The sequence below is a fragment of the Streptomyces sp. bgisy027 genome, from assembly GCF_057710365.1.
The window spans coordinates 1-49829 of record NZ_JBYIVZ010000070.1; the positions used below are offsets into that span (position 1 = coordinate 1).

47 protein-coding genes and 4 pseudogenes are annotated in these 49829 nt (G+C 69.8%); 38 read left to right on the top strand and 13 right to left on the bottom strand.

Features of this window, described 5'->3' with window-relative positions:
- Window positions 1-183 precede the first annotated feature (183 nt).
- From ssb to AC3ETA_RS42765, 22 genes and pseudogenes are all read left to right on the top strand, one after another.
- Window positions 184-672: a single-stranded DNA-binding protein gene (ssb, locus tag AC3ETA_RS42660; protein WP_432198296.1), complete on the top strand. Its 489-nt coding sequence runs from the start codon at window positions 184-186 to the stop codon at window positions 670-672.
- Window positions 654-1028, top strand: a complete 375-nt coding sequence (locus AC3ETA_RS42665; RefSeq protein ID WP_432198297.1) for a hypothetical protein — start codon at window positions 654-656, stop codon at window positions 1026-1028. The genes ssb and AC3ETA_RS42665 overlap by 19 nt, the downstream gene beginning before the upstream one ends.
- A gap of 28 nt (window positions 1029-1056) precedes the next feature.
- On the top strand, window positions 1057-1311 hold the full coding sequence (locus AC3ETA_RS42670; protein WP_432198298.1) for a hypothetical protein: 255 nt from the start codon (window positions 1057-1059) through the stop codon (window positions 1309-1311).
- A gap of 78 nt (window positions 1312-1389) precedes the next feature.
- Window positions 1390-1662: pseudogene (locus tag AC3ETA_RS42675) on the top strand (WhiB family transcriptional regulator); the annotation flags it as partial.
- Window positions 1663-1699: 37 nt separating this feature from the next.
- Window positions 1700-1855 carry a hypothetical protein gene (locus AC3ETA_RS42680; protein WP_432198299.1) on the top strand — a complete coding sequence of 52 codons (156 nt, stop codon included), beginning with the start codon at window positions 1700-1702 and terminating at the stop codon, window positions 1853-1855.
- Between the two features lie 66 nt (window positions 1856-1921).
- Window positions 1922-2968, top strand: coding sequence for a DUF4007 family protein (locus AC3ETA_RS42685; RefSeq protein WP_432198300.1), 1047 nt, complete (start codon window positions 1922-1924; stop codon window positions 2966-2968).
- A 116-nt stretch (window positions 2969-3084) separates the two neighbouring features.
- A complete protein-coding gene (locus tag AC3ETA_RS42690) occupies window positions 3085-3426 on the top strand; it encodes a hypothetical protein (protein ID WP_432198301.1) in 342 nt (113 codons plus the stop codon).
- 98 nt (window positions 3427-3524) lie between these two features.
- Window positions 3525-4403 carry a hypothetical protein gene (locus AC3ETA_RS42695; protein WP_432198302.1) on the top strand — a complete coding sequence of 293 codons (879 nt, stop codon included), beginning with the start codon at window positions 3525-3527 and terminating at the stop codon, window positions 4401-4403.
- 134 nt (window positions 4404-4537) lie between these two features.
- Window positions 4538-4747 (top strand): hypothetical protein, encoded by a 210-nt coding sequence (locus tag AC3ETA_RS42700; RefSeq protein WP_432198303.1) that lies wholly within the window; start codon window positions 4538-4540, stop codon window positions 4745-4747.
- A gap of 9 nt (window positions 4748-4756) precedes the next feature.
- On the top strand, window positions 4757-5980 hold the full coding sequence (locus AC3ETA_RS42705) for a hypothetical protein (protein WP_432198304.1): 1224 nt from the start codon (window positions 4757-4759) through the stop codon (window positions 5978-5980).
- Window positions 5981-6140: 160 nt separating this feature from the next.
- Entirely contained in the window at window positions 6141-6704 is a 564-nt protein-coding gene (locus AC3ETA_RS42710; protein ID WP_488187665.1) for an aldo-keto reductase family protein, read from the top strand.
- A gap of 32 nt (window positions 6705-6736) precedes the next feature.
- A pseudogene (locus AC3ETA_RS42715) lies at window positions 6737-7229 on the top strand (DUF6248 family natural product biosynthesis protein).
- Entirely contained in the window at window positions 7219-7941 is a 723-nt protein-coding gene (locus tag AC3ETA_RS42720; RefSeq protein ID WP_488187666.1) for a Mom family adenine methylcarbamoylation protein, read from the top strand. The pseudogene AC3ETA_RS42715 and the gene AC3ETA_RS42720 overlap by 11 nt, the downstream one beginning before the upstream one ends.
- 117 nt (window positions 7942-8058) lie before the next feature.
- Complete coding sequence (locus AC3ETA_RS42725; protein WP_432198337.1) at window positions 8059-9186, top strand: tyrosine-type recombinase/integrase; 1128 nt, start codon at window positions 8059-8061, stop codon at window positions 9184-9186.
- Window positions 9183-9530 carry a helix-turn-helix domain-containing protein gene (locus AC3ETA_RS42730; protein ID WP_369253765.1) on the top strand — a complete coding sequence of 116 codons (348 nt, stop codon included), beginning with the start codon at window positions 9183-9185 and terminating at the stop codon, window positions 9528-9530. Before AC3ETA_RS42725 ends, AC3ETA_RS42730 begins: the two co-directional genes overlap by 4 nt.
- A gap of 351 nt (window positions 9531-9881) precedes the next feature.
- A complete protein-coding gene (locus tag AC3ETA_RS42735; protein ID WP_432198307.1) occupies window positions 9882-11078 on the top strand; it encodes a hypothetical protein in 1197 nt (398 codons plus the stop codon).
- A 4-nt stretch (window positions 11079-11082) separates the two neighbouring features.
- On the top strand, window positions 11083-11889 hold the full coding sequence (locus tag AC3ETA_RS42740; protein ID WP_432198308.1) for a hypothetical protein: 807 nt from the start codon (window positions 11083-11085) through the stop codon (window positions 11887-11889).
- Window positions 11890-12550: 661 nt separating this feature from the next.
- Window positions 12551-12904, top strand: a complete 354-nt coding sequence (locus AC3ETA_RS42745; RefSeq protein WP_369253771.1) for a hypothetical protein — start codon at window positions 12551-12553, stop codon at window positions 12902-12904.
- Window positions 12905-13182: 278 nt separating this feature from the next.
- Window positions 13183-15438: an NB-ARC domain-containing protein gene (locus AC3ETA_RS42750; RefSeq protein ID WP_432198309.1), complete on the top strand. Its 2256-nt coding sequence runs from the start codon at window positions 13183-13185 to the stop codon at window positions 15436-15438.
- Window positions 15439-16624: 1186 nt separating this feature from the next.
- Window positions 16625-17503: a helix-turn-helix transcriptional regulator gene (locus tag AC3ETA_RS42755; RefSeq protein WP_432198310.1), complete on the top strand. Its 879-nt coding sequence runs from the start codon at window positions 16625-16627 to the stop codon at window positions 17501-17503.
- A 433-nt stretch (window positions 17504-17936) separates the two neighbouring features.
- Window positions 17937-18869: a replication-relaxation family protein gene (locus tag AC3ETA_RS42760; protein ID WP_432198311.1), complete on the top strand. Its 933-nt coding sequence runs from the start codon at window positions 17937-17939 to the stop codon at window positions 18867-18869.
- Between the two features lie 83 nt (window positions 18870-18952).
- Complete coding sequence (locus tag AC3ETA_RS42765) at window positions 18953-19765, top strand: hypothetical protein (RefSeq protein ID WP_432198312.1); 813 nt, start codon at window positions 18953-18955, stop codon at window positions 19763-19765.
- Window positions 19766-20042: 277 nt separating this feature from the next.
- Here AC3ETA_RS42765 and AC3ETA_RS42770 read toward each other — a convergent pair whose 3' ends face one another.
- The 4 genes and pseudogenes from AC3ETA_RS42770 to AC3ETA_RS42785 all read right to left on the bottom strand — a co-directional run bounded on the left by AC3ETA_RS42770 (window position 20043) and on the right by AC3ETA_RS42785 (window position 24215).
- On the bottom strand, window positions 20043-20510 hold the full coding sequence (locus tag AC3ETA_RS42770; RefSeq protein ID WP_432198313.1) for an SUKH-3 domain-containing protein: 468 nt from the start codon (window positions 20508-20510) through the stop codon (window positions 20043-20045).
- Between the two features lie 182 nt (window positions 20511-20692).
- Window positions 20693-21307 carry a DUF4259 domain-containing protein gene (locus AC3ETA_RS42775; protein ID WP_432198314.1) on the bottom strand — a complete coding sequence of 205 codons (615 nt, stop codon included), beginning with the start codon at window positions 21305-21307 and terminating at the stop codon, window positions 20693-20695.
- Window positions 21308-21352: 45 nt separating this feature from the next.
- Entirely contained in the window at window positions 21353-22639 is a 1287-nt protein-coding gene (locus AC3ETA_RS42780) for a hypothetical protein (RefSeq protein WP_432198315.1), read from the bottom strand.
- Window positions 22640-22797: 158 nt separating this feature from the next.
- Window positions 22798-24215 (bottom strand): annotated as a pseudogene (locus AC3ETA_RS42785) (hypothetical protein).
- 1158 nt (window positions 24216-25373) lie between these two features.
- Between AC3ETA_RS42785 and AC3ETA_RS42790 the strand changes: the two are divergent.
- The 13 genes and pseudogenes from AC3ETA_RS42790 to AC3ETA_RS42850 all read left to right on the top strand — a co-directional run bounded on the left by AC3ETA_RS42790 (window position 25374) and on the right by AC3ETA_RS42850 (window position 41769).
- Entirely contained in the window at window positions 25374-26306 is a 933-nt protein-coding gene (locus AC3ETA_RS42790; RefSeq protein WP_432198316.1) for a conjugal transfer protein, read from the top strand.
- Entirely contained in the window at window positions 26303-26635 is a 333-nt protein-coding gene (locus AC3ETA_RS42795; RefSeq protein WP_269641790.1) for a hypothetical protein, read from the top strand. The genes AC3ETA_RS42790 and AC3ETA_RS42795 overlap by 4 nt, the downstream gene beginning before the upstream one ends.
- Window positions 26632-27177, top strand: a complete 546-nt coding sequence (locus AC3ETA_RS42800; protein WP_432198317.1) for a hypothetical protein — start codon at window positions 26632-26634, stop codon at window positions 27175-27177. The genes AC3ETA_RS42795 and AC3ETA_RS42800 overlap by 4 nt, the downstream gene beginning before the upstream one ends.
- Window positions 27174-29852 carry an ATP-binding protein gene (locus AC3ETA_RS42805; RefSeq protein ID WP_432198318.1) on the top strand — a complete coding sequence of 893 codons (2679 nt, stop codon included), beginning with the start codon at window positions 27174-27176 and terminating at the stop codon, window positions 29850-29852. Before AC3ETA_RS42800 ends, AC3ETA_RS42805 begins: the two co-directional genes overlap by 4 nt.
- On the top strand, window positions 29849-30214 hold the full coding sequence (locus tag AC3ETA_RS42810; protein ID WP_432198319.1) for a hypothetical protein: 366 nt from the start codon (window positions 29849-29851) through the stop codon (window positions 30212-30214). Before AC3ETA_RS42805 ends, AC3ETA_RS42810 begins: the two co-directional genes overlap by 4 nt.
- A complete protein-coding gene (locus AC3ETA_RS42815) occupies window positions 30215-33013 on the top strand; it encodes a hypothetical protein (RefSeq protein ID WP_432198320.1) in 2799 nt (932 codons plus the stop codon). It abuts the gene before it with no gap.
- 110 nt (window positions 33014-33123) lie between these two features.
- Window positions 33124-34161: a C40 family peptidase gene (locus tag AC3ETA_RS42820; protein ID WP_432198321.1), complete on the top strand. Its 1038-nt coding sequence runs from the start codon at window positions 33124-33126 to the stop codon at window positions 34159-34161.
- Entirely contained in the window at window positions 34158-34793 is a 636-nt protein-coding gene (locus tag AC3ETA_RS42825; protein WP_432198322.1) for a hypothetical protein, read from the top strand. The genes AC3ETA_RS42820 and AC3ETA_RS42825 overlap by 4 nt, the downstream gene beginning before the upstream one ends.
- On the top strand, window positions 34769-37402 hold the full coding sequence (locus tag AC3ETA_RS42830) for an ATP/GTP-binding protein (protein ID WP_432198338.1): 2634 nt from the start codon (window positions 34769-34771) through the stop codon (window positions 37400-37402). The genes AC3ETA_RS42825 and AC3ETA_RS42830 overlap by 25 nt, the downstream gene beginning before the upstream one ends.
- Before the next feature lie 452 nt (window positions 37403-37854).
- Window positions 37855-38067 (top strand): hypothetical protein, encoded by a 213-nt coding sequence (locus AC3ETA_RS42835; protein WP_432198323.1) that lies wholly within the window; start codon window positions 37855-37857, stop codon window positions 38065-38067.
- Between the two features lie 30 nt (window positions 38068-38097).
- Entirely contained in the window at window positions 38098-38304 is a 207-nt protein-coding gene (locus AC3ETA_RS42840) for a hypothetical protein (protein WP_432198324.1), read from the top strand.
- Window positions 38280-40858 (top strand): annotated as a pseudogene (locus AC3ETA_RS42845) (type IV secretory system conjugative DNA transfer family protein). Before AC3ETA_RS42840 ends, AC3ETA_RS42845 begins: the two are co-directional and overlap by 25 nt.
- Window positions 40855-41769, top strand: a complete 915-nt coding sequence (locus AC3ETA_RS42850; RefSeq protein ID WP_432198325.1) for a replication-relaxation family protein — start codon at window positions 40855-40857, stop codon at window positions 41767-41769. Before AC3ETA_RS42845 ends, AC3ETA_RS42850 begins: the two are co-directional and overlap by 4 nt.
- A 22-nt stretch (window positions 41770-41791) precedes the next feature.
- Here AC3ETA_RS42850 and AC3ETA_RS42855 read toward each other — a convergent pair whose 3' ends face one another.
- Window positions 41792-43267, bottom strand: coding sequence for an AAA family ATPase (locus tag AC3ETA_RS42855; RefSeq protein WP_432198326.1), 1476 nt, complete (start codon window positions 43265-43267; stop codon window positions 41792-41794).
- Between the two features lie 380 nt (window positions 43268-43647).
- Between AC3ETA_RS42855 and AC3ETA_RS42860 the strand changes: the two genes are divergently transcribed.
- Window positions 43648-43806: an ATP-binding protein gene (locus AC3ETA_RS42860; RefSeq protein ID WP_432198327.1), complete on the top strand. Its 159-nt coding sequence runs from the start codon at window positions 43648-43650 to the stop codon at window positions 43804-43806.
- On the top strand, window positions 43803-43973 hold the full coding sequence (locus AC3ETA_RS42865; RefSeq protein WP_432198328.1) for a hypothetical protein: 171 nt from the start codon (window positions 43803-43805) through the stop codon (window positions 43971-43973). Before AC3ETA_RS42860 ends, AC3ETA_RS42865 begins: the two co-directional genes overlap by 4 nt.
- A gap of 65 nt (window positions 43974-44038) precedes the next feature.
- Here AC3ETA_RS42865 and AC3ETA_RS42870 read toward each other — a convergent pair whose 3' ends face one another.
- From AC3ETA_RS42870 to AC3ETA_RS42905, 8 genes are all read right to left on the bottom strand, one after another.
- Window positions 44039-44299, bottom strand: a complete 261-nt coding sequence (locus AC3ETA_RS42870) for a hypothetical protein (protein ID WP_432198329.1) — start codon at window positions 44297-44299, stop codon at window positions 44039-44041.
- A gap of 257 nt (window positions 44300-44556) precedes the next feature.
- Window positions 44557-44946, bottom strand: coding sequence for a glutamate ligase domain-containing protein (locus AC3ETA_RS42875; protein WP_432198330.1), 390 nt, complete (start codon window positions 44944-44946; stop codon window positions 44557-44559).
- Window positions 44943-45563: a C39 family peptidase gene (locus tag AC3ETA_RS42880; RefSeq protein ID WP_432198331.1), complete on the bottom strand. Its 621-nt coding sequence runs from the start codon at window positions 45561-45563 to the stop codon at window positions 44943-44945. The genes AC3ETA_RS42875 and AC3ETA_RS42880 overlap by 4 nt, the downstream gene beginning before the upstream one ends.
- A 16-nt stretch (window positions 45564-45579) precedes the next feature.
- Window positions 45580-46545, bottom strand: coding sequence for a D-alanine--D-alanine ligase family protein (locus AC3ETA_RS42885; RefSeq protein ID WP_432198332.1), 966 nt, complete (start codon window positions 46543-46545; stop codon window positions 45580-45582).
- A gap of 150 nt (window positions 46546-46695) precedes the next feature.
- The gene (locus AC3ETA_RS42890; RefSeq protein WP_432198333.1) at window positions 46696-47442 is read right to left on the bottom strand and encodes a hypothetical protein; all 747 of its coding nucleotides are present in this window, start codon (window positions 47440-47442) and stop codon (window positions 46696-46698) included.
- A 112-nt stretch (window positions 47443-47554) separates the two neighbouring features.
- Window positions 47555-47998: a hypothetical protein gene (locus AC3ETA_RS42895; protein WP_432198334.1), complete on the bottom strand. Its 444-nt coding sequence runs from the start codon at window positions 47996-47998 to the stop codon at window positions 47555-47557.
- A gap of 7 nt (window positions 47999-48005) precedes the next feature.
- On the bottom strand, window positions 48006-48632 hold the full coding sequence (locus AC3ETA_RS42900; RefSeq protein WP_432198335.1) for an ATP-binding protein: 627 nt from the start codon (window positions 48630-48632) through the stop codon (window positions 48006-48008).
- Window positions 48629-49135 carry a hypothetical protein gene (locus AC3ETA_RS42905; RefSeq protein ID WP_432198336.1) on the bottom strand — a complete coding sequence of 169 codons (507 nt, stop codon included), beginning with the start codon at window positions 49133-49135 and terminating at the stop codon, window positions 48629-48631. The genes AC3ETA_RS42900 and AC3ETA_RS42905 overlap by 4 nt, the downstream gene beginning before the upstream one ends.
- 526 nt (window positions 49136-49661) lie before the next feature.
- On the opposite strand from AC3ETA_RS42905, the gene AC3ETA_RS42910 reads away from it, so the two are divergent.
- A partial coding sequence (locus tag AC3ETA_RS42910; RefSeq protein ID WP_432198339.1) for a helix-turn-helix domain-containing protein occupies window positions 49662-49829 on the top strand: 168 nt, incomplete at its 3' end.

The following is a 49829-nucleotide window of genomic DNA, read 5'->3' on the forward strand; positions in this document are numbered from 1 at the left end:
GGTGCAGGTGTGAGCGTTTGCCTTTCACGCCTTTTATATCTAGTATCGAATTATCAGGAGATTGACACCTTCCTGGCGCCGAAACACACGAGACCGGAGTGAGCCATGCCCGCGCCCTTTCCCCTTTCCCCCGCCGCCCGGACCGCGCAGCACGCGGCCCGCCGCCGGGACTGAGCGGCCGCCATGACCGGCGAGACCATCGTCACGATCACCGGAAACCTGGTGGCCGACCCGGAGATCCGGTTCACCGGCAAAGGAACACCCGTCGCCCGCTTCCGGGTCGCCTCAACACCCCGGGTCTACGACCGCAGCATCGGCCAGTGGACCGACGGCGAATCCCTGTTCATCACCTGCACGGTGTGGCGGCACGTCGCAGAACACGTCTGTGAGTCGCTGCACAGCGGCATGAGCGTCATCGTCCAGGGCCGCCTGCGCCAGCGGACGTACACCGACGGCGACGGCATCAAGCGAACCACGTTCGACCTGGACGCCGACGACGTCGGGCTGAGCCTGCGTCACCGAATCGCCTACACCGACACCACCCTCCCGCCAGCGCTGGCCTCGCCGCCTGCCGCACCACCCCGGCCGGAACACGCCCCGGCTCATGGTGCGCCGGACCACGGGCGGCGCACCCGGCCGCAGAGGCACCGCGGATGGGCCCCCGTCCGCTGAACGCTCCCGAGCCGCTGCGCACCCGCCCGGCCGACGACACGGAAGGCGCCATGAACGCCGCCCACAACACAGCCCAGCAGCAGACCACCATCCCCAGCAGCGTCGGACACGACTTCGCCGACACCTGGTGCGGCACCGTCACCGCCGACATCGCTCCCCTTCTGAACTGCGCGGAAGTCGACACGCTCGCCGGTCTGCTGCGCACCCTCGGCGCCGAACAGGCCGCCGACGAGTGGATCGACGCCCACGCCGCAGCCGACTGCGACCCCCAGGACAGCCACCACCGGGATCCCGACGACCCCGCATCGATGTCGCCCGACGCATTCCGCTGGCACCCCGGCCTCGAGGACGGCTGACCCGATGGGACACGACCACCCCGCCGCGATGAGCCCATGCATCAACTGCGGGCGGCTCTTCCTGTACGACCCGGAACGCGTGGTGTCGGTCCTGGTCGACCCCGAGACCGGCCGGTATCCCGAACCCTCACGGCGGCACCACGCCGTACGGGTTCCGGCCTGCCACTTCTGCGTCAGGGCCGCCAACGTCGAACGTCGCAAGCGAGGCCTCCCTCTGGGCTACGAGGGTGACACCTACGCCGACCTGGAAGCGCGCCTGGTCCAAGAGGAGCGGTGGCGCTGACCGCTCCTGCCTCGCGCGCCCGGCCGGCAGCCCGGCCGCCCCTCCGTCTTCGAACCGCCGCCCCGCTGGAGGGCATCCATGAGAATCCGCGCCCGGACATCCGACATCGCCTCCGCACTCGCGGACGAGCGCATCCCCTTCCCCCACCTCGACCGGCCCGCCGTCTGCCAGGACGACCCGGCGCTGTTCGCCATCGAGGAGGTCACCGGGCGGCCACAGCGTGAGAGGACGCTCGCCCGGGCCAGACTGGCCTGCTCCCGCTGCCCGGTCGTGCACGACTGCCTGAAGTGGGCACTGGCAAACCCGACCCTCACCAGCCGCGGCGTGTGGGCGGCCACCACTCCCGGCCAGCGCCGCGAACTGCGCAAACGGCTCGTGCACCGCCTCGGTGACGACTGGATCGGTGCCGTGGCCGCCCAGGACCGCCAACGCCTCGAACGGCGCACCCGGCCGCACACCCGGCCGCACACGGCCCGGGAGGAGCGGCTCGCGCGCCTACAACCTGCGCCTCCTCGGGCTCGCCCTCAAGGGCAAGGCGCCCTAGCCGCACCAGCGTTCGGTCCCCGCGCCGGACCCCGCCTGCCTTCCCCTATGCACTCCGGAGGTCTCGATGCCCACGCCCGCGTTCCCGAACTACGTAGCCCCGGTCCATGCCCGGCACGGCTCCTACTCTCCCCGCTACGGCTGGCTCCTCAAGACGCACCTGGCCGTGCGGGACGACTGCCGCGTATTCGCAACGCCCCGCGCGATCGTCGAACTGGGTGCCGGCAGGAGCACGGTGGGCTCCATGCGTTTCTGGTCGTCGGCGTTCAAGCTCACCGACGAGATCCGCCACGGACCGGGCAGGCCCAGCGACGTGGTCGCCACCACCAGGGGCTTGTGGCTGCTCGACGAGGACGGAGCCGACCCCTACCTGGAGGAGGACGGCAGCCTGTTCCTGCTCCACTGGTGGCTGCTGGCTCCGCCCTGCCTGGTGCCCGCCTGGTTCTACGTCTTCTGCCTGTCGCCGTTCTCCCACCTCAAGCCGGAGCTCCTGAACAGCGGGATACAGCGGGCGGCAGCCGCCTCGCACTGGAAGCGATCGCCCGAAGCGGCCACACTCCACCGCGACATCCGGTGCCTGATCCGTATGTACACCCCCGGCAGCATGCACGAACTCCCCCGCACCACACTGGAAGACCTTGCCGACCGCCCCTTCAGCGCCCTGGGCATGATGAGCGCCGCCCCCGACGGCGGTGTCCACCTGAGCCCGTCGGCCGGCGCCCGGGCACCGGCCGCAGTCGTGGCCTACGCCTGCCTGGACTACGCCTCACGGTTCACTCCTGCAGCGGGCAGCGTCTCGCTCGGCCGGCTCCTCCACGACGACGCCGGACCGGGGCGCGTACTGCGGCTCCAGCCGGCCAGCCTCCGACGCGCACTGAAGGCCGTCGCAGCACGGCATCCGGAGCTGCAGGTGACGGACACCGGTGATGGCACCGAGGTCCTCGCTTTCACCCGGCCTCCGCTGGCACTGGCTTGGGATGTCCTCGACGAGAGCTACGGGCACGTGCGCCGGCGCCTTGAGGTCCACCCCGAGCAGGACAGCCGAGGTACGGATAGCGCCCGCCGGGACGAGCAGCTGGCGTTCGACGAACCGCCAGCACCGACCAGCCGCTGACCACCCGGGCCGCCACGCGCAAGCACGCCGGGGCGCCGCGGTTCCCCATCACCACGTTTTTAACTCGGATCGAAACCGGTGTGGCTTTACGCCGCCACATCTCACGGAGCGCCACCATGACCAACCGTCCTGCCGACGGCTCGGACGCACCTGACACACCGCACGGCAGTGCCGTCCTGCACCCCGACCTGATCATCGGCAGGCATCCCGTCCACGGCGTCCTGGCCGACGGGCGCGTCGACGACGGCACGGCCTTCCTGCTGGAACGAGCCGGATTCGTCTACGACGAGGACCTCGGTGTGCACCGGGTGCCCGCTGACACACCCGCCAGCGCCGAACAGGCTTGCGTTCAACGTGCGATGAAGGCACTGGCGGGCCGCCTGTCCGTCGCCTATCTCCCCGGCGCCGCGGCCGCCGAGACGGCCGGAGAGCCGCCCGGGCATCGCCCGCCGCCCTGACGGCGGACGCACCTTCACAGCCCGCCCGCGCGCCTCTCGCCACACCGCTGCCGCCACATGCCGGCCGTGCCCCTTCTGTGCGAATACGGAGACTCCGCATGCCCCTCTTCCTCGAACAGCCCACGTACCCGCGAGGCCCTGACGGCCGAGGCTGGAACCGGCTCAGCCTCAATGCGCACTTCGACCGGCGTCACCAGTGCGGGTTGCAGCCGACGCGGTTTGCCGCGCTGTACGAGGCCTTGACCGGCCGCCAGCAGTGGGGCGGGTTCGGCCGCTGTTTCGTCGGCCACCCCGGCTCCTGCGGGAGCTGTCCCGTGCAGCTGCGTCGTCTCGCACGAGAGGGCGGCATCAACTGGCCCGACCAGACGCCGCTGCTGCTTGCCCGCGTGCGCCCGTGGCCCCTGACACCTGGGGCGCTGTTCGCCGATCCGGCGTCCGGGCGCAGCTCGCTGGAGCTCTCCCCGTGGCGGGGAGGACAGCCGGTGCTCGACGCGGACTGGGTGGAGATCCTGAACACCCCCGGCCTGCTCATCAGCTGGTGCTGGCAGGACGAGCGGGGCGAAGCATTCTGGCTCGTACGCAGTCATCCCACCGCGGACACCGCGATCGTGCACACCGAGAGGATCGGCGCCGGCCTGCGGCATGAGCTGTACGGCGGACCCGGCCTGCCCCGCCTGGCAGTGCTGACCTGCCACGGGTGCTGTGCCCACGAGGACTACCACCTGCGGCACCTGGCCGCTGACCTCGCCCACCGCCCTGGCCGCGCCCCCGCCCTCGGAACGGGCACGGAGACTCCCGGGCGCCTGCCGGGTGTTCCTCTCGTCGATCTCGCGCGCGTCGGCAGCAGCAGCGTGATCCGTCGCGCTCGCTCACGCAGCCACGGCCCGTCCACAGTCCAGATCGGCTGGGACGTGCCGTTCGACGAGACCACGGTGACCGCACTCGCGGCCTACGCCGTGCGCCTTGTCGCCATCTGAGCCCAACTGCCCAGCTTTGAACGCGGCTGCGGCTCCCCGGCTGCCGGCTCCGCACCCACCCCACTCACTGCTGCCTGCTGCACCCCACCCGTGTCCGCGGCCATGCCCGGACACCGGCTCCTGGAGAAGATCGCATGCATTACCCGTCCCAAGTCCTGACGCCGGTCATGCCCGTGAGCGTCGGCCCCGCCGGTCGCCTGACGGATCTGGTGACCGATCACTGCGGGCGCGGCTGCGGCGTCCTCGCCCCGGCCCATCCCACCGCCTCCTCCGGACCCCGCGCCCAGGCACCCGCTCGCCTCGGGATGCTTCTCGCGTCCGCGGCACGTCCGGACGAGAAGTAGGGCCGCGCCGTGCACACTGCTGGCCCGTACACACCATCGCTCCCTGGCCTCAGCGCCGACGAGAACCTGGACACCGTGGTCAACTGGGGTCTCGGCGCCGATTCCACCGCCTACCTCGCGCGGATGCTCACCGACCCGGCCGCATACGGGATCGACCTGGAGCGCACCGCGGTCCTCTACATGGCCACCGGCAGCGAGTGGCCCGAGACCCGGCTCCTGGTCGAGGAGTTCATGCTCCCGCTGCTGCGCGAGCACGGCGTGCGTTTCGTCCAGCTGGCGCGCAACGGCCACCTCAAAGAGGACGGGTTCACGATCCTGGACGATTCCCGTCACCCCGAGCGGCTCTTCACCCGCGGGCCGTGGACATTGTGGGACGACCTGGAGTCCGTCGGCACGGTGCCCCAGCAGGCCGGCACCCGCAAGTGCAGCCTGTGGGCCAAGGGCGCTGTCGGGGACTGGTGGCTCACCATGGTCTTCGGTGGCCGCCCGTTCCGTCAGATCATGGGCTACAACGCCGACGAGGAGGGCCGCCGCTTCGGCGACCAGACCGCGTCGAAGATCCCCGGACGCAGCGGTGAGTTCCCACTCATCGACTGGGGCTGGCACCGGGAACAGTGCGAGGCCTACCTCCTGGACCGATTCGGCGTGCACTGGCCCAAATCGTATTGCACCTTTTGCACGTTCCCGGTGTCGGTGGGCTCGTTGCCGGTCCATCTGGAACGCATGCGCTCGCACCCGGAGATCGCCGGTGAGGTGCTGCGTCTGGAGTACACGGCGATGTCCCTCAACCCGAACGCGATGCTGTACAAGACGCGCACCCTGCTCGAGCACTTCGACCCCGACCGGCCACGGGACCGGGCGTGCCTGGAGGCCTTCGAGCGCGAACTCGACATGCCATGGGCGCTCTATCACGTACGGCGCCTGTTCCTGTTGTCCGACGACGGCAGGAAGCGTCCGGTGATGCGCTCCACCGAACGGGTCGACCTCGGCCGCCCGCGACAGCTGGCACGACGGCTGATCTCCGTCTCCGAACGCCACGGCCTCGACGTAGAGCACGACCCGGTCTACGGGCGCGCCCGCGCCTGGACACGCCGCCGCGCAACGGCCTGGCCGATGGCGGAGGAACTCTTCGCCACCGCCCCCGCCCGCGTGATCGACAAGCAGGACGCCAGTTTCGAGGAGTCGTGGGCGGCGCTGCTCACGGGCTCCGCCCCTCAACTCCCGCTCGACTGAACCATCCTCCCCCCTTCCACCTCTACACGGAGGCCCCACGTGTACGTTCTCCTGTCCATATCTGCTGCCCGTATCGCGTGCCCGGCCCCGCGTGCTGTACCTGGCTACGCCGTCGGGACCTGACGTGCGGGCGGCTATGGAGGCCGGGCTGCTGGGCTGCATGACCACTCCGGCCCAGGGCAACGTGATCCCGGCCGGCGCCCTGTACGCGTGCGACAACGGCAAGTTCGGCAAGGGCTGGCCCGGAGCGGATGCGTGGTTCGCCTGGTTGAAGGCGACCATCGACCGCTATGGCCGCAGCCTTTGCCAGTGGGCGGTCGCTCCCGACGTCCCGATGGACGCCGACGCCACGCTCGCCGAGTCGCTGCCGTGGCTGGAGCGGATCCGCGCCTTGGGCGTCCGGGCCGCGTTCGCCGCGCAGGACGGCAGCGAGCACCGCCTCCTTCCGTGGGACCGCATTGATGTGCTGTTCCTCGCCGGCTCGACCCGGTGGAAGACGTCACCGGCCGCCCACCGCCTGGCTCTTGAAGCCCGCGAGCGCGGCCTTGCCGTCCACATGGGCCGGGTCAACTCGCGCCGGCGGCTACGCCTGGCCCAGGCCTTCGGCTGCACCAGCTGCGACGGCACCTACCTCGCCTTCGGGCCCGACACGAACCTCCCCCGCCTCCTCGCCTGGATGAGCGAACTTCACTCCACTCCCACCCTGTTCGGAGACATCGCATGACGACCTGGCTGCGCCTCATCGGCGCCTCGATCATGGGCATCCTCGATCCCGTCCCCTCCACCGTGCCCTCCCCCATGAGCGAGGAGGAGGCTGCCTGGGTCCGCGAGCGCCTGGACGAAGGGGCTGCGCCGGATCGAGGAGGCCTACCCCCACGGTTTTCACCGCTGGTGCTCCTGCGAGTCCGGGGCCTGCCACCCCTGCGGCTACGGCCATCACGACCAGTGCGTCAGCGTCAGCGGTCCGCGCATCGACGAGCACGCTGGCACCGTGACCGATCGCGGGGGATTCGTTGTCGCCGTGATCCAGTACGCCCCGGAGCAGCGGCCCTGCCGGTGGATCTGCCCCTGCACACACCGAGCGAGCTACGAACCGACCGGCTCAGTCCAGACGCCCGTGGCGCAGCCGGCCCCAGGGAGCGCACCGGCCGCGTCCAAAGCTCCGTCCTCCCCGGCTGGCCAGCTCACCTTGTTCGCGGGCGTCAGCCAGCCGGAGGACGCAGACCATGCAGACCGTGATGCACGATGAGATCCCCGGACCAGGAACCATTGCCGTTCGAGGACCTGGAGGAGCACCCGACAACCTCGCCTTGGTGCCAGCGCTGGCGGGAGCGCAAACACATGTGGCGGCACATCAGCGAGGGCGGCTTCGACGCGCGCCGGTACGAAGTGGACCGGCTCAGCGAAGCGGACGCCGAGGCGTTTGTCCTCCGGCACCACTACGCCGCCTCCTACCCGCAGCTGTCCAGAGGTTCGGCCTGTACGACATCTCGACCGGCGAGCGGCGGCTGTGTGGTGTGGCGGTGTTCGGCGTGCCGGTCAGCAAGGCCGTGCTCACCAAGCCGCTGCCCGAGTTGGAGCCGTACACGGAGTCGCTGGAGTGTTCACGCTTTGTCCTCCTCGACGAGTGCCCGGGAAATTCCGACTCCGACTTCTTCCTCGCGCGCTGCCACACCGAGCTGCTCGCCACAGGCGTGCGCGGCGTGGTGTCCTTCGCCGATCCTGTCCCCCGGCGCACCGCATCCGGCATCTTGATCCATAGAGGGCACTGCGGCTGGATCTATCAGTCAACGAACGGCGTCTACGCAGGTAGGGCAACCGCGCGGACCATCAAGCTGCTGCCCGATGGCTCCGTCTTCCATAGTGGAGTATGCGCGGGTTCCCGTGGGACGACCGACGACCGCGAAGCCGCATCTCAGCAGGTAGACCACCGCATCGGCTCGCCCCGACCTCTGACGTGACATCTCGGCAGTAACTCGCAAAATCTGCGGGTGATCGCTGTAATATGCTTTCTCGTGGCAGATTCCGAAAGTCGCGTGCTGACTCTCGTGCCCCCGGCTCAGGACCCGGCGGTCGTGATAGACCCCGCCGACGTGTCGGTGGAAACCGGGCTCGCGGACGTGGTCACGCTGCAACGGCGGCGCCAGGCCCGGATCTCGGTGCACGACGAGGAGAGCTTTTTCCTCGACACGCTGTCCGAGTACCAGTGGGCGCGCGATGCCGCAGGTCTGGCGCCCACGACGCTGGACGGGCTGATCAAACCGGTGATCGAGGTCTGCGAGTTCTACGGCACCGTTCCGTGGCAGCTGACTTCCCGCGAGGTCGACCGATACTTCGCAGGACCGGGCAAGCGGGCCCAGTCGACCCTGCGCAGCAAGATCAACAAGATCGACGCGTACTTCGCATTCCTGGAGCAGCGCTACGCCGGTGAGATCATGCGCCGCTTCGGTACCTCCGTCGAGTCGCCAATTGACCCGTTCAACCGGCCGCGTCACCGCGGGGACTTCGGGCTGCGCATCCCGCCGTCCCAGAGGGCGATGAAAGACTTCTTCGGCCGTTGGCGCGAGGACCTGCCGAACGCACGGAAGTACGCGGTCGCCTGTCGCGACTACGTGATGACGAAGGTCGCCTACCTCTCAGGCGTCCGGGCAGCGGAGTTGTGCGGGGTGTGTTTGGGTGACATCCACTGGGAGCACGGCCAGTGGGGTCGCTTCGTCGTCCTAGGCAAGGGCGCCCGGGGCTCCGGTCCCCGCCCGAGGGAGGCGTATCTGTTCCAGGAGGGCCGTGCCCTGCTGTGGTGGTATATCGAGGAGATTCGGGGCGAGTTCGGAGACGACGCGGAGCACCCGCGGGCACCGCTGTGGCCCTCGGAGCGCAAGTCGAAGGCGATCGCCGACCTGAACGTGCCGATCGCGCCGGCGATCGTGTCTTCGACGTTCCGCAAGGCGTTGCACACCGCGGCCGCGCACTACCTGACGGGCCCAGTCACCGACCTGTTTCCGCACCTGCTGTGCCATGCCTGCGCGACCCACAACTACGAGCGTGGGATGACACTTTGGGAGGTCCAGAAGGTCCTCGGACACGACTGGGCAACTACGACTCTTCGGTACATGGCGACTGCGCACGCTGACCCGGAGCTCGCGAATCTGGCGGCCAGCTCCCGGGCGGCCCAGCGACTGGTGATGGACAAGGGGAACCTTCGGTGAAATGGAATCTGCGGATGGTGGCCGCCCAGCGGGACCTGTGGCGGCCGACCGAGGTGCTCGCCGCCTTTCAGCAGGTCGGGTTCAACCCGTCGCTGAGCAAGGTGGCCGCACTGTGGAGCGGCACGCCGGTCACGGTGCGCCTCGATGACCTGGACAAGATGTGCGCCGCGCTGAACTGCACGGTCGCTGACCTGCTCCAGGCCGAGCCGCTCGCGGCGGGCCAGGCGGCGCCGGAGTCCGGTCAGCGCGCGGTCGGCGCCGAAGAAGGGCCGGGGGCGGGCCCGGTACGGCCGGTGCCGCGCGGCCGTCGTGGTGCCGGGCCGCGCTCACTCCCGCCGAGTTGAGGGGGCTGTCCGGTGGCGGGGGATCGTGGGGAGGGGCTGGCGCGGAGTTGTCCGGTGTGCCTGGGGTGGCTGGTGGTGCATTGGTATCGGGTGTGTGACGGGTGCCGACCCTGGGCGAGGAAGTACCCCAAGCGCGGGGCCTGCCCGCGGTGCCGGCACGAGGCACACCTAAACACGGACGGGCTGTGCAAGCCGTGCCTCATGGCGATCCGAGTTGAGGAAGACGCCGAGTGGGCCCTGGGTCTGGAGGAGGCGCGGCCGCGGCCGGTCCAACTTACGGTCGGCGGCACGTACGCCGACCGGTCGGCGTCGGCTCGGCCACTACGCCGGCCCACCAAGAATGGTCGGAGTGTGGGGGTTGAATGGTGGACCAAGCTCCGGCAGCAGCGGGCCGCTCCCGTCGGCCCGCCGGTGCTGGAGGCACAGGTACACGGTCAGGTCCCGCTCTTCACCGTGCCCCGGGTGCTGGGCGACGCCACGATCAGCGCGATCGTAGGTCGGCCGGTCGCCGGGTGGGAGCAAGTCCGCCCAGTGATCGAGGCGATGGAGGCCGAGCACGGGTTGACCGCGGGCTGGCGCCGCAAGGTCGCCGAGATGGTCCGCCTCGCCCTGGCCGTGCGCGAGGCCGAGGGTGCCGAGCGGCTCCCCGAGGCCATGCTGCGGGACCTGCCAGCAAACGGGGACGTAGTCCGCCTGATCCTGCTGCGGGCCGGTCTCCTGCACGAGGCGCCCAAGCCCATGCGGTTTTCCGGGAGGAATCAGCCCGCTCGCACCCCATACAGCACAGATCTGGCGCCGCTTCCGCCTCGGGCACCGCGCCAGTGCGCCGACTGCCACGCCTGGATTCCCGCCGGTCGGCGGGCAGGATTCGTCTGTGATCCGTGCCGGCACTGGCGGGAGCGGACGGAGCGGGGCCGGTGCTGCCGCTGTAGTCGCGACGGGCTGGCACTGCGCGACGGCCGCTGCCGCAGCTGCCACCCCTACCGTCTCCTCGACGAAGCCCGTCCCGCCTCCCAGCGGTTCACGCAGCTGGTGATCTCGATGCCGACCGGCAAGGGCGGGCCGTTCGAGGCGTTTTCGGTTGGCGACAGCGAGGTCCCGAACTACGACGAGCGACGACCTGCTCTGCATACGAGCCACGGGCAGATGCTGCTGTTCACGATCCGGCGTGACTGGGCCCCGGTGCTGGCCCGGCTACGGAGCATGCCTCTGGGCGAGCCGCCGCTGACCGCGACCGCTCGCCGCTTGGCCGAGGACTTCACCCGCACTCGGCCGGGGCAGCGGCCGGACTACCGGAAGAACACACGCACGCTCACGATCCTGTTGTACTGGCTCGGCGCCGACACGGCGGTCTCCGAGCGCGACGTCTACGACCTGGCTGGGATCGACGTGAACCTCGCCGCCAAGCCCGGTCTGCCAGTTCCTGCGCGTTCGTGGCCTGCTGGTGGAGGACCCCACCTTGCATCGGGACGCGGATCTGGCGTGGATCAAGTCGGCCCTCACCGCGCTGCCGGAGCCCGTCGCGAGCGAAGTGAGCACCTGGGTTAAGGCCATGCGCGAACAGGGCCCCCGCGAGGGCGAGCCGCGCGGGTACGACGGCATCCGCCGCTACCTCACCAACCTCCAACCCACCCTCGCCTCCTGGACCACGACCGACGGCGTGACCTCACTGAGGGAGATCACCAAGGACCAAGTGGAGGCCGTCGTGGACGGGGTGTCCGGTTACGCCCGCCGAGGGCTGGCCACGGCACTGCGCAGCCTGTTCCGCGCGCTGAAGCGCGAACGTATGATCTTCCGCAACCCCGCCCGGGACCTCCCGGTCGGCGACATCAAGGGCATCCCGAAGTCCATCCCCTCCGACCTCCTGATGGGGCTGCTCGATCAGGCCACGACACCGCTCGGCCGCCTCGTCGTGGCCCTCGCCGCCGTCCACGCGCTGCCCGGCAAGGAGATCCGGACCCTGCACACCACGGGCCTCGATCTCTCCCGCGGCACCCTCGAAGTACGGCGCGGTCTGCTGCGCCACACCCTCTACCTGGAGGAACTCACCCACCAACTCGCCGCCGACTGGACGGTCTACCGCCACCAGCGCTGGCCCGCCTCCTCCAACCCCCATCTGCTGGTCAGCCAGAAGTCCGCGGTCGACCCCGACCATCCGCCCGTCAGCATCGGCTTGCTGAGCGGGGCCCTGCCCCGTGGGCTGACCCTGAGTGGTCTGCGTCAGGACCGCATCCTCAACGAAGCAGCCGAGAGCGCCGATCCCCTCCGGCTGATGCGCCTGTTCGGCATCACCGAGCAGACCGCCATGCGCTATGTCACCGCCGCCCACCCCGAACGCACCGCCAAGCTGCCCCGGTAGCCGGGGGAGCTTCGCCGCGCGGCCTCAGCAACGGTCGCACGCACCGTCTACTCGGCGGGCAGGCCGACGAAGTCTTGCCTTCGGTGTCGAAGGTCTGGGCGCACTGGGGCGAGGCCCTTCACGTCTTCCTCCTACCCCAGGACGAGGTCGCGGAGCTCGCTCTTGATCTTGCTCTGCGGCGTGGCCCCGACCGTGGACTTGACGACCTTTCCGCCCTAGAAGACGAACAATGTCGGGACGGTCTCGCCCTCGTATGCTGGGGAGTCAGATAGTTCTGGTCGATGGTGAGCCTGATGACCTCGATCGTCTCCGCGTGCTGCGCTGAGATCGCCTCCAGGACGGGCATCATCACTTGCACGGGCCGGCCCACTCCGCCCAGAAGGCAACCAGGACTGGCCAGCAACTGCCCTTCCTTTCTCGGCCTCGCAGCCTCCATCTGCTGCTGCAAACGGCTCGTCCGCCTCACCACATTGGACACAGCCCTGGGGCGGAGGCGCCGCGCTCGGCATCGGATCCTGTCTCAGCCAATTCCAGGCCATGTACGCGGGAACCACCGTGCTACCGAGAGGCGTGCTTGTTTCAGACAAACCGTCACGGGACATCACGAAGTGGCGGGCCGCCAGCCGGTCGGAGGGCGTGTCGCGGCGAGGGAAGGGCCATCGTGTCGCAGTGGTGGAAGATCACGGTCATCGTGCTGGCAGCAGTCGGCGTCGTATCCACGCCAGTGGTCTGGCTCCTGAACAACCCTGATAGGGGGCAGCTGACCGGGGCCTCCATCCAGGCGGCCGTTGGCATCGCCGCGCTGCTGTGGGCGTTGTTCCAGTCCCCGGAAAACCACACGGATGACACGGCGGTCAGGACTGGACAGGCCCGAGCAAGCCGTGGAGGAAGAGCCGTCACAGGTGTCAGGCGTCCGAAGGGCCGGGGCGGCGGATCGGCTCGGTCGGGAAACACCGGGGACGCCACCGCCACCGGCGACGGTAGTAGCGCTGTCAGCGGCATCGACTACACCTGACCGATTCGGCCCAGGCACAGGACGGAAAGCCAAGGAGGAACGGTCGCGTGGCCGGAATGCGCAAGCGTCCAGTCGACCACATAGACACCGCCGACACAGAGGCAGCGGTGACCGACACAGGGAACGCTGCGGCTGTATTCGGAGCCACCGCGGTGACCGGCTACCAGGGACCAGCGCCACGTACCGACGGCGTCCCCACCCCTCCCATACGGGTATCAGGTACCGGGGACGCAACAGCATCCGAGGGTGGGCTGGCCAACACCGGCTACATCCACCAGGTGAGCATCAATCAACTGACCGTGGTGCAGCAGAGGGTGCCCCGGGAGCCGGTCCCCTGGCCGCACCAAGTCGGTGTCATCCCTTCCAGGGCGCAGTCCTTCCAGCACCGCGTCGAGGTGAGCCAGCTGCGGACCGTGGTCGAGAGCAGTGGCACCACCGTGCTGGGCCAGGTCTTGACCGGGATGGGCGGGGTAGGCAAAACCCAGCTCGCCGCCGACTACGCCCGCACCGCCTGGCAGGACGGCAGCCTCGACGTTTTGGTTTGGGTCACCGCGAGCGCCCGCTCGCCGATCGTGACTGGCTACGCGCAAGCTGGCGCCGAATTATGCCAGGCCGATCCTGACGACCCCGAACAAGCTGCCCAGGCCTTTCTTGCCTGGCTGACACCGAAGGCTCGAGCCAAGCCGTGCCGGTGGCTGATCGTCCTGGACGACATTGCTGACCCCGACGACCTACGCGGCCTATGGCCGCCTACCAGCCCCCACGGCCGGACTCTGGTCACCACCCGCCGCCGCGACGCCGCCCTGACCGGAGACACCCGCCGCCTGATCGAGGTCGGTCTGTTCAGGGAAAGCGAAGCGCTCGCCTACCTCACCACGTCCCTGGCCGCCCACGGCCGAAAAGAGCCCCCCGGCCAACTCGCCATCCTGGCCAACGAACTTGGAAATCTGCCCCTGGCCCTCGCCCAGGCATCTGCCTACCTCATCGACTCCGGCGAGGACCTGTCCATCTACCGCGCACTACTCGCCGACCGCACAACCACGCTCGCCGACACCGCGCCCGACCACCTCCCCGACGAACAGACTCTCCCCCTCGCCGCAGCCTGGTCCCTCTCCATCGACCGCGCCGACACCCTGCGTCCCACGGGCCTGGCCCGCCCCATGCTCGAAATAGCCGCCCTGCTCGACCCCAACGGCATCCCTCAGCATGTATTGACCAGTCCCCCCGTCCTCACCTGCCTCACCGCACACCGCACCCCAACCGGCCCGCAGATCGCCAAGGAAACGAGCCCGATCTCCCCCGGTGACGCGATGCGCGCCCTGCGGGCCCTGCACCGGCTCAACCTCATCGACCACACATCTGCCACTCCGAACCAGGCCGTCCGTGTTCACCAGCTCATTCAGCGCGCCACTCGTGACACCCTCACTGTTCACCAACGCAATCAGCTCGCGCGTACCGCCGCCGATGCCTTGGTCACCGCCTGGCCCGCCGTTGAGCGCGACACCACCCTTGCCCAGATCCTGCGCGCCAATGCGACTGCACTCGCGCGCTGCGCCGAAGATTCCCTCTACCTACCTGATGTACATTCATTGCTATATCGCGTTGGACTGAGCTTTGGTGAAATCGGACAAACCATCGAGGCCCGCGATCATTACGCTCATCTTGCTGACGCTGCCGAAGCCCGTCTGGGCGCGGAGCATCCCCAAGTCCTAATCGCCCGGCGCGGCCAGGCCTTATGGCGGGCGGAGGCCGGGGACGCGGCAGGTGCTGCGGCGACCTTTGCGCAGCTATTGGGGACTATGACAAAGGTGTTGGGTCCCTATCACCGCGATACGCTCGCCACCCGGAGCTATCTTGCTAACTACCGGGGGATGTCAGGAGATGCGACTAGCGCTGCTACCGCGTACGCAGAGCTGCTACCTGACTTGGTTCGCGTGATGGGCGCAGATCACCCTGACACGCTCACCGCCCGGAGCAGACTCGCTCGATGGAGGGGAGGTGCGGGGGATGCCCCTGGCGCTGCCTCTGCCATGGCAGAACTACTGCCCGATTTGGTCCGTGTGATGGGCGCAGATCACCCCCAAACCCTGTCCAGCCGCGCGATCCTCGCATGGTGGACAGGGGTATCGGGTGATGCAGTCGGTGCGGCTGCTTTGTTCGCCGAGCTGGTGGAAGACAGGATGCGGATACTGGGCCCTGACCACCCTCACACTCTCTCAGACCAGGGGAACCTTGCTCACTGGCGAGGCGAGACAGGAGATGCAGTCGGTGCTGCCACCATGCTCACTGAACTACTTCCCAACCTGATTCGAGTGGTGGGGCCTGATCATCCCGACACACTGGGGATTCGGGGACGTCTAGCTCACTACCAGGGAATGTCAGGCGATGTGTCTACCGCTGTCAGCGGATGCGCCGAGGTACTAGAAGATCAATTACGAGTGCTAGGCCCTGATCACCTCGACACTCTTGCCACACGAGACAACCTCGCTCGCTGGCGAAGCCGAGCGGGAGACGATGGTCCTCCCAGCGGGTAGCGATTGCTCACGAGACACAACAACCACGGCGTTCCGTCAATCTGCCGTGCCGTCGGTGAATCCAGGAGTCATCTGTCAGTGGTACAGCCGACGCCGGCCCAGCCTGACAACGACCACAGCCAGCCTGACGCGGACCGGGTCTGGCAGTGACGCAGTCGATCGATGTTCCGGCGCGCGTTGAAGACCGCCGGGCCCGCGACGCGGCCGACTCGCCGTCGTCTGTGTAGAGCAGCCGCTCTTCGCCGTCGAAGATCTCCACCACGCCCTGGCGCAGGCGGACGCCGCCGGGTTCCGGCTCCTCAATCTCGTCGACCTGGTCTGTCCCCATACTTCATTCTGCGCGCACACGATCAGACACGACCCGAGAACCAGAATCGTTCTCGCATCAGCTAGTAGCCCATTCGTCGGGTACGAGCCGAACCCACCGCGCAATCCTGGGAAATGGCCTGTACCCGTGCGGGTTGCCGGTCCCGACCTTCCGAGAATCCACGAACCTGCGCGCTTCCGACCGGGCGGCTCAGAAGGTCCGCCGCCAGGAGCAGGGCCATGAGTATGCGGAAGCCCAGCTCATCGCGCTCGGAGCACCGGTGCCGCGGGCAGGATTCAACGGGGCTGCCTGGCTCCGGGAAGCCCTGGTGGCGGTCGGCGCCCGCAACGTCCGCCACCGCGGCGCACACCGATACGTCTTCCGGCTCGGCCGCTCACGGCGAGAGCGGGAGCAGGTCAAGCTCGGTCTCCCCGCTCGCCAGCCGTATCCCAAAAGGCCAGATCCCGAGCCCGCGCCGATCTGACAAGCCCTCCATGAGGGCCCGGGTGCCCGTGGTCGGCTCCCTCCCCTCGAGGTCGTCCGTCTGGGCACTTGGCTCAGGCTCTCTGATCTCCTCGGACCACGTTCGGTCGGCTCGCTGCCTTGGCGCCTCTCAGCGGCTGGTGAAGTTTCTGGAGCCGACGGCTTGCCAACCATCCTCACATGTATCTAGTATCGAACTATTGACAGAGGATGCCGGCCTCCTCGCAGCGGCACAGCGAGGGCACACCCCGAAAGGAGACCACCATCATGCAGGCTGACGGCACCCGCCAGATGCCCACCCCGGCCGCTGACGCCGGCATCCGCCCGCTGTCCGCTGTCCGCGCCTCCAGCTCGCGCGGCTCTTCAACCCTCACAACGCCTTCCTGGAGGAAGACGATGACCGGCACCGACGAGAACGAACTCCTGGACGCCAAGCAGATCCACGAGGAGTTCGGCCTCAGTCCCTCACGCCTGAGCGAGCTGTACCGGGACCGCGAGGTGACAAAGTGCCCCGAGCCGGACGAGGTCAAGGGCCGGCAGCGCCGGTGGAAGCGCGGCACCATCCGCCCCTTCCTGGTGAGCTACCGCAAGGCCAAGACGGCACAGCCCTCCGTGCGGCACACCCTGCTCACCGGCCCCCGCGACCGGCTGATGTCGACGTCGGACGTGTCCAAAGCACTCGGCCACAAGCGGACCGTGACCCTGCACGGCTGGCTGCAGAACCGGCCCGGGTACTTCCCCGAGCCCGACGTCGTGGAGACCACCGAAGGGGGCCGGCTTCGCCGCTTCTGGCACCTGGGCACCGTCCTTGACTGGATCGACCAGCGTCCCGGCCCCGGCAACACCCAGAGCAAGGCCCGCACGCAGGCGGCCGCACCGGTCGAGGACGGAGAGCCGGAGGAACTGCTCGACACCAAGCAGGCCGCGCCGATGCTCGGCTACAGCAGTCACCTGGAGCTCAACCGGGCCATCGCCCGCGGCATCCTGCCCGAGCTCGCGAGGCCGGACGAGGTCGTCCGCAGCGAGCGGGGCCTCACCAGCAACCGGTACAAGCGCCGGCGCGTCGTCGCTCTCGCGCGAGCCCGTCAGCAAGCCCCCACCAGTTCCGAGCTCTCCAAGCTCCGCCTGGAGGCCGCCGCTCAGGCCCTGCGCGAGGCAGCCGCCCCTGCCGCCGTCACCGTGGAGGTCCTCGCCGAGGCTCACCCCGGCCACGGCAGCGCCACCGCCTGGAAGAAGGCGATCGACGAGTCCCTCCGAGCTATTCAGGAGGGCTGACCGCAATGAGCGCAGGTGGCGGTCACCGGCCGCTATCCTGACGAAGTACGGCACCCGGCTGTGGGTTTCCTTCGTGTGACCCCGGCGGGCCGGGTGTGCCGGCCGATGGCCGGGGGAGGCTGTCAACCTCCCACCGGGATCCTCGGATCCCGGACCGGCCATCGCTCATCGCCCTTGCGGCCCATCCCCGATCGCACCGTTCCGATCCGTGCGCCCCCCGAATCGGCGCCCCTCGCGGCTGCCGCCCACCGGACGCAATCCCCATCGGTTGAGTGCCGGAGCACCCGCGTACCCCCTTCGCCATCCCTGTGGTCGGCCCGACCATGACCCGACCACGGCCGCCGTGTCCGCATCGTGACCGTGGTCGGGGCCTCATGGTCTGCGATCTGGTCGGGACCAGCCGGTTTCCTCGAGGCCACGTCACAGCGGCGCCATGAGCCCCGCAGCCGAAGGGATACCCGTGACCTTTTCCCCGACCGAGCCCCCAGTGCCGTACCGGCCCGTCCCCGACGAGCCGCTGCCCCATCAACTGCTGTGCGCGCTCGCCCAGCACCGTATGGCCACCACCGGCCAGCTCCACGACCTGCTGCGGCCGAACGCCGCCCGCCAGACCGTCTCCGCCCCACTGAACAAGCTGAGGCGCAACAACCTCGTCGACTTCACCGTGCTTCCCCGCTCCAACCGCTCCCGCGCCTGGTACCTCACAGGTGAGGGGGCCCGGCTGACTCGGGACTTCCCCGCGCTGCGGGGCCGACCGCCGTATCCGGTCACCTCGGCGACGGCCGCCTCACTCAAGACGCCGCACACACTCACCGTGGTCCGCTGCCACCTGGCCTTCGTCGCCGACGCTCGCCGCCGCGGCGACGAGCACGGCCACCTGGACTGGACGCCGGAGGTGTCCCACCCACTCGGGGACGGGGAAAAGGTCATCGCGGACGCGGTGATGCACTACACCCTCATCCAGGGGGATCAGCGCACGAAACTACGAGCGTTCGTCGAGGTGGACCGGACCACCATGAGCAGCGAGCGCCTGGCCGCGAAGCTGATCGACTACGCCCGGCTGTACCAGTACGAGATTCAGCCTGTCGGTCGCCGCCGGCCGACGACGACCGGCCCGGCGTGGCTGCGCTGGTACCCCGTTTACCCTCGCCTGCTGTTCATCCTCACCGGGGCGTCGCGCACCCGGCTGGGCAACCGGATCAGCGACCTGCAAGCGATGGTCGCCCAGCACCCGCTCGTTGCGGCCTTCGCCCGCGAAGTCCCCCTCGGCGCCTGCATGCTGGATGATCTCGAAGACCACGGCCCAGCCGGGGCGGTGTGGGCGCCACTGACCGGCGGTGCCCTGCGCTCTTGGACCGTCCTGTGACCCCCGCCGGCAGCAATGCTGCCGAGATACCGGACAACCAGGACCCCCACACGGCAGGACCAGAGCGCCCAGCGAGCACCCCCGTGATCGTCGCTCCTGACGTGCCGGCCAGACACCGGGCCATCCTGGCCGTGGGCAACCCCTGGTACACCGACCACGGAAGGGACATGGAGGTTGGCCTGGCGTTCGCAGGCGGTGCCTTCATGCTCGCGATGCCCTTGGGGGTAGCCAGCTATTGCCTGGCTCACCGGGTCGCCGATGTCCGGTGGTGGGGAATGCTCCTTCTCCCCCACGTCGCGTACGCGGGCGGAGCTCTGCTCGCCGGTGCAGGGACAGCAGTTCTGCTCAAGTGGGCTGTGCTGTACGGCCCACCGCTTGTTGGCCAGGCTCTGTCACGCCGGGCGTACATGCGTCTGGCTGTCCGGTACGCCGGGCGCTTCATCACCGTCGGCGACTTGGATGAGCGCTGCCGCTCCCTGGCCCGGCGCGCCCAGCGTGCCGTTCAGATCGTTCTCAGTGATTCCGCGCGCCATCGTGTGGAGGCCATCGCTGAGGATGAAGGCCGCCTCCGGGGCGCCTTGTGGAAGATTGCACGGGATCTTAAGGATCTCAGCGAACTCGTCGCTCCCGCCGACATAGCAGGCTCCGACCCGGATCCGGATGAGGAGCTAGTCGTACGGGCTTTCGCCGCCGTCACTTCGCGTGTGGAAGCCCTCGAAGCGGAGGCCGCGGCGCCGGACCACCGTGGTCGTGCCGATGCGGAGATACATCAAACCGAGCAGGCTCGGGCGGTTGGGCCTTCGGAAGCCGCACATCACGCTGTTCTGCGGCATGAGGCTCTGCTGGACCTCGTCGCTCGCGCCGAGGGGCTCGACGGCGTTGAACACAACCCGTGACGGCTTGCCTGAAGAGCGTGTTTTTGAACCCGGAGCGTGGGGGCGCGGTGGTCGCCGGGGCTCGACCTCAAGGAGGCGCTACGTCGCCGCAGCGCGTCCAGAGCGGACCGCCCGGCCGCCCCGCTGACCCTCCGATTAATCCCAGTCGGACGGCGACTGCTCGACCTTGCCGCCGGTGTGCGACAGCTGCACGTAGTCCTCGGCGCCGGAGGGCAGGGCAGAAACGCAAGCCGTTGACCAGCCGTTGACCAGGAAGGGCGCGGGGTGTGCCGGTGCGTCAGAATGGCAGCCGCGCTGGCTCGTGCCCTTCATCGATTCGGCGAGGCGCCGCTCCGAGAACCAGGTTCTCCATGGCGTGAGGCATATTGCCGAAGCTGGCAACCCAGGTCTCGACGAGGTAGATCCCGCCCACTTCATCGATGCCCAGGAAGAACCGGCCGTGGTCCAGCTCGCCGAGCGGGTAAAGACGGCGCCCGACCGCTTTGCTCCACTCCGCGAATCGATCGTCTTCGCCCCAGGCCAGCGCGGGGTCCAACTCGAACGGCGTGCGTGCACAGCTGATCCCCGGTCCGCTGACGTTGACAGTCAGACCACCGAACTCTTGCAGGAAGGCTTCCGCAGCGTCGTGCATGGCAAGGCCGACTGATTCGAACATGGCTCGCCAGCTGGCCGTGTCTACTCTCCGTCCAGGCGTCCATCCCGAAGCCTCCAACACCTCATCTACCTCTGGCGACCAGCTACGCACCTGTCGGCCCCGATTCCTCGGCTATGGGTGAGCAGTGATCATCTCAGAGATGGAAGGCCCACAGTGATGGGGGGCGACAAGGCCGAACAGACCAGGGCGGCCGGGCCGGGCACGCTGGCGGTCGCCGCGGTGAGAAGCGGCTCTGGTCCAATTTCTGTGACGCGTGACTGTGGGTCGATCGCTCAGATAGCGAAGAGGGCTTCCTCTTGTGGAGGGACCGGGGGGTCAAGGACGTCGCGAAGGCGGGTGATGTCGTGGTGCCACTTCGAGCCGTTCGCAGCGTCGTTCCACAGTTCGGCGAGTTCAGACCTCTCGGAGACCACTTGGTCCAGAGCGTCGACGGCGAGCGTTCGAAGGTCTGCAGGGAATTCTGGCAGCGGTTCTGACGGGCCGTAGTTCGAGCATGTCAGTTCGCCGTCAGGGTGCTGAGCAGCGACCAGGGCGGCTGCGGCCACTGCTCGCTCGCCGACAGAGGTATCCAGGGAGTCCGTAGGGTCAGCGGCGCGTTTGAGCGCGCCGCGGATCATGGCTTCGCGTTCCTCCAGTGCTGCCTCGTCCAGGTCACCTCCGAAGTCGGCGGCGGTGTCGTTATCGAAGGGGCCGACGTCCCAGGTGCCCATTTCTCTCCTCGCTTGGCAGTCGGGAGATCGTCGCACTGGCCACCGACAGTGAGGCAGGTCCCGAGCGGGCCGCCCCACCACCTCCTCGGCGGTGTGGCCGGTCAGCCGTCGGCCGGCGATCACCGCGTCGAGGTCGCGTTCGAGGTGCTGGGCGAATCGATCGAGCAGGGAGGGCATCACTGTGGCCTGCCGCCGGCCAATCGATGATGCCCACGAGTCGCCCTACCGCTGTTGGAACGGGGGAAGTAGGCCGTCTCCCGGCCAAAGGTCCTGTTCGGTTACGAGTGAGGCGAGGAACCTATCGACCTCGGCGAGGACGGCTGCGCGTTCCTTCGGGCCGTAGGTGAGACCTCGGTCGGCTGCGGTCTCGAGAGTGCGCACGTGGCTGTTCGGGCCGGTGCAGATGAGGGCTCGGGCGAGTTCGGGGAGGCCGAGGCTCAGGGCGTCGCATCGTCCGGTCCGCACGAGACGTACGAGATCGGTGGTGACCTTCTCCCAGTCCCCGACGTACGGCCATTCGGCGCCGCCGCCTAGTTCGTGGGTGAGGGTGGCCAGCGGGATGATCTCGCCCGGCTCGCGTCCCTGGGTGAGGCGGTTGTGGATCTGTATGCCGTCGGGCTGCTGCACCTGAGGGTGGAGCAGGGAGGCGGCCGCGACCAGGGTGGTGTTGATCTCCTGGGTGCCTTCGGCGGGGTAGTACGGCTCGTGCGCGAAGAGGAGGTAGACATCCGTGGTGCGGGCTGAGTCGCCGGACGGTGCTTGAGTCATGGGTTGGTGTCCCTTCCGTGGTGAAGGCTCCGCTGCGGGCTGGGGTGTTGGGTGAGCAGCCGGTTCGAAGCCGGGCGGGAGCGGGCCCAACGGGCCGCCGGAGCGGTGGTTCGCCTGGCCGGACGACGTGGCGTGGGTGCGATCGAGGGCCTGGGCGACTTGGTCGACGAGCTGAACCATCAGCCGCTCCTGGTCGATGAGGCGTGCTGAGACCCGGCGGGTGTTCTCGGACTGGAGCAGGTCGGCGGCGTCCCAGAGCAGCTGGTGGCCGATCTCGGCCGAGCGCCGCAGTTCATAGCGGTCGCTGCCGGCGGCCGCTTCGAAGAGGTAGGTGTGCAGACCGGCCAAGCGCTGGAGGTACTGGCAGGCAGCGTCGTCCTCGACCCAGCGGACGTGCTCAACGGCCCGGGTGTCGAGCCAGTCGGGCAGGTACTCGGCGAGCAGGGGAGCGAGCAGCATCGCCGTCAGCACAAGGTCGGCGGGAACGGCGCGGTTCAGTGCGTACAGGGCGGCCAAGAGGCTGATGGCCGCCACGATGACCGCGGAGAGCCGTAAGGATGCGGGGCTGCCGGCTGCGAGAGGGATGCGGTGGGCGGGAGGCCTGATCAGCCAGCGCACCGTCAGCCGCTGCATCATCGTCGCGCCCGGGGTGAGCACACCGATCTGTACCGGCTGTTCGGGCTGGGTGCCGTTGTCGGGCAAGGTCCAGGCCAGCCAGCCCCACCCGGTGCGCTCATACACGGGCACGGCCTCGCACGTGCCGGTGCAGGCGGTATCGCGGCAGACGTGACCGGTTCGCAACGCGCGGCATCGTTCCTTCTCCCACCGTTGCGAATCGCGGGCGAAGGGGCGCAGGCGCTGGAGGGGTTCCGTCCGCGGTGGTGTGTGAGGGCTGTCCGTCATGTGGTGCTCGCTTCCAGTGGGTCGGTCAGGGCAGCAGTGCAGGTGGCGCAGCGGCCGTCACCGCCGGGACGGGCGCGGCGGGGAGTCGGCCCGGAGCAGGTGCGGCACAGCGGCCAGTCGAGGCAGGCCGGGCACAGGTCCTCGCCGGGTGCGGTGCCGGGCCGGCCGCAGCCCGCGCATTCGACGAGCGCCCGGTAGGTGATCGCCTCCGAGACCGTGCGGGTGGCGGCGAATTGGGTGGTGGGCGGCGCGGTCCACGAGGCATCGCGCGGGCCGGCGTCGTCGACGGGGGCACCTGGAGGTGGGTAGAGCTGGGCGGAGCGCAGTCGGGCGGCGACGATCGCGTCGACGGAGGTGCGGATCCGGCTCGGGAGCGGGCGGCTGGTGATGACGTGGCGCAGCTGCTCGGAGCTCCAGCCGGCGTCGAGCATCGCGGTCATGACCCGGCCCTGGTCTTTGAGGGCCTTTTCCTGCAGCAGCAGTTCGGGGTAGGCCGCTCCGATCGACAGCAGCAGCCGGGTGCCCGGGTCGAGATCCTGTCGTGCCGAGGCGCCTGCCGCCTGTCGCAGCGGGGCCGTGCGTTCGCCGCTCGCGCACGGAGGGACGGGGCTGGTGTTCTGGTTGTTCTTCTTCTTTCTGTTGTTGTTCTTAGGGGGCGGTCAGCCGATGTCGGGTCATCCACTGGTGGGAAACCCGACATCGGTTGCGACCTGCTGCTTTGCAGGCTGGGCAGGTCGGTGATGAAGTACGCGGCTGCTCCGAGAGTTCCGTCGGCGCGGCGCTCGCGTTCCCGGAGGAGGAAGCCGTACTTCTCCAGTTCTTTCAGCCCGCTCTTCACGGCTACTTCGCCATCGCGGCCGCGGCGCGACAGCTCGGCGACGGTCATCCGCCAGCCGTCCCGGTGTGTGCTGAGAAGCCCGAACAAGCCCTTCGCTTTGAACGTCAGGCCGTCTTCGCGGAAGAAGTGGTTGGCGATTTGGGTGAACTGGTCGCCGCCCATCACCCCGCGGCGGATCCCCGCCCCGAAGTCGCGCCCCGCAGCTGTCGTGGGGGCAGAGGCGAACGTCGTGGTGGCTTCCTGAGCCGGTCGCCGGTCGCCGGTCGCGGGCTGGTCGGTGATGGAGTAGATGATCTGCGCGAGCGTGCCGGTCTCATGGCGGAGTTGTTCGCGGACCAGGTATCCGTACGTCTGCAGTTCGCTCAGGCCCGCACGTACGGCGTCCCGTCCGTCAGGTCCGGCTCGTACGAGGTCAGCGACTGTCACGTGCCAGCCGGTCCGGTGCGTGCTGATGCAGCCGAACAAGCCCTTGGCTTTGAACGTGAGCCTGGAATCGCGGAAGAGGCTGTTGGCGATTTGAGTGAACTGGTCGCCGCCCATCACCCCGCGGCGGATCCCCGCCCCGAAGGGGCTCATCGTGATCCCGCGCGCACCCTGAATCTGCGGCGGGCGCAGGTTCGGGGAGCGGGGTCGTCGAGTGAGGAAGCCTGGGTGAAATCCATGCAGGCAGCTCACCCGTCACCCCCGACCAGCAGGACGGCCACAACCCCCGACCATCGATCACGATCCGGCAACATGCGTACCGGGCTGGCCTGGTCGGGTCCGTGGTCGGCCCGACCACGGTCAGTCCGCTGAGGCGCGCGCCCTGTCAGGCATCGGCGCCATCGAGGGAGCCCTACGACACTGGCGACGACGTAGACGCACGGTGGGTCGTCGACTTGCGCGGCTAGCCGCCGACCCCGCCAACCTCCTGCTCGTCATCCCGGACCGGGACGACACCCCCTTGTGATCCGACACAGCACTTGGAGAAGCAGTGAGTAACCACCAGCAGGGCACCCCCGGCTCGGAGGCGACCGGCGCAGCGGGCGGCGGGCGTCCCGGGCAGCCCGCGCAAGAGGCTCGGGACACTGCCTCGGAGCGGAGGGCCTGCGCGAAGAGGGCCGGCCTGGCCGCGATCGGCGGAGCGTCCTCCGGAACGGCCCGTGTGGTGGCTGCCTCGATCCGCGAAGCACTCCTGGGCGGCTCCGCACCGGACTGAGGCCGAACGCTTCACCAGCCCGCCTACGAGCGGGCCCGCAGTCCGCGGTAGAAGCTGTCTCTTCCCGCTGTGCAGTCGGTGCGCACCCCCGACTGCGCAGCCGCGGGCTGGCTGTTGCGCAGGCGCTGCGCATCGGCTCGTAGATCGTGCGCAGTCGACTTGCGCGTCTAACTGCGCAGCCCTTGACCCAGCCGAACGGGGCAAGGCGACGCCCCAGCGATCGGGCTGCGCATTCACCGCCTGGCGGTGCGCCGCCTCCAGGAGTGTGAGATCTGGTGGCTGCCGCTCGCGGGCTTCCTCCTGCCTGGTTCCTGCCACCTCGGCTGACCCGCCTTGTGATCGCCGGGATCGGAATGGGACTCCCCAGGGTGCGAAATGTCGTGGTCGGGTCTGTGGTCGGGGCGACCACAGACCCGACCACGGGTTTTGTGGCCTCTTCGTGACCGTGGTCGGGCCTTCATGGTCGCTGGTCAGGTCGGGGGCGCCGGATTGCCTCGGGTCAGATGAACAGCTCGCTCTGACCAGGGAGTTCGAACATGCCTCCTGCCAAGCATGCACCCACGGAACACGCTGCTCCCCCGACCGCCGCGGGGGCCCGGCTGCAACGAATGCGGCGCCGGGTCCGCCTGGGCCACCTCGGCGTGTGGGGCGCGGTAGCGGCCGGCCCCATTGCGCTGGCCGTCGCCGTGGCCACGCCCTCCACCGTGGTCCGCGCCGCCCCCGCCACGACGTCGACCGCGGTGACGCCGGCCGTGCCGGCCAGCCCCGCCGGGTACGCCACCGTCTTCCTCCAGGCATGGCTGCGCAGCCGCTCGGAGGCCGAGGACACTGCGCAGGCCCGGCTTGCGCAGTCCCTGGCTCCCGGTGTCGAGCTGCCCGACACCTCCGATGCGCAGCCCGAGCCCGTGTCGGTCGTGGCGGTGCGCACTGCGCAGCAGGCCGACACGGCCTGGTCGGTGACGCTGGCTGCGCAGTACGCCGACGGACAGTTGCGCTACTACGCAGTGCCGGTGATCGCCGACTCGGACGGCGCCTCGTTCACGGCTTCAGCGGCTCCCGCGGTCGTAGCCGGTCCGGCGCCCGCCACGACGGCGCCCTCGCCGTACACGGTGACCGTCCCCGCGGACGGCGCCGTGTCGTCCGCTGCGGGCGAGTTCCTGGCCGCCTATCTGACGGGGGCAGGTGAGGTCGACCGCTACCTCGCCCCGGGGGTGCGCCTGTCGCCGGTCGTTCCCGCCCCATACACGTCCCTCGAGGCACGGCAGGTGTCCGCCATTGAGGAGGCGGCGACCACGGAGAAGGTTCCCGCCGACGGAACGAAGGTCCGCGTCCTGGCGCAGATGGAGGCCCGCGACCACGCGGGGACGTGGCCGCTGGCGTACGAGTTGACGCTGAAAGCCCGCTCGGGCCGCTGGGAAGTCACGGAGCTGCACTCCGGCCGGACCCCGTCGGAAGGGGCCCGGCGATGACCGAAGTAATGCTCGCCGGAAAGCTCGACGACTTCGGCAACTCATGGATCGCCATGTTCGAGAACTGGGGAGAGAAAGGCCTCCAGGCCGTCCTGACCGTCCTCGTCGTCGTGATCATGATCCAGAAGTTCAGCCTCAAGGCCGGGATCGGCGCACTGATCCTCCTGGTGATCGCATTGGGGCTGTACAACTCGCGCAACGACCTGGCCGATTTGTTCGAGGACGAAGTCAAGAACCCGGCCAAGGCCGGACCCGCTGTTCCCGGCGTGGTGCAGTCCGAACTCCCCGCCTCCCGTGACCACTCGACCGGCGTAGGAGGCTGGCTGTGAGCGCCGCCACCGGCGTGCGGGCAGGCCGCTTCTACACCGCTGCCCGGCGCCACCCCTGGGTTCTGGGAAAGGTCGCCGACTGGCGTATCCCACTCGGGCCGTTCACGCCCGCGCAGATCATCCTTGCCGTCGCCGGCGGGTTCCTGCTGATCAAGACGATCCCGTGGTGGTCGTGGATGGGGCCCGTGCCGATCGCCGGATGGCTGCTGGGGATTTGGGGCGTGCGTCGTCCGAGGATCAAGGGGCGTGCCCCGCTCCAGGCAGCCCTGGGCTGGCTGCTGCTGTGCTGGCAGCCACACGGCGGCCGGATCGGCGGGCGGGCCGCCCGTGACCGCGCCGCCCAACCCCTGGTCGGTGGGTTCGTCCTGGAAGGGGCGAGCCAGGCGCCGCCGCTCTCGCCTGTGCAGCGGCGTTCACGGGCCCAGGAACCGGCACGGTCGCGGCTGGCGGGGCGTGCTGCGGATGCCCGCCTGGAACCGATGGGGCCGGTGTCGGGTGTGCAGCAGCTCCTCGCGCGCGCCGGGCAGGGGGGTGTGCGGTGAGGGTGCCGATTCGGCATGTGGCCGGGCATCTGGTGTGGTCGACGCACGGCAGCGTGTGGGCCGTCTACCGGTTGCACCCGGGGCCCGACGCCCAGGGCCACCGTGAGGAGAACGTGCAGGGCACCTATGTGCCCGCTGCTGTTCGGGAGGAGCAACTCGCCAAGGTCACGCATCTGGTGCGGTCCCTGTCCGGGGCACCCAGGCTGTTCGGCCTGTGTGCGCGGCTCGATCCAGGCGAGATCGCGCTGCGCATGATCGAGGGACTCGACCCCGCCGACACGCCGCCCGGCCAGGTCCATCCGTGGGTGGAGAACGTGGAGGCGACGCTGGATCTGCTGGACGGGCAGGAGATGCACCGCCGCACCCTGTGGCTGGCGGTCCCGCTGCACAGCGACGGTGCCGGGCTGCAGCTGTCGACTCAGCTCGGTGCGGTGTGGTCGGAGATGGCCCCGGCGCTGGGCATGCGTCCTTCGCCGGTGACACGGCGGGAAGTCTCCTCGTACCAGGAGCAGGCCTTGCGAGTGGAGGCAGCGCTCACCGGCGGCATCGCGCTACGCCCGGCCCGTCCGGCGGAAATCGTCTGGATGATCCAGCACGCTCTGCACCGAGGTCAGGACGAGCCGCTGCTGGCCGAGGCCGAAAGCAGCGGGCTGTTCGGCGGGCAGGTCCGCGAGGGGGTGCTGCACTCCCCCAGCTACGCCGATCTCGGTCAGGCCCGCCTCCAGGAAGGCGGCATCGATCCGGACCTCGACGACACCCGCGACCTCAAGAGCACCGCCGAAGTGACTCGGTCGGGGCGCAGGGCCTGGTGGCGGCTGACGACTGCCTCGCCTCTGCGCCGGCGGTGGCTGCAGATCGAATCCGATGCGGGCACCGGCTACCAGGCGCAGCTGGCGCTCGCGGAATGCCCGCCCGCCGTCAACGCGGATGCCGCCGACCTGTTCGCCCAGTTGGAGACGCTCGACTTCCCCGTCGACTACACCGTCGACCTCACGCTGGTGCCGTCCGAGAAGGCGCGGGACCAGGTGAGGCGCAAGAAGAACGAACTCGTCGACCAGGCCGACCAGTACGACGCCCGCCCCACCGGGATGCCCGCCTCCCTCACCGAGGCCGCCCGCGACCTGGGCGAGCTGGACGCTCGTCTGTCGCGCACCTCGGCCGAGGTCGAGGTGCAGTCGGTGACGGTGCTGACCGTGTGGGGGCCGACCGCCGCGATCTGCGACGCCCGCGCCCGGGCCCTGGCGGCGCTGCTCGGCGGCGCCGACTACCGGGCCGTGCGCCCGGCCGGCCTCCAGGAGGCGCTATTCCTGCTCGGCCTGCCGGGCACCGCCCGGCCGGGTGTGGCACGCGAGTTCACCCAGTACCAGGTATCGGAGGACTGGGCGCTGGCCGGCGCCTTCACAGCACCGGAGGTCGGCGATCCCAACGGGATGTTCCTCGGAATCGACCTGGACTGCGGCACCACACGACCCGTCATGGTCAACGTCGCGGACGCGCCCAAGGTCGACGCGTCGGCGTCGATGGGGATCGTCGGAGACCTCGGGGCCGGGAAGAGCGTTCTGCAGAAGCTGATCTGCGAGGCGGTGTGGGCGCGCGGTGGTGCCGCGATCTGCATCGACCGGACTCCCGTGCGCGAGTGGGCCGCCTTCGCCCGCTCCGCAGCCGCGGGCCGCTGCCAGATCATCGACGCCGCCCGCGCCCAGACCTCCATCGACCCCCTGCGCATGTTCGCCGGGCCCGAGGGCCGCCACTACGCCCTGTCCTACCTGACCTTGCAGCTCGGCATCGGGCCGATGACCACGAACGGCGAGGTCCTCCACCATGCCGTCGAGCAGGCCGCTGCCGGCGAGGACCCGTCGATGCACCGGGTGCTTCAGGTCCTGGACGAGATGGCGGCCGGCGAGCCCGGCAAGCGCCAGGACGCGGCAGCCACTCTCGCAGGGCTCCTGCGGGTCGTGGCCACCAACTCGTTGGCCCGGATGGTGTTCGACCCCGCGCTGCCGCCCATCCGGCTGGACGCCTCCAGCACGTCCGACATGATCGTGATCACGACGGCGGGCCTGACGCTGCCGCCGAAGGCGGCATTCGGCAACCCTGAGATCCTGCACCAGCAGCCGCTGGAGGCCCTGATCGGCCGCGCGGTGCTTTACCTGATCGCGGCGATCGCGCGGCAGACCGCGTTCGAGGACCCGACGCGTTTCACCGCGGTGGTCGCGGACGAGCTGTACTGGCTCACCTCGTCCGCCGAGGGCACCGCGCTGGTCCACGAGATCCTCCACGACGGCCGCAAGCACGGCGCGGGGCTGCTCGCCGCTTCCCACGATGCCCGCGAACTCGGCCCCGACCGCGGCCTGATGGCCTACCGGGCGCTCGCCCGCACAGCCGACCGCGAGCGCGCACGCCGCGGCCTGGAGTTCCTCGGCCTGGACCCGAACGATGACGCGCTGGTCCGGCTTGTCACCACCGGGCTGTCCCCTGTCGGGCGACGCGGCCGCGAGGGGGAATTCCTGCTGGCCTGCCCGCGGCAGAACACGGGCCGGATCAAGGCCGTCATCCCCCGCATCCCACGCATCACCCACTCCATCACGACCACACCAGGCCGCCCTTCGGATGGGAGAACGGCGCCCGCCGCCACTGCGCAGGAGAGGGACCACCGGAAGGAAGACGTCCTATGACCCCGAAACTCTTCTCAGCCGGCTCCCGGCGCATCGCCACCCGGGCTGGCGTACTGGCCGTTGCTGCCGCCGTGCTCGCCCTGGTGGTGGGGATGGGTTGGCCGCAGTCGTGGCGGCCGGGCACCGGGCACGTCACCGCCGCCGACGCCCGCGTGCGTCCTGCTGGCCAGGATCCGTGCGAGTTGATCGTGGGCCCGGCCAAGGAGTACTGCGAGCGCGGCACCAGATCCGTCAAGAACTCGTCTGCGGACGAGGCGCCCCACGGCGGCTCTGGCACGGCATGGATGCTGATTCCGCCTGCGGTAGGACTGACTGCGCTCCTTGTGTGGCGGCGCCGGCCCGCCGGGCAGGGACGGCGCTGAATGTGGCGCCCAGACCGCGGCACGCTCCGCTCTGCCGGAATCGTCGTCCTGCTCACCTGCGTGTTCGTCCTGGTGAACAGCCAGGTCGTGTATGCGGCCGGCAGCAGCAGCGAGACCGGAGACCTGCTCGCCCCGCTGAACATCACCTCCTCCGAGGGCGTACCCGTCAACCGCTACGAGTTGAACGCCGAGGGCGGCTCCATCTTCAGCTTCAAGACCCAGTCCCTCGCCTTCACCCTGTCCGGCCTGTTCACCCTCATCCGGCTGCTGGTCGGGCTGGCCGGCTGGGGTATCGAGGTGGCCTTCAGGTTCCCGCTGCTGAAAATCCTCCTCGCACCGGCGCAGAAGGTCTCCGACGCCTACAACCATGTCGTCGTCGACGCCCTCGGCCTCAAGGGCCTCTTGCTCAGCTGGTCGTTCGTCTTCATCGGAATCATGATCGTGCGGGGACGTGTCGGGCGCGGTCTGGGTGAGATGTTCCTGACCTTGCTGATCGCGGCATTCGCGGCGTCCGCGTTCGTCCGCCCCGACTACCTCCTCACCCAGGACGGTCCGCTGGGGCAGACGCAGGAGGTGGCGGCTGCGGTCGCCAAGGAGAGCGTCAACTCCTACAACTGGGGTGGCGAGCTCGCCACCCTCGGCCCATGCGACGGCATGGCCGGCAACGCCGAGATCAAATGCCTTGAGCATGAGGCCGAGCGGCCTGTCTCCTCCACAGACGTCGCACGACCTCTGCAGGACTCGATCACCAACGCGTTGATCGTCAAGCCGTACATGCTGCTGCAGTACGGGCACGTCCTCGACCCCGGCAGGCCGGCCGACCGCAAGGCCTACGCCGTCCATCTGAAGTGGCTGATCGGTGGCTACAAGGCGAAACCACCGTCCGAAGCGGCGGAAGAGGCGTGCAGCAATGTCTCGGGGCCGGCCAGGAAGTACTGCATCAAGAGCCAGAAGGAGGGCCAGCAGGCAATCCCGGACGGTGGCGGACTACCCGCCCTGACTCCTGGCGGGGAGTTGCTGAACGCCGCCCGCCCGGTGATCACCGAGGAGGACCAGGAGTTCGCCGCGTTCCTCGCCGACATGAAGAAGGCTGGCGACGTCGGCAAGGCGTGCGCTGAATATGCGGAGAAGCCGACGTGGTGGCGGGTCGGCGGCGCCTTCCTGCTGCTGATCGCCGCGTTGTTCATCTGCGGCATGCTGCTGTCGTCCGCGATCGTGCTGCTCGGCACCCAAGGGATCTGTGCGGCTGCGGCAGCGGCCGGTGGTGTCGCGTTCATCGCGGGCATGCTGCCCGGGCCCGCCCGGCAGTCGGTGTGGAAGTGGCTCTCGATTTGGGGGATAGCCCTTCTCGCCGTGGTCGGAGTCTGCGCGTTCATCCCGTTCTTCGGGATCGCCGTCGACGCCACCCTCACCAACGGCCCGGACCTGATGGTCGAACGGATCCTCCTCATCGACGTCCTCGCCATCGCCGGCGCGGCCGGACACCGCCGCATGCTGACCGGCATCACCTCGTTCGGCCGGCGCATGGCCATGCGGATGCGGTACGCCAAGGTCGGCGGCACCCACATGCCCGGCGACACCTCCGAGCTCGGCGCCGCCCTCGCCATGAACTCCCCCGCCTCCTTCGGCAGCTACGGCGGCGGGCTGCGCGCCCTCACCGGCGCAGGGGGCGGCCGGTTCGGGATCCTGGGCACCCGGCAACGGCTGATGGGCGCCCTCTCCTCGCTCGTCGACGGGGCGGGCATGCCAATCGACACCGGCCGGATCCTCGGCGATGCCACCGCCGAAGCCGGACGCGGCCTGGCCCCGCTCACCGCAGGCGCTGCCGTAGCGGGCCTCGGTGTACGGCTTGGTGGGAAGGGCGCGCACTGGCTGCTGGTCGGCCGCCGGCCGGACAGGGAACAGTTGGCGAAGTGGCGCAAGGCCACCGCCGACGATGACCCGAACGGGGATGGCCCCTGGGCCGGTGGTGGCGGGTCGGGTGGTGGGGGGCCGCGTCGGCCCGGAGGCCCGCCGGACCGGTACCGCGACGAGGACGGCCAGGTTGTGGACACACGCACCGGCCAGGTTCTGCACGACCAACACGCCGACCGGACCCTGCTGTCGACCCGCGCGCACAACCGGCTGGTCCGTTTCCGCGGCTACCGCCTCCTGCACCGCGGCGGCCGGGCTGCTTACGGAACAACGATGGGGCTGCCCGCGAATGCCAGCCGGGCCCGGGCGGCAGGCTCCCGCTACGCGCAGGACGCCCGCCAGCAGGTCCGGGTGTGGGGCAACACCCTCCGCGAAGACGGCCGCGCCTGGACTGCCACCGGACGCCAGATATCCCGTGTCCTGCGGGAGCGCACGGACGGCAGCAGCGGGGACGGCTCGGTGATCAGCCGACGGCTGCCTACCAGAACATCCGCGGCTCCACAGTCGACTGGCTCCTCCAGCGCCCTCGGTGGGTCAAGGCCGGATGCACCGCGAACCGCGTCAGCGGGCACCCCGCCGCCATCGCCAGCACGGCTCGCCGGCGGTGCGTCCGGCGTTCCGGCCGAACCAGCACCGGACGGGTCCGGCTCAGCTCTTCCTGGCGGCAGCCGGGTCAGCAGCAGCGCCCGCGATGAGGCACGAGCCATGTTCCAGAGGATCACGGACGGGACAGCGCCCGAGGCTGAACGCCGTCCGGACCAGCGACGGGAAGGGCCCGGAAGCCGTGACGAGTTCGACGAACGGATTCGTCGCCAAACCGGGGAGTCCGACGAGGACTCGGACTGGCTGAGGTCGAACGAGCCTGAGAACGGTGAGGACCAGTGAGGTCTCGCCGACGCCGTCTGATGCGGTGGGGGTGCGTGATCGCGGGGCTGCTGTTCGCTGCCGTGTGCTGTGCCGCACCGGTGGGAAACGCGATCAGCGCGTACGTTGCCATGAAGTCCGGCGCAGGCACCGCCGAGGGCGGAACCGAGGGCGGCAGCACGGCGGATATCCCGCCGCGCATGCTGACCGCGTACAAGAAGGCCGTCCAGCAGGTGGGCAAGCATGCCCCGAAGTGCCGGGGCATGCGCTGGCCGATCCTCGCCGGGATCGCCAAGGTCGAGTCCAACCACGCCGTCGGCCGGAACATCAGCGCTCGCGGTGACATCCGGCCGAAGATCTACGGAGTGCTCCTCAACGGCTCAGGAGCCGGCGGAAACACGAGTGTCTTCCCGGACACCGACGGTGGCAAGTGGGACGGCACCGCTCAGGCCGAACGCGCCGTGGGCCCCTTCCAGTTCCTGCCCTCCACCTGGGACAGCGTCGGCAAGGACGCGAACGGCGACAAGCAGGCCGACCCGCACAACGCCGACGACGCCGCGCTCGGCGCAGCCCTCTACCTGTGCGGCAACGGCCGCGATCTCGCGAAGCGGTCACAGCTCAAGTCCGCAGTCTTCCAGTACAACCGCTCGAACGCGTACGTGTCGAACGTGCTGGGGTGGATCGACCAGTACACGGCGGCCGCCAAAGATCCCGACCTGAAGGACGTGTCCGGGAAGGTCCGCACCGTCCTCGAGGCGGCGCTGTCGCAGCGGGGGGTGCCGTACTCGTGGGGCGGGGGCAACGCTGCCGGGAAGTCGTACGGGATCTGCTGCTCCCCCGGCGGCAAGAGCGGCGCGGCCATCAAGGGCTTCGACTGCTCCGGCCTGACCCTGTACGCGTACGCCAAGGCTGGCATACGACTGCCGCGCACTGCGGCGGCGCAGGCCGGCATCGGCCAGCGGATCCCCGCACGTCTGGGAACCAGCGCTCTCAAGCCGGGCGACCTCGTCTTCTACGCCACCGCTCCGGGCCGTGATTCCACGATCTACCACGTCGGGATCTACGTAGGCCGCGGCCAGATGGTCAACGCCGCCCGCCCGGGCACCGTGATCCGCCTGGACGCCGTCAGCGCCATGCCGGGCTTCGCGGGCGGAGCTCGGCTGTTGTGACCACCGCCCCACGCTCCCCGCATCTGCTGCTGCTCTGCACTCTCGTGCTCGCCGCCGCGGGCGTCGCCCTGCTCTTCCTGCCGGTCAGTCGCCCGTCACCACCGTCACCTGCACCGACCGGCGCTTCGCCACCGGCCGCGGCGCCGGCCACAGTCCAGCCGACGACAGGCACGACGCCTTCTGTGCCAGCTGCCTCCTCCGCAGGCGCGGGCCTCGAGTCCGCGATGCCGCCGCACGGCGACGGCCCCACCGGCGACCGCAGCATCCAGCAGGGCCTGGAGCATGCCTGGCCCGCCGACCTCTCCCCCGGCGACCAGCAGGAGTTGCTGCGCGCCGGCCGATCCGTGCTGCGTGCGGACGCCACAGGGATCGGCCGAAACCAGTGGCCCACGGTGTTCCCGGACGTGGGCGAGAACCAGGCGGTGGCCCCCGCTTTCGCCACCGCCCGCTTCCGGATTCAGGCCGCGGTCGCCCGCCGCGAAGGAAACAGCCCAGACCGGGCGGTCGTGCACCTGGTGTGGGCGGGAGCCGACCGGGGCGGCACCTACACCGACGGCCGCATCACAGACCTGCTTTTCACCCGCACCGTAAGAAGGGGAATCACCACATGGGATCCGCAGCCCCCGCCGTGACTGGCCTGGCCCTTGAGAGAGCATCCGGGCACGTACTCGATTTGATCACCGGGGTTCTTGAGGCCGTCGACTGGTTCTACGACCACTGGTACGTGCTCGCCGCCGCTATCGCGGTGCCGTGGGGGGTGAGCGCGCTGCTGGTCCGTCATCTTGCCGAGCGGGCCTGCGCCCAGCGGATGGCTCTGGAGCTCACCTCCACCCGGTACTTCGACCCCAGTCTGGAGGAGATCTTCCGGCGGGGAGTGCAGTTGGCGCGGGCATCGACGAGCCAGCCGTGGTGGGCACCCCGCAGAGCAAAAGCTGTACAGATCAGGCTCCGCGCGGACGGCTCCAGCCCGTTGCGCTACCGCGTCGAGGGCCCCGCCGGAGGTGAGCGGCTGCTGTCCATCACCCCGTTCGGGCCAAACGTCGCGGTCACCCGAGCCCGTCCGATCAGGGACAAGCCGCGGGAGCACACCGTGCGGGCCGAATTCGTGCTGCGCGGCAGGCCAACAGCTCCCCTGCGCGATGTCCCGCTGGAGCCGGACCCGCTACAGCCCCTGGTCGACGCCGTGTCCGACCTGCGCGCCGAGCTGGGGGACCTCGCCGAGATCCGTCTCGACATCCAGCGGGCCCCGAAGTGGGTGCTGCGCGCTCGCCGCCTTGAGCTCATGGGTGCCGCACGACGCCGGGAACGGCGGGAGACCCAGCGCGCGGCACGCTGGGTGCGGCAGGACGCCATGGGGCTCGAGGATTCGTTGGGCTGGCATCTGCAATCGCTGGTCACGGGCACGGGGAAGGACGGGTCAGGTGGGCGGCGGCTGGTGATGCCGCCCGTGCCGCGCCGGGTGGACGCGGATATCGCGCTTGGCAAGCTCGCAGACGATGACCACCTCGTACGGGTGCAACTGCTCGTGATGTGTGCGTCCAACGTCGAGGGCCGTGCCCAGGCCCGCCTCGCACAACTCCAGGCGGCGTTCGATGTCTTCGGCGGCCGCTCCCGGTGGGCGATGCGCGGGTTTCGGCTGGGGCCGTGGCGGTTCGGTGCGGACCAGTGGCCCACCCAGCGCAGCTTCGAGCGGCGCTGGCAGCTGGGACAGTGCCAGCCGCCGCGTGCGAACTGGATGAGGCTGGAGGAGCTGACCGGATTACTGAAGCCGCCTACCGCTCACTGCCGGCTTCCGCTGCTCGCGGGTGACTTGCCGAGCTTCGCGTTCCGGGATCCTGAGCTGCTGCTCCAGGGCATCTACCGGGCGCCGGACGGACGCCGACGTCTGGTCGCGACGTACACGTCGGAGACGTTGTTCGAGTGCGCGGTGGGCAAGGCCGGCGGTGGGAAGACCGAGCGTGCCCTGGCTCAGGCGATCGGCTGGGCACACGCCGGCGGGGGGCTCATGTTCGTCGATCCGCACCGGGACTCCTGGCCCCGCGCCGCGACGTTCCTGGCCCACGATCACCTGATGCAGAAGATCGCACTGATCGACCTCAACACCGCAGGGCCCGATCCGGTGCTGAGTTCGTGGAATCCGCTCGCCATGCATCACGGTCAGGCACCGCACGATGTCGTCGAGGCGGTCACCGACGCATTCGCCTCCATCCTTGGCTGGGATGATGCCGCAGCTCCACGGGCGCTGACCATCCTCACGTCGTCGCTGGCGGTGCTGGTGGCGATCAATCAGGCCGCATGCCAGGCCGGCCGCCGCGAGGACCAGGCCACTCTCTTTCATGTGCGGTCCCTGATTTCCGACCCGAATTTCCGGGGTGCGGCGCTGGCTGCCGTGGCGGACCGCTTGGACGCGGACACCCGGGCCTGGTGGCGGACTGTCTTCCCCACTTTCCCCCCGGATGCGTTCGGTGTCGTCCTCAACCCGCTCGCCCGACTGGCCGCCAACCCCGTCACCCGTGCCTTCCTCGGGCAGCCGGTCGGGGTCTACAACAGCCGGGCCGCCATGGACGACGGACTGATCGTGTGGGTATGCCCGGCCGGGAACGGGCCCACCGACCGGCTGCTGACTGCGCTCATCGCTCGGGACCTCCTGCGGGCGGTGCGCTCCCGCCGGGACACACCTGAGGAGCAACGGCGCCCGTTCCGCCTGTACTTCGATGAACTGATCACGCTGACAGGCGCCGCCCCGGAGACCATCGCGTCCATGTTTGAGGACTTCCGCAAATACCGGGTCACTGTGCACGGAATGACTCAACTCCTCGGGCGCCTGCCGGCGCCGGTGCGCATGTCCCTGACCCAGAACGCGTCCACGCTGGCTTCCACGACGGGCTCCAAGACCGCTATCGAGCCGATCACCGCCGAATGGGGGGACAAGCCGTCTGCAGGGGAAGTTGCCCTGCTCGAGCGGTTTGAGCACTACATCTCACTCACGGTCGACGGCCGCCGTGTCGGTCCAGTGCGGCTGACCGGCCCGCATCTGGATGAAGTATTCGCCGACTTCGCCCGTCCTGGCAGCGTGGCGGCACTGGAACGCGCCGCTCGCACCATGGCGGGGGCACGACCCCTCGGCGAACTCTCCGGCACTGCGGCCATCCAACAGGGCCGCATCAGTGACTTTCTCGTGCAGCACATGCCCGCTGCCGCTGCCGAGACGGGTCAGAGCAACCCGCAGCGATACCAGTAGCCCTCGCGGCACCCATGCCGTCGTGTCTACAGAACCGAACTGGACTGCATGCAATGCGTCATGAGCCGTGTCGGACAAGGACCTCGCCTCGGCTGCCGACATGGCGCTGGTCCGCCACCAGATGCGTCGTATGGCCCGCAGTCAAAGCCCTCCAGCTGGCACCCGTCCGGCATACGCACCGGCAACGGACCTATTGTGAACAGCGTCGTGCCCTGCGTGGACGCCGTCAACGCGATGTCCGGCTATGCGGGAGGGGCACGGCTGCTGTGACGCCTACCTCGCGCTCACCACGTCTGCTGCTGCTCAGCACGGTCCTGTTCGCCCTCGCTGGCGTCGTGCTGCTGAGCCTCCCGCAAGGGCAGGACTCACCGGTCCCAGCGACGACGGCGCCTGCGGCTACGGATCAGCCGACTGCGGCCTTGGGCCCGGGCGCCGGCAAGGGTCCCGCTGGCGTGGAGCCCTCCGCCACACCCACCGGATCACCCTCCGCCAGCCCTTCCCCCCTGCCCCCGCACGGCGACGGCGCGGCCGGGGACCGAGCCGTCCAGGCATCACTGGAGGCGGCCTGGCCCGCGGACCTACCGCCCACCGACGAGCGCACGTTGCTCACCGCTGGGCGCGCTCTGCTGCGCGCGGACGCCACCGGGATCGGCCGGGCGCAGTAGCCGAGCGTCTTCCCCAGCTCGGGCCAGGCGGTGGCCCCGGCGTTCGCCGTCGCCCGCTTCCGGATTCAGGCCGCAATCGCCCGCCGAGACGGCAGCCCGGACAAGGCCGTGGTTCATCTGGTGTGGGCCGGCCAGGACCGCGGCGGCACCTACACCGACCTGCGCATCACCGACTTGTCCTTCACCCGCATCATCACGAAGGGAGCAGTTACGTGGATACCGCAGCCCCGTACCTGACCGCTCAGACCGCCACATCGGTGCCGGGCCAGGTATTCGACCTGGTCCTGGGCATCGTCACCGCCGTCGGCTGGGTGATCACCCACTGGTGGGTGGTGGCCGTGGCTGTCGTCGCTGTCTGGGCCGCGGGCGAGGCCGTGGTGCGTCGCCTGGCCCGTAAGGCGTCGGCCAATCGGATGGCGCTGGAGCTGGTCCCGTCGCGGCACTTCGATCCCGGTCTGGAGGAGATCTTCCGCCGTGGCGTGCAGCTCGCCCGCGCGTCGACGAGCATGCCGTGGTGGGCGCCGCGCCGGGCGAAGAGTGTGCAGATCAGGATGCGCGCCGACGGCTCCAGCCCGCTGACGTACCGGGTGGAAGGCCCCGCCGGCGGCGAACGTCTGCTGTCGATCACGCCGTTCGGTCCGGACGTCACCGTCACCCGGGGCCGTCTGCTGGTGGACAAGTCCCGTGAGCATGTGGTGCGGGCGGAGTTCGTGCTGCGCGGCAAGCCGACCGCACCGCTTCGGGACGTGCCGCTGGACCCGGATCCGTTGCAGCCGTTGATCGATGCCGTCTCCGATCTGCGCGCCGAGCTGGGCGACCTTGCCGAGATCCGGCTCGACATCCAACGCGCCCCGAAGTGGTCGCTGCGGGCACGCCGTGTCCAGCTGATGGGCTACGCGCGACGCCGGGAGCGGCGCGAGGCGCAGCGGGCAGCCCGGTGGGTGCGGCAGGACGCCACCGGCATTGAGGACTCGCTCGTCTCGCACTTTCAGCAGCTGCTCTCGGGCAAGCAGGGCGGCGGGGGCGGGCGGCGGCTGGTCATGCCGCCGGTGCCGCGCCGGGTGGACCCGGCCGAGGCGCTGGGCAAGCTGGCCGACGATGACCACCTGGTGCGGGTGCAGCTGCTGGTGGCGTGCGCGTCGAACACCGCAGGCCGCGCCGAGGCCCGGCTCGGCCAACTCCAGGCCGCGTTGGATGTGTTCGGCGGCGGGTCGCGATGGGCGATGCGGGGCTTCCTGCTGGGGCCGTGGCGCTTCGGGGCGGACCGGTGGCCCAGCCGCCGCGGGCGAACTGGGTCCGCCTGGACGAGTTGGTCGGCCTGCTCAAGCCGCCCACCGTCCACTGCCGCCTGCCGCTGCTCGCCTCAGATCTGCCGACCTTCGAACACGGAGATCGCTCCCTGTTGTTGCAGGGGATCTACCGGGGGCCGGACGGACGCCGGCGCCTGGTCGCCACCCACGCCGCCGAGACACTGTTCGAGGTCGGGGTGGGCCGTGCGGGTGGTGGGAAGACGGAGCGCGCCCTGGCGCAAGCGATCGGCTGGGCCCACGCAGGCGGCGGGCTCATGTTCCTCGACCCACACCGCGACTCGTGGCCGCGCGCGGTGCCGTTCCTCGCCCACGACTACCTGATGCAGCGCATCGCGCTGATCGACCTCAACGCGGGCGGGCCCCATCCGCAGATCAGTTCCTGGAATCCGATCGGCATGCACCAGGGCCAGATCGCACACGAGGTCGTCGAGGCGACTGCCGACGCATACGCATCCGTGCTCGGCTGGGACGACGCAACCGCTCCCCGGGCACTGACCATCCTGACCACCGCCCTGACGGTACTGGTGGCCGTGAACGAGGCAGCGTGCCAGGCCGGGCGGCCGGAGGACCAGGCCACGGTGTTTCATGTGCGGTCCCTGCTCACCGATCCCGTCTTCCGCGCCGCAGCCCTCACCGCCATCGACGGGCGCCTGGACGAAGAGACCCGCTCGTGGTGGCGCACCGTGTTCCCCACCCTGCCCACCGACGCGTTCGCCGTCGTCCTCAACCCGATCGCCCGCCTCGCCGCGAACCCGGTGACCCGCGCGTTCCTCGGACAAGGGGCCGGCGTCTACAACATCCGCGCCGCGATGGACTCGCGGATGATCGTGTGGGTGTGCCCGGGCGGCAACGGGCCCACCGACCGGCTGGTCACCGCGCTGCTGGCCCGGGACCTGCTGCGGGCCGTGCGCTCACGCCGCGACACCCCGGAAAGCCAGCGGGTGCCGTTCCGCCCGTACTTCGACGAGCTGATCACCCTCACCGGCGCCGCACCCGAGACCATCGCGTCGATGTTCGAGGACTTCCGCAAATACCGCGTCCACGTCCACGGCATGACCCAGCTACTGGCCCGACTCCCCATCCCAGTACGGCTGTCACTGGTACAGAACGCCTCCACCCTGGCCTCCACCGCGGGCTCGCAGTCCGCGGTGGCACCGATCACCGCGGAGTGGGGAGACCGGCCCGCCCCGGACGTCGTCGCCGCGCTGGACCGGTTCGAGCACTACATATCGCTGACCGTCGACGGCCGCCGCATCGGGCCCGTCCGCATCACCGGCCCCCACCTGGACGACGTCTTCGCCGACTACGCCCGCCCGAACAGAGCCGGGTCACTGGTGCGCGCCGCGCAGACGACCGCACAGGCGACGCCGCTGGACGAGCTCACGGACCGCGCCGAGCACCAACTCGCCCGCGTGAGCAACTTCCTCACCGAGCACGCCTCCACCGCCGCACCCGTCCGACTGAAGAAGGCATACAAGTGACCACCACCCACAAGGCCGCACCCTCTGGGCCTCCGCCAAGTCCCGCCGAGCCGCTGCCTCACCAGCTCCTGGCCGCGCTCGGCCAGCACCGGATGGCAACGACCCATCAGCTTCACCAACTGCTGCGGCCCGGCGCCGCCCGGCAGACCCTCTCCGGGCCGCTCAACAAGCTGCGCCACGACGGCCTGGTCGACTACACCGTGCTGCCGGCGTCCAAGCGGACCCGCGCCTGGTACCTGACCAGCGAGGGGGCACGGCTGACGCGGGACTTCCCCGCACTGCGGGGACGGCCGCCCTACCCGATCACCTCGGCAACGGCAGCCTCGCTCAAGACACCGCACACCCTGACCTCGGTCCGCACCCACCTCGCGTTCGTCACCGACGCCCGCCGCCGCGGCGACGAACACGGCCACCTGGACTGGACACCAGAGGTCTCCCACCCCCTCAGCGACGGCAAACGCCTCATCACCGACGCGGTCATGCACTACACCCTCACCGAAACCGCCGAGCGGACGAAACTGCGCGCCTTCGTCGAGATCGACCGGGCCACCATGAGCAGCGAACGCCTCGCCTCCAAACTGATCGACTATGCGCGGCTGTGGTCATACGAGCCGCAGCCCGTCGGCCGACCCCGCTCACGCCAGCCCACCGCATCCGGCCCGGTGTGGCTGCGCTGGTATCCCGTATTCCCCCGGGTGCTGATCGTGCTCACCGGGGCCACCCGCAACGTCCTGGACAACCGGATCAACGACCTGCAAGCCATGGTCGCGGAACACCCTCACGTGGAAGCCCTGGCCCGGCAGGTGCCGTTGGGTGCGGCCATCCTGGAGGACCTCGAGGCCATGGGACCTACCACTGGCGTCTGGGAACCCCTGGTCGGTGGTGAGTCACGGCCGTGGACGGAGCTGTGAACCGCCGGTCCCGCACGCGTCGTCAGTCGCCGTTGTAGAGCCTGTCCAGTCCGATCAGTTGGATGCCGTGGTCCTGTTCGGCGAGGCCTCGGAGTTCATCGGTGAAGCCGGCTCCGCTGAAGCAGAGCAGCCGCGTGTGCTGGGCTTGCACGCCGTCGCGGGCCTGCAGCAGGTCCCGGATGTGTTGCAGGCGCCGCAGGTGCCCCAGACCCATGGTGTCGTTCCACTTGGCCTCTGCGATGGCCAGGAGCACCTCGCGGCCCTCGTCGTCACGTCCGAACACAGCGGCGTCGAGCTCATGGCTGGTCCTGGCCGCCGGGTCGGGAACGGTGCCCGACTCCACGCGGGTGCGACGGCCGCCCAGCGTGTTCTGGGTTGCGTACCAGCGGATCCAGGTGCGGCAGACCTGTTCGAAGTGCGGGCCCACGACCTTGCTGCGGAACGTCGCCTGCGACCGCTCCCACACCAGCGGGGCCTGCCCGGGACGCTCCAGGTCGCTCCATTCGGGACGCATCAGGGCGTGGTAGAAGGTCAGGATCGGTTCATTGATGCGGTAGGCGGAGCGCTTGCCGTGGAACGCATCCGGCTCCCGGGTGATCATCCCCGTGTCCTCCAGCACGGTCAGTGCATGCCCCAGGTCGGTGGACTTGCGCTCCAGGAAACCGGCGATGCCTCCGCGCGTGTGATTGCCCTGGGCGATGGCGGCCAGCACGCCGTGGTACAAGGCGGTGTCCCGCAGATCCGGTTCCTCCGCCAGCAGGAACCGGGCTTCGCGGAACAACGGGCGCCCCGGATTGAGTACATTGCGCAGCACCCAGGGCCCGAAGTCCGCCAGATCCGCTGGCGCATCCCCCAGCACGAACTCGCGCCCATACGCCGGAGTCCCCCCCAGCACCGAATTGACCAGCAGCGCCAGGCGCGGATCAGCGATCCCCCAGAACTGCGCGGCCAGCCGGAAATCCAACGTGGGCACGACCAGTTCCAGGCTGGCCCGCCCGCGCAGCGGGGCGGTCCCCGACAGCAGGCTCCCCATGAACGACAACGCCGAACCGCACAGCAGCAGCCGCACCGGACCCCCCTCGTGCCGGGCTTGTGGCCCCAACGCCCGCTGCAACAGCGAGGGCAACTCGGGCGACGCCTTGGCCAGGAACGGAAACTCATCCAGCACCACTACCAGCGGCTCCGCCCCGGGAGCGGCCAGGCCCATCATGACCTCCACCGCCTCCTCCCAGCGCGCGAACCGATAGGGCACCCGCTGCCCCTCATATCGCGCCAACGCCACCCCGAACTGGCGCAACGACTCCGCCTCGGTCGCCTCACTCGCCGAAAAGAAGAAGCCCCCTCCCACACGGCACAACCCGTCCAGCAAGAACGTCTTGCCCTGGCGCCGCCGCCCGGAGACCACCCCGAGCGTCGCCTCCGGCCCCTCATAGGAGGCAAACCGCACCAGCTCCGACCACTCGAAATCGCGATCGAACATCCCCGCCGGCTTGTCCATCACCACACCCCCCGCACCAATAAGCACTACACCTATTATACCCCTCCTTATCATAGATTTCAGCCGACGGCATGGACGTGTCGGCACGCCACCACTGGATCAGACACCCGGCATTCCAGCTCGATCGAGCGAGTCACGATCACATCACCTGGCAAGATTTGCCCCCGTACCGAGGAGACGGCACCCCTGGCCCGCGGTCTGACCCGCACGGCGTGCATCACATGGGGCCTTCCCGATGAGGTGTCGCAGTCCGCGGCCCTCGCGATGGCCGAATTGTTCGCCAACGCGGTGCGGCACGCGTGCGGTCCGTCCGTCCGGGTCATCGTCGACCGGCCCAGTGACACGTACGTCCATCTCGCTGTCATCCATCGCGCACCCGTGTGCCTCCGCAACTGCGCACCCCGGAGAGGGAAGAGCAGAAGGGGCGCGGGCTGGTCATCGTCGAATCCCTGAGCGAGCGATGGGGTTACGACCGGCTCGGCCCCGCCGCCCGCCCGTGGGGCAAGCGCTGCTGGGCAGAGCTGAAGATGGCCCCGTGATGCCGCTCAACGGCTTAGATCGGGCGCTGAAGGAGTCGGCCTCGCCGCCACGTCGGCGAAGGAGAACCCGGATCGGCTGGCGGCAGGTTGCCGCGCAGGTTCTCTTCGTCGCCACGGTCACAGCCTTCGTGCTCGCTCTGCTCGCCTACGGCGTCGCCGACTGGTGATCTCCGTGGCCGGGCGGTGCGTCCCCTTCCCACCCCGCCACCGGCCCAGCTCCGTCCTTCCGTGCTCATTCCTGTGCCCTCGCATACGGCGAGGCGAGCACCTCTTCCTCGCTGGAGGCGCGCACATGCCGCACGTCCTGCCCGAACCGGGATCTCTGTTCGAGCTCTCCGCCGACCGGATACGCCACGCGGCAGCCGAGCAGTGGCCCGGCCTGGTAATCAGACCTGGCCGCGCGTCCGGCCTCCTCGGGTGCGCCAGGGTCTCGCCCGGCCAGGGCAACGGCCAGACGCGTATCCGTGCGGGCCGTGGTCCAGACGGCTGCCATGTCCAGCCGCAGGCTCGTCGCCGCGTCGGTGACCGCTGGCCGTTGCGCAGTGCCGCGATGAGCTGGGTGGTGGCTTTCACGGTGAGGGCGGTTCTGGTCATGCGCGCACCCTACGGACGGGTGAGGCGGTCCAGACATATGCCCGGCCCCCTCGTGGCGTCGGGGGAGCGCCGTGAGGGGGCCGGGACCGGCGGGAGGCCCTTCCCACCGGCAGGTGGCTGCCCATGCCTTTGATCGGCACGGCACGGGCAGCGGGGCTAGACCGCTTCAGTCGGCGGTGATGGTGCGAGTGGTTTGCCGTCGATGCCGGTCACGGGCTGGCCGGTGAGTTGCTGGGCGATCTGCCAGAGCATGCCGCCGCGGGATGCCTTGATCAGGACGACGTCACCGGGCTGGAGTACCTGTTCCAGGAGGGCGGCGGCGGTGTCGTTGTCGGCGACGAGCGCAAGGTCAGGGACGCCCGCCGCGCCGGCGGACAGGGCAAGCTGTTTGGCCATGCCGCCGCCGACGGCAACGACAAGGTCCACGCCGTGGTCGGCGGCCATGCGGCCCACGTCCCGGTGGGCTTGTAGGGCGTCGTCGCCGAGTTCGAGCATTTCACCGAGGACGGCGATGCGCCGCCCGTTGGGTGCTGTCGTGTCGCTCATCCCAGGATCACGCCCCGACCGGCGTAGAAGCGTTCCAGTCGGGGCCAGGGGACGGGTGCGTACTCCTGGCTGGTGCCGGGGAGTCCGGACGGGTTGTGGATCATGACGTTGTCCTCGCTGGTTCCCACGGCCAGGACCAAGTGCCCACCGCGGGAGAGTGGTTCGGTGGTTTCGGGGTGCCGGATCGTCTTGTGGACGGAGATCATCACGAGACGTCCAGCCGTGAGGTGCCGGGGGATCTCCGCGGCGGGCAGGTCCCTGGCCGGGATGGCGGGGATGCTCCACCGGTGGGTGACGTGGTTGGCGAACGGGGCGTAGATCAGCCCTTGGACGTTGTCGCCGTCGCGGACGTAGGCGCCCGCCTCGACGAGGTCCCGCACGAGTGGGACCGAGGGCGGTACGGGGTGGCCGAGGTGGTCCAGGGTCATGCGCAGGCAGGCCACACCGCACATGCGGGGTGCCCAGAACTCGTACTCTTGGGCAGTGTTGGCGCCGGACTTGGGCCACAGTGGGTCGTCGGCGGCGCTCCTGGTTCCGGTGATGAACTCCGGGACCAGGGCGGCCGATTCCCATTGGGAGTAGTACGGCACGGGGTGTTTGATCATGGGTGCGGTCATGTCCCAGCAGTCTTCCTTACGGCAGGTACGGCGGTTTGGTGTACGCGGTCCGCACGATGTGCTGGACGAGTGCCGGGTAGGGGATTGAGGCCGCTCGGGCCATGGTCGCGAGGTTTCCGCGCTCGGACAGTCCCGGCAGCGTGTTGACCTCCAGGCAGGTGACCCGGCCTCCGGCTCCCGCGAGGAAGTCGACGCGCAGGACACCGTGCGCGCCGATCATGTGGAAGATCCGGCGCGCGGTGTACTGCATGATCTCGGTCACCGGGGCGGGCAGGATGGACGGGCAGTGCTCGGTGCGCTGGGCGGGGTCGTGCTTCGCCTCGTAGTCGTAGAACTCCCGGTCGGTCTCCACATCGTGCACGGGCAGCGTCGTGACGCGGCCCTCGATCTCGATCAGTCCGACCGTGCAGGGGATGCCCCGCACGTACTCCTCGACCATGTATTCCGCGTAGTCCGCCCGTGCGGCCTCGATCATTCGCCTGAGCTCGGTCTCGTCGCGGGCGATCCCAGCGGCGAGGCTGCCGCCGCCCGAGGACGGCTTGACGAACACGGGGTAGCCGAGGGAGTGGCGCACTACGGACAGCGTGGCGGACGTCGACAACGACGAGTTGATGACTGTCCAGCTCGGCGTGTCGACCCGCTCGCGCGCGAGCATCGCCTTGAACGTCGGTTTGTGCATGCCGATCGCTGAGGCCATCACCCCCGACCCGGTGTAGGGGATGCCGAAGGTGTCGAGTGCGCCTTGGATCTTGCCGTCCTCCCCGCCGAGCCCGTGGAGGGCCAGAAGGGCGACGTCACTGCGGCCCGATAGTGCGGACAGCGGTACTTGGGCGGGGTCGATCAGTTCGGCCGTCAGACCGGCCTCAACGAGCGCTTTGGCGGCGTGCTCGCCTGAGGCGAGCGATCCGGGCCGCTCCGGGGAGTCTCCCCCGCACAGGACACCGATCCGTATGGTGGCGATGTCCGGGACTGTCACGCTCACACGTCCTCCAGGATTGTCGGGTGGTGCACGGAGCCGAGAGGCCCGGCCGGGGCGGGTGAAGCAACGGGGCGCCCCGGCCGGGGGTCTGGGGTGGGCGCCCGCCCGGGAGACCGAGGGGCGGGCGCCCCGCAGGGCTTGTCCCTACGGGTCTCAGGGGGCGTCTACGTCCGGCTCTTCGTGCCGGAGTGCGCGGATGTGGGCGCGGACGGCCACGCCGATGGCGTCCGGGGGCGTGACGCTGTCGCCGATGCTGCGCATGATCTGCTGCCGCCACTCGCCCGGCAGGTGGGCCAGGGCCTTGCGCATGCCCTGCACGAGCTGGCCCACGACGGTAGGCGGCTTCTCCTGGGAGGCGGCGCGCTGTTCGGCCTCGGTCAGGACCGCTTCCAGCTTGCTCCCGGCGCGCGGGTCCGGCAGCGGCGGGATGTAGTCGGGCAGTGCGGCCAGCATCCTGGTGGTGGTCGCATCGGGCGGAGTCAGCTGCTCCAGCACGCTGGCCTGCTCGTCCTCGCTGAGCCGTGAGTAGACGGCGAGGTTGACGGCGGCCCGCTGCACGGCGTAGTCGCGGTGGGTGTTGTCGGTCCGGCGGGTGGGGTCGGCGATGCCGAGGAAGTACCGGGCTTCGCTGACGATCGGGGCGAGTCGGGCGGCGCCGTCGTGCTCCAATGCCCGCTTGCCGAGCTGCTCGACCCGTTCGCAGGCGATGCGCAGTGCGTACAGGTCGGCGCGGTCGAGCGGGGTCAGCGTCGGCCACTGGTCGAGCAGTGCGCGCCGTAGGTGGATGGGCACGGCGAACGCGGCGTCGAGCACGTCGGCGGCGGGGTGCTGGTGCCACTCCTCCAAGAGCTTCACGGCGGTGCCGGCGTCGCGGGTCGGGGTGTCAGTACCGGTGATCAACGCAGTCTCCAGTGAATGGGTGGGAAGGGTGCGGCGCCCCGGGCCTGGCCAGGGGGAGTCAGGCCGGGGGCGCCGCGGAGCAGAACCGCGACGGGGGCACGGTCCTGCCGGTCTAGGGGCGCGTCGGGAAGGGGAGGACCTGGCATCGTGAGAGCTGCCTGATGTTGATCAGGTTGACGCTGGCGTACCGGCACAGGCCTGCGGTCAGGGTCGTGCGTCCCCATGAGGGACCGCCCATGACTCCTGCTCGGGTGGGGAGTTGGGAGGACCGGACCGGTTCGGGGGCCTGGGCGGCAATCACGCTCACCGTGGCCCGGCGGCCCTGGATCATCGCTGTGACGGCCACGTACGGGGCGGGCGCCGACTTCAGCAGGGCGTCGACGTAGTCGGCCGCGAGCTCGGCGAGCATGTCGGCCAGGCACGGGGAGACTCCCCATGCCTCGTAGGTGTCGGCGACACACCCATAGGCCCGGTCCTGCACGTCTGGCGTGGCGGACCATGTCCACCGGATGGCCTCGCCGGCGCACGGCTCGTCCTCGATGTGGGCGCGCTTCACGGCGGGATCACGTGTGGCTGCGGGGTACATCGTTGTCCTCGGGGTGGGGGGAATTGGTGCCGTCCTGGGTGGGGCTGTGGTCGGCGGATGGGCCCTGGGCCGACGCCCGGCGGGCGGGGAGGTTCAGGCACGCCCACGCCCTGGTGCCGGTGCTGGTCGCAGTGACCTGGTAGCGGGCGGCGAGGGCCTCGACGAGGTGGAGCCCGCGGCCGTCCTCGGCGTCGTCGCCCGCCGTACGCGGCCTGATCGGGCCACGCAGGCGGGGTGATCCGGCGGCGCGGCCCTGCTCGTCGACCACCACCCACACGTGGGCGGGCGACAGGAGGACCGTGACGACCACCTCGGCCCCGGCGCCGTGGATGACGGCGTTCGTCGTCAACTCGCTGACGATCAGCAGGAGGGCATCACGGACCTCGTGCGGCACACGCCACGTCCGGCACGTGCCGTCGACGTGCGAGCGAGCTGCTGCCGGCGTGGTGCGCGCGCGGCCCGGCAGGGTCCGGGATTCACACAAGCGCTGCTCGTACCGGGGCTCTGGGAGGCGGAGGGCCGTGCCGTGCGCGGGGACCGGTCGGAGGATGGGCAGCGGCGTCCAGTCGACGGCGCAGACTACGGGCGATGGGCGTGCGGTCACAGGCGGAATCCCTCCCTGACGTGCAGCGGCGCGGTACGGCTGAGGGCCGTACGGACGGCGTCGGCGAGTGCGTGGCCGTCAGTGACGTCGGGGACCTGGGGGTCATGCGGCATCGGCGGGTAGAGCCACGTACGGCCCTCGACCTGGAGCCCGTCGCGAGCGTGGATCGAGGGGGCCGGCCACCGCACGACGGCACCCGAGACACACCGCGTGGTGGGCAGCGTCGGCCAGGTGACGGCAGTGCCCTGGGGCACGGCGAGCTCAACGCAGGCACGGGGCACGGTCAGCAGCACCGGGCCGCACGGCACGGCCCGCTCGCGGAGGACGGCGAGCGTCTCCCCCCACGTCCTCGACGCGATACGGACCACGTCGACGCCCGTTATCCGTACCGGCAGGGTCCTGCGGACCGACCACGCGGCCCGCAGCGACGTCCCGGCAGGGATGCCCGGCCGCCAGGTCTCCAACTGGTCCAGCCAGCACCGGCATTCGTCCCCGGCGCTCACCAGGTGCCCCCGGTCCGCGCATGATCCGGGCACACGCGGACGGGGTAGCCAAGCCGCCCCGCTCCGCCCGGCCCGGATCGCACGTGGGCCATGCCGCCGGGGCGCAACCCGTCCCGGCGGCCGCACCGTGCGCAGGCAAGTCCGTGTAGTCGGCGCTGCTGCTCTTGGGTCATCCGCAGGGGGCCCAGCGGTGCGGCGCGTACGTCCTCGGCCGTGGGCACGAAATGCCCGCGGTGCCTGGTGGCCTGTACGAACGGCACGGTGGCTCCGATCAGCCTGGGGCGGCCACTGATCGACTTACAGCGATGCGGCTGCTACCCGACGTATTCAACAACCCCTAGAGTGAAGCCATGCGCACTTGCCGCGCAAGTGCGCAGCACTTTTTGCGCAGGTACGCACGTGCATTTGGAATATGCAGCAGGGAGGTTGGCCCGTGTGTGCAGCACAACGGCCGGATGAGGCAGACTGTGCGCAGGAGCCTGCGCAAGTTGCGCAGACACTGCGCAGGCGAAAGGGGCGGTGGCGAATGGCACAGACGGCAGCCAGCAGACGTCAGCTGGGCGCCGAGCTGGCCCGCTTGCGCAGGTCGCGCGGCCTTCGAGCGGCAGAGGTGGCCAAGCACCTCGGGTGCAGCGAGACCCGTATCAGCCGCATTGAGACCGGCAGTGGCCGCACGCGCCTGCGCGACGACGAA

Coding starts and splice junctions, on each gene's coding strand:
- AC3ETA_RS42755 (WP_432198310.1), top strand. CDS start 16,625: ATGACCGGCACCGACGAGAACGAACTCCTGGACGCCAAGCAGATCCAC.
- AC3ETA_RS42855 (WP_432198326.1), bottom strand. CDS start 43,267: ATGGACAAGCCGGCGGGGATGTTCGATCGCGATTTCGAGTGGTCGGAG.
- AC3ETA_RS42740 (WP_432198308.1), top strand. CDS start 11,083: ATGCGCGAACAGGGCCCCCGCGAGGGCGAGCCGCGCGGGTACGACGGC.
- AC3ETA_RS42880 (WP_432198331.1), bottom strand. CDS start 45,563: ATGACCGCACCCATGATCAAACACCCCGTGCCGTACTACTCCCAATGG.
- AC3ETA_RS42820 (WP_432198321.1), top strand. CDS start 33,124: ATGAAGTCCGGCGCAGGCACCGCCGAGGGCGGAACCGAGGGCGGCAGC.
- AC3ETA_RS42695 (WP_432198302.1), top strand. CDS start 3,525: ATGCCCCTCTTCCTCGAACAGCCCACGTACCCGCGAGGCCCTGACGGC.
- AC3ETA_RS42810 (WP_432198319.1), top strand. CDS start 29,849: ATGACCCCGAAACTCTTCTCAGCCGGCTCCCGGCGCATCGCCACCCGG.
- ssb (WP_432198296.1), top strand. CDS start 184: ATGACCGGCGAGACCATCGTCACGATCACCGGAAACCTGGTGGCCGAC.
- AC3ETA_RS42700 (WP_432198303.1), top strand. CDS start 4,538: ATGCATTACCCGTCCCAAGTCCTGACGCCGGTCATGCCCGTGAGCGTC.
- AC3ETA_RS42760 (WP_432198311.1), top strand. CDS start 17,937: ATGAGCCCCGCAGCCGAAGGGATACCCGTGACCTTTTCCCCGACCGAG.
- AC3ETA_RS42690 (WP_432198301.1), top strand. CDS start 3,085: ATGACCAACCGTCCTGCCGACGGCTCGGACGCACCTGACACACCGCAC.
- AC3ETA_RS42795 (WP_269641790.1), top strand. CDS start 26,303: ATGACCGAAGTAATGCTCGCCGGAAAGCTCGACGACTTCGGCAACTCA.
- AC3ETA_RS42665 (WP_432198297.1), top strand. CDS start 654: ATGGGCCCCCGTCCGCTGAACGCTCCCGAGCCGCTGCGCACCCGCCCG.
- AC3ETA_RS42790 (WP_432198316.1), top strand. CDS start 25,374: ATGCCTCCTGCCAAGCATGCACCCACGGAACACGCTGCTCCCCCGACC.
- AC3ETA_RS42670 (WP_432198298.1), top strand. CDS start 1,057: ATGAGCCCATGCATCAACTGCGGGCGGCTCTTCCTGTACGACCCGGAA.
- AC3ETA_RS42720 (WP_488187666.1), top strand. CDS start 7,219: ATGCACGATGAGATCCCCGGACCAGGAACCATTGCCGTTCGAGGACCT.
- AC3ETA_RS42875 (WP_432198330.1), bottom strand. CDS start 44,946: ATGAGCGACACGACAGCACCCAACGGGCGGCGCATCGCCGTCCTCGGT.
- AC3ETA_RS42685 (WP_432198300.1), top strand. CDS start 1,922: ATGCCCACGCCCGCGTTCCCGAACTACGTAGCCCCGGTCCATGCCCGG.
- AC3ETA_RS42710 (WP_488187665.1), top strand. CDS start 6,141: ATGACCACTCCGGCCCAGGGCAACGTGATCCCGGCCGGCGCCCTGTAC.
- AC3ETA_RS42830 (WP_432198338.1), top strand. CDS start 34,769: ATGGGATCCGCAGCCCCCGCCGTGACTGGCCTGGCCCTTGAGAGAGCA.
- AC3ETA_RS42775 (WP_432198314.1), bottom strand. CDS start 21,307: ATGCCCTCCCTGCTCGATCGATTCGCCCAGCACCTCGAACGCGACCTC.
- AC3ETA_RS42870 (WP_432198329.1), bottom strand. CDS start 44,299: ATGGCAGCCGTCTGGACCACGGCCCGCACGGATACGCGTCTGGCCGTT.
- AC3ETA_RS42815 (WP_432198320.1), top strand. CDS start 30,215: ATGTGGCGCCCAGACCGCGGCACGCTCCGCTCTGCCGGAATCGTCGTC.